This is a genomic window from Thermodesulfobium sp. 4217-1, from assembly GCF_039822205.1.
GTDB lineage: Bacteria > Thermodesulfobiota > Thermodesulfobiia > Thermodesulfobiales > Thermodesulfobiaceae > Thermodesulfobium.
Window position 1 is genome coordinate 1 of the sequence record NZ_JBAGBW010000006.1, and the last position, 57,671, is coordinate 57,671.

At 38.3% G+C, this 57,671-nt stretch carries 60 protein-coding genes and 1 pseudogene (1 of these 61 running past the window's edge); 20 read left to right on the top strand and 41 right to left on the bottom strand.

What is annotated here, in order from left to right; all coding sequences use genetic code 11:
- The first annotated feature begins 224 nt into the window (after positions 1–224).
- The 4 genes from V4762_RS03505 (at position 225) to hepT (ending at position 2,549) form a co-directional block, all read left to right on the top strand.
- Entirely contained in the window at positions 225–836 is a 612-nt protein-coding gene (locus V4762_RS03505; protein ID WP_347314395.1) for an FmdE family protein, read from the top strand.
- 68 nt (positions 837–904) lie between these two features.
- Positions 905–1,666 (top strand): sulfite exporter TauE/SafE family protein, encoded by a 762-nt coding sequence (locus tag V4762_RS03510; RefSeq protein WP_347314396.1) that lies wholly within the window; start codon positions 905–907, stop codon positions 1,664–1,666.
- 90 nt (positions 1,667–1,756) lie between these two features.
- Entirely contained in the window at positions 1,757–2,143 is a 387-nt protein-coding gene (gene mntA / locus V4762_RS03515) for a type VII toxin-antitoxin system MntA family adenylyltransferase antitoxin (RefSeq protein WP_347314397.1), read from the top strand.
- On the top strand, positions 2,130–2,549 hold the full coding sequence (gene hepT, locus V4762_RS03520; protein ID WP_347314398.1) for a type VII toxin-antitoxin system HepT family RNase toxin: 420 nt from the start codon (positions 2,130–2,132) through the stop codon (positions 2,547–2,549). Before mntA ends, hepT begins: the two co-directional genes overlap by 14 nt.
- Positions 2,550–2,643: 94 nt before the next feature.
- Here hepT and V4762_RS03525 read toward each other — a convergent pair whose 3' ends face one another.
- From V4762_RS03525 to V4762_RS03540, 4 genes are all read right to left on the bottom strand, one after another.
- Entirely contained in the window at positions 2,644–3,495 is an 852-nt protein-coding gene (locus V4762_RS03525) for a COG4705 family protein (RefSeq protein ID WP_347314399.1), read from the bottom strand.
- 155 nt (positions 3,496–3,650) lie between these two features.
- Positions 3,651–4,094 (bottom strand): hypothetical protein, encoded by a 444-nt coding sequence (locus V4762_RS03530; protein WP_347314400.1) that lies wholly within the window; start codon positions 4,092–4,094, stop codon positions 3,651–3,653.
- A gap of 11 nt (positions 4,095–4,105) precedes the next feature.
- A complete protein-coding gene (locus V4762_RS03535) occupies positions 4,106–4,408 on the bottom strand; it encodes a nucleotidyltransferase domain-containing protein (protein ID WP_347314401.1) in 303 nt (100 codons plus the stop codon).
- Positions 4,401–5,099 carry a tetratricopeptide repeat protein gene (locus V4762_RS03540; protein WP_347314402.1) on the bottom strand — a complete coding sequence of 233 codons (699 nt, stop codon included), beginning with the start codon at positions 5,097–5,099 and terminating at the stop codon, positions 4,401–4,403. The genes V4762_RS03535 and V4762_RS03540 overlap by 8 nt, the downstream gene beginning before the upstream one ends.
- 117 nt (positions 5,100–5,216) lie before the next feature.
- On the opposite strand from V4762_RS03540, the gene V4762_RS03545 reads away from it, so the two are divergent.
- From V4762_RS03545 to V4762_RS03555, 3 genes are all read left to right on the top strand, one after another.
- The gene (locus V4762_RS03545) at positions 5,217–6,398 is read left to right on the top strand and encodes an MFS transporter (RefSeq protein ID WP_347314403.1); all 1,182 of its coding nucleotides are present in this window, start codon (positions 5,217–5,219) and stop codon (positions 6,396–6,398) included.
- Positions 6,399–6,479: 81 nt separating this feature from the next.
- The gene (locus V4762_RS03550; RefSeq protein ID WP_347314404.1) at positions 6,480–6,935 is read left to right on the top strand and encodes a redoxin domain-containing protein; all 456 of its coding nucleotides are present in this window, start codon (positions 6,480–6,482) and stop codon (positions 6,933–6,935) included.
- Positions 6,936–7,057: 122 nt separating this feature from the next.
- On the top strand, positions 7,058–7,465 hold the full coding sequence (locus V4762_RS03555) for a hypothetical protein (protein ID WP_347314405.1): 408 nt from the start codon (positions 7,058–7,060) through the stop codon (positions 7,463–7,465).
- A 60-nt stretch (positions 7,466–7,525) separates the two neighbouring features.
- On the opposite strand, the gene V4762_RS03560 is transcribed toward V4762_RS03555, so the two are convergent.
- The 7 genes from V4762_RS03560 to V4762_RS03590 form a co-directional block, all read right to left on the bottom strand.
- The gene (locus V4762_RS03560; protein ID WP_347314406.1) at positions 7,526–8,686 is read right to left on the bottom strand and encodes a S41 family peptidase; all 1,161 of its coding nucleotides are present in this window, start codon (positions 8,684–8,686) and stop codon (positions 7,526–7,528) included.
- Between the two features lie 52 nt (positions 8,687–8,738).
- Positions 8,739–9,767 (bottom strand): glycosyltransferase family 9 protein, encoded by a 1,029-nt coding sequence (locus V4762_RS03565; protein WP_347314407.1) that lies wholly within the window; start codon positions 9,765–9,767, stop codon positions 8,739–8,741.
- Positions 9,764–10,489, bottom strand: a complete 726-nt coding sequence (gene kdsB, locus V4762_RS03570) for a 3-deoxy-manno-octulosonate cytidylyltransferase (protein ID WP_347314408.1) — start codon at positions 10,487–10,489, stop codon at positions 9,764–9,766. The genes V4762_RS03565 and kdsB overlap by 4 nt, the downstream gene beginning before the upstream one ends.
- On the bottom strand, positions 10,482–11,552 hold the full coding sequence (gene lpxK / locus V4762_RS03575; protein ID WP_347314409.1) for a tetraacyldisaccharide 4'-kinase: 1,071 nt from the start codon (positions 11,550–11,552) through the stop codon (positions 10,482–10,484). Before lpxK ends, kdsB begins: the two co-directional genes overlap by 8 nt.
- Positions 11,539–12,822, bottom strand: coding sequence for a 3-deoxy-D-manno-octulosonic acid transferase (locus tag V4762_RS03580; protein WP_347314410.1), 1,284 nt, complete (start codon positions 12,820–12,822; stop codon positions 11,539–11,541). Before V4762_RS03580 ends, lpxK begins: the two co-directional genes overlap by 14 nt.
- A gap of 8 nt (positions 12,823–12,830) precedes the next feature.
- Positions 12,831–14,546, bottom strand: a complete 1,716-nt coding sequence (locus V4762_RS03585; protein WP_347314411.1) for an ABC transporter ATP-binding protein — start codon at positions 14,544–14,546, stop codon at positions 12,831–12,833.
- Positions 14,547–14,727: 181 nt separating this feature from the next.
- Positions 14,728–15,006 carry an ArsR/SmtB family transcription factor gene (locus V4762_RS03590; RefSeq protein ID WP_347314412.1) on the bottom strand — a complete coding sequence of 93 codons (279 nt, stop codon included), beginning with the start codon at positions 15,004–15,006 and terminating at the stop codon, positions 14,728–14,730.
- Between the two features lie 170 nt (positions 15,007–15,176).
- Between V4762_RS03590 and V4762_RS03595 the strand changes: the two genes are divergently transcribed.
- The 4 genes from V4762_RS03595 to V4762_RS03610 are packed head-to-tail and all read left to right on the top strand — an operon-like array spanning position 15,177 to position 18,092.
- Positions 15,177–15,911: an amino acid ABC transporter ATP-binding protein gene (locus V4762_RS03595; RefSeq protein WP_347314413.1), complete on the top strand. Its 735-nt coding sequence runs from the start codon at positions 15,177–15,179 to the stop codon at positions 15,909–15,911.
- A gap of 44 nt (positions 15,912–15,955) precedes the next feature.
- The gene (locus tag V4762_RS03600; protein ID WP_347314414.1) at positions 15,956–16,768 is read left to right on the top strand and encodes a transporter substrate-binding domain-containing protein; all 813 of its coding nucleotides are present in this window, start codon (positions 15,956–15,958) and stop codon (positions 16,766–16,768) included.
- The gene (locus V4762_RS03605; protein ID WP_347314415.1) at positions 16,768–17,445 is read left to right on the top strand and encodes an amino acid ABC transporter permease; all 678 of its coding nucleotides are present in this window, start codon (positions 16,768–16,770) and stop codon (positions 17,443–17,445) included. The genes V4762_RS03600 and V4762_RS03605 overlap by 1 nt, the downstream gene beginning before the upstream one ends.
- Positions 17,442–18,092, top strand: coding sequence for an amino acid ABC transporter permease (locus V4762_RS03610; protein ID WP_347314416.1), 651 nt, complete (start codon positions 17,442–17,444; stop codon positions 18,090–18,092). Before V4762_RS03605 ends, V4762_RS03610 begins: the two co-directional genes overlap by 4 nt.
- 46 nt (positions 18,093–18,138) lie before the next feature.
- On the opposite strand, the gene V4762_RS03615 is transcribed toward V4762_RS03610, so the two are convergent.
- Complete coding sequence (locus V4762_RS03615; protein WP_347314417.1) at positions 18,139–19,017, bottom strand: NAD(P)-dependent oxidoreductase; 879 nt, start codon at positions 19,015–19,017, stop codon at positions 18,139–18,141.
- Positions 19,018–19,167: 150 nt separating this feature from the next.
- Positions 19,168–20,160, bottom strand: coding sequence for an Rpn family recombination-promoting nuclease/putative transposase (locus tag V4762_RS03620; protein ID WP_347314418.1), 993 nt, complete (start codon positions 20,158–20,160; stop codon positions 19,168–19,170).
- A 111-nt stretch (positions 20,161–20,271) separates the two neighbouring features.
- On the opposite strand from V4762_RS03620, the gene V4762_RS03625 reads away from it, so the two are divergent.
- From V4762_RS03625 to V4762_RS03655, 7 genes are all read left to right on the top strand, one after another.
- Entirely contained in the window at positions 20,272–20,946 is a 675-nt protein-coding gene (locus V4762_RS03625) for a hypothetical protein (RefSeq protein ID WP_347314419.1), read from the top strand.
- Between the two features lie 38 nt (positions 20,947–20,984).
- Complete coding sequence (ahbB, locus tag V4762_RS03630) at positions 20,985–21,485, top strand: siroheme decarboxylase subunit beta (RefSeq protein ID WP_347314420.1); 501 nt, start codon at positions 20,985–20,987, stop codon at positions 21,483–21,485.
- An 11-nt stretch (positions 21,486–21,496) separates the two neighbouring features.
- Positions 21,497–22,777 (top strand): glutamate-1-semialdehyde 2,1-aminomutase, encoded by a 1,281-nt coding sequence (gene hemL / locus V4762_RS03635; RefSeq protein ID WP_347314421.1) that lies wholly within the window; start codon positions 21,497–21,499, stop codon positions 22,775–22,777.
- Positions 22,778–22,956: 179 nt separating this feature from the next.
- Positions 22,957–23,667, top strand: a complete 711-nt coding sequence (locus tag V4762_RS03640) for a metallophosphoesterase family protein (protein ID WP_347314422.1) — start codon at positions 22,957–22,959, stop codon at positions 23,665–23,667.
- Positions 23,642–24,538, top strand: a complete 897-nt coding sequence (locus V4762_RS03645) for a PLP-dependent cysteine synthase family protein (RefSeq protein WP_347314423.1) — start codon at positions 23,642–23,644, stop codon at positions 24,536–24,538. The genes V4762_RS03640 and V4762_RS03645 overlap by 26 nt, the downstream gene beginning before the upstream one ends.
- Positions 24,531–25,505, top strand: coding sequence for a tRNA 4-thiouridine(8) synthase ThiI (locus tag V4762_RS03650; RefSeq protein WP_347314424.1), 975 nt, complete (start codon positions 24,531–24,533; stop codon positions 25,503–25,505). The genes V4762_RS03645 and V4762_RS03650 overlap by 8 nt, the downstream gene beginning before the upstream one ends.
- A gap of 29 nt (positions 25,506–25,534) precedes the next feature.
- Positions 25,535–26,515 carry a nucleoside phosphorylase-I family protein gene (locus tag V4762_RS03655; RefSeq protein ID WP_347314425.1) on the top strand — a complete coding sequence of 327 codons (981 nt, stop codon included), beginning with the start codon at positions 25,535–25,537 and terminating at the stop codon, positions 26,513–26,515.
- A gap of 11 nt (positions 26,516–26,526) precedes the next feature.
- On the opposite strand, the gene V4762_RS03660 is transcribed toward V4762_RS03655, so the two are convergent.
- Both V4762_RS03660 and V4762_RS03665 read right to left on the bottom strand, forming a co-directional pair.
- Positions 26,527–26,850, bottom strand: coding sequence for a hypothetical protein (locus V4762_RS03660; RefSeq protein ID WP_347314426.1), 324 nt, complete (start codon positions 26,848–26,850; stop codon positions 26,527–26,529).
- 170 nt (positions 26,851–27,020) lie between these two features.
- A complete protein-coding gene (locus tag V4762_RS03665) occupies positions 27,021–28,598 on the bottom strand; it encodes a peptide-binding protein (protein WP_347314427.1) in 1,578 nt (525 codons plus the stop codon).
- A gap of 100 nt (positions 28,599–28,698) precedes the next feature.
- Between V4762_RS03665 and V4762_RS03670 the strand changes: the two genes are divergently transcribed.
- The gene (locus V4762_RS03670) at positions 28,699–29,757 is read left to right on the top strand and encodes an Ldh family oxidoreductase (RefSeq protein ID WP_347314428.1); all 1,059 of its coding nucleotides are present in this window, start codon (positions 28,699–28,701) and stop codon (positions 29,755–29,757) included.
- 50 nt (positions 29,758–29,807) lie between these two features.
- Here V4762_RS03670 and V4762_RS03675 read toward each other — a convergent pair whose 3' ends face one another.
- From V4762_RS03675 to V4762_RS03770, 20 genes and pseudogenes are all read right to left on the bottom strand, one after another.
- Positions 29,808–30,008 carry a HEPN domain-containing protein gene (locus tag V4762_RS03675; protein ID WP_347314429.1) on the bottom strand — a complete coding sequence of 67 codons (201 nt, stop codon included), beginning with the start codon at positions 30,006–30,008 and terminating at the stop codon, positions 29,808–29,810.
- 144 nt (positions 30,009–30,152) lie between these two features.
- The gene (locus tag V4762_RS03680) at positions 30,153–30,581 is read right to left on the bottom strand and encodes a hypothetical protein (RefSeq protein WP_347314430.1); all 429 of its coding nucleotides are present in this window, start codon (positions 30,579–30,581) and stop codon (positions 30,153–30,155) included.
- Positions 30,581–31,342, bottom strand: a pseudogene (locus tag V4762_RS03685) (TIGR04255 family protein). Before V4762_RS03685 ends, V4762_RS03680 begins: the two are co-directional and overlap by 1 nt.
- A gap of 102 nt (positions 31,343–31,444) precedes the next feature.
- Positions 31,445–32,506 (bottom strand): phosphotransacetylase family protein, encoded by a 1,062-nt coding sequence (locus V4762_RS03690; protein WP_347314431.1) that lies wholly within the window; start codon positions 32,504–32,506, stop codon positions 31,445–31,447.
- Positions 32,503–34,602 carry an acetate--CoA ligase alpha subunit gene (acs, locus tag V4762_RS03695; RefSeq protein ID WP_347314432.1) on the bottom strand — a complete coding sequence of 700 codons (2,100 nt, stop codon included), beginning with the start codon at positions 34,600–34,602 and terminating at the stop codon, positions 32,503–32,505. Before acs ends, V4762_RS03690 begins: the two co-directional genes overlap by 4 nt.
- Before the next feature lie 71 nt (positions 34,603–34,673).
- The gene (locus V4762_RS03700) at positions 34,674–35,915 is read right to left on the bottom strand and encodes an FAD-binding oxidoreductase (RefSeq protein WP_347314433.1); all 1,242 of its coding nucleotides are present in this window, start codon (positions 35,913–35,915) and stop codon (positions 34,674–34,676) included.
- Between the two features lie 45 nt (positions 35,916–35,960).
- Positions 35,961–37,268 carry a (Fe-S)-binding protein gene (locus V4762_RS03705; RefSeq protein ID WP_347314434.1) on the bottom strand — a complete coding sequence of 436 codons (1,308 nt, stop codon included), beginning with the start codon at positions 37,266–37,268 and terminating at the stop codon, positions 35,961–35,963.
- Positions 37,255–38,658 carry an FAD-binding oxidoreductase gene (locus tag V4762_RS03710; protein ID WP_347314435.1) on the bottom strand — a complete coding sequence of 468 codons (1,404 nt, stop codon included), beginning with the start codon at positions 38,656–38,658 and terminating at the stop codon, positions 37,255–37,257. Before V4762_RS03710 ends, V4762_RS03705 begins: the two co-directional genes overlap by 14 nt.
- 178 nt (positions 38,659–38,836) lie before the next feature.
- A complete protein-coding gene (locus V4762_RS03715; protein WP_347314436.1) occupies positions 38,837–39,526 on the bottom strand; it encodes a ubiquinone/menaquinone biosynthesis methyltransferase in 690 nt (229 codons plus the stop codon).
- Position 39,527: 1 nt separating this feature from the next.
- Positions 39,528–40,772, bottom strand: coding sequence for a beta-ketoacyl-ACP synthase II (gene fabF / locus V4762_RS03720; RefSeq protein WP_347314437.1), 1,245 nt, complete (start codon positions 40,770–40,772; stop codon positions 39,528–39,530).
- Positions 40,769–41,662 (bottom strand): NAD(P)H-dependent flavin oxidoreductase, encoded by an 894-nt coding sequence (locus V4762_RS03725; protein ID WP_347314438.1) that lies wholly within the window; start codon positions 41,660–41,662, stop codon positions 40,769–40,771. Before V4762_RS03725 ends, fabF begins: the two co-directional genes overlap by 4 nt.
- Before the next feature lie 44 nt (positions 41,663–41,706).
- Positions 41,707–41,910, bottom strand: coding sequence for a hypothetical protein (locus V4762_RS03730; RefSeq protein ID WP_347314439.1), 204 nt, complete (start codon positions 41,908–41,910; stop codon positions 41,707–41,709).
- Positions 41,911–41,948: 38 nt separating this feature from the next.
- The gene (locus V4762_RS03735) at positions 41,949–42,194 is read right to left on the bottom strand and encodes an acyl carrier protein (RefSeq protein WP_347314440.1); all 246 of its coding nucleotides are present in this window, start codon (positions 42,192–42,194) and stop codon (positions 41,949–41,951) included.
- Positions 42,195–42,215: 21 nt separating this feature from the next.
- Positions 42,216–42,953 carry a 3-oxoacyl-[acyl-carrier-protein] reductase gene (fabG, locus tag V4762_RS03740; protein WP_347314441.1) on the bottom strand — a complete coding sequence of 246 codons (738 nt, stop codon included), beginning with the start codon at positions 42,951–42,953 and terminating at the stop codon, positions 42,216–42,218.
- 2 nt (positions 42,954–42,955) lie between these two features.
- Entirely contained in the window at positions 42,956–43,846 is an 891-nt protein-coding gene (locus tag V4762_RS03745; RefSeq protein ID WP_347314442.1) for an ACP S-malonyltransferase, read from the bottom strand.
- Positions 43,843–44,823, bottom strand: coding sequence for a beta-ketoacyl-ACP synthase III (locus tag V4762_RS03750; protein WP_347314443.1), 981 nt, complete (start codon positions 44,821–44,823; stop codon positions 43,843–43,845). Before V4762_RS03750 ends, V4762_RS03745 begins: the two co-directional genes overlap by 4 nt.
- On the bottom strand, positions 44,813–45,808 hold the full coding sequence (plsX, locus tag V4762_RS03755) for a phosphate acyltransferase PlsX (RefSeq protein WP_347314444.1): 996 nt from the start codon (positions 45,806–45,808) through the stop codon (positions 44,813–44,815). The genes V4762_RS03750 and plsX overlap by 11 nt, the downstream gene beginning before the upstream one ends.
- Before the next feature lie 24 nt (positions 45,809–45,832).
- On the bottom strand, positions 45,833–46,000 hold the full coding sequence (rpmF, locus tag V4762_RS03760) for a 50S ribosomal protein L32 (RefSeq protein WP_458646937.1): 168 nt from the start codon (positions 45,998–46,000) through the stop codon (positions 45,833–45,835).
- A gap of 1 nt (position 46,001) precedes the next feature.
- The gene (locus V4762_RS03765; RefSeq protein ID WP_347314446.1) at positions 46,002–46,427 is read right to left on the bottom strand and encodes a YceD family protein; all 426 of its coding nucleotides are present in this window, start codon (positions 46,425–46,427) and stop codon (positions 46,002–46,004) included.
- Positions 46,428–46,486: 59 nt separating this feature from the next.
- The gene (locus tag V4762_RS03770; RefSeq protein ID WP_347314447.1) at positions 46,487–46,936 is read right to left on the bottom strand and encodes an MOSC domain-containing protein; all 450 of its coding nucleotides are present in this window, start codon (positions 46,934–46,936) and stop codon (positions 46,487–46,489) included.
- Between the two features lie 224 nt (positions 46,937–47,160).
- Between V4762_RS03770 and V4762_RS03775 the strand changes: the two genes are divergently transcribed.
- Positions 47,161–48,408 carry a M48 family metallopeptidase gene (locus tag V4762_RS03775; RefSeq protein ID WP_347314448.1) on the top strand — a complete coding sequence of 416 codons (1,248 nt, stop codon included), beginning with the start codon at positions 47,161–47,163 and terminating at the stop codon, positions 48,406–48,408.
- A 141-nt stretch (positions 48,409–48,549) separates the two neighbouring features.
- On the opposite strand, the gene V4762_RS03780 is transcribed toward V4762_RS03775, so the two are convergent.
- From V4762_RS03780 to V4762_RS03805, 6 genes are all read right to left on the bottom strand, one after another.
- Positions 48,550–51,255 (bottom strand): sensor domain-containing diguanylate cyclase, encoded by a 2,706-nt coding sequence (locus V4762_RS03780; protein ID WP_347314449.1) that lies wholly within the window; start codon positions 51,253–51,255, stop codon positions 48,550–48,552.
- A 79-nt stretch (positions 51,256–51,334) separates the two neighbouring features.
- On the bottom strand, positions 51,335–53,614 hold the full coding sequence (gene hypF / locus V4762_RS03785) for a carbamoyltransferase HypF (protein WP_347314450.1): 2,280 nt from the start codon (positions 53,612–53,614) through the stop codon (positions 51,335–51,337).
- A gap of 48 nt (positions 53,615–53,662) precedes the next feature.
- The gene (locus V4762_RS03790) at positions 53,663–53,914 is read right to left on the bottom strand and encodes a hypothetical protein (RefSeq protein WP_347314451.1); all 252 of its coding nucleotides are present in this window, start codon (positions 53,912–53,914) and stop codon (positions 53,663–53,665) included.
- Positions 53,915–53,986: 72 nt separating this feature from the next.
- A complete protein-coding gene (locus V4762_RS03795) occupies positions 53,987–55,576 on the bottom strand; it encodes an APC family permease (RefSeq protein WP_347314452.1) in 1,590 nt (529 codons plus the stop codon).
- Between the two features lie 225 nt (positions 55,577–55,801).
- Positions 55,802–57,094, bottom strand: a complete 1,293-nt coding sequence (locus V4762_RS03800) for an MFS transporter (RefSeq protein ID WP_347314453.1) — start codon at positions 57,092–57,094, stop codon at positions 55,802–55,804.
- A gap of 422 nt (positions 57,095–57,516) precedes the next feature.
- Positions 57,517–57,671, bottom strand: the 3' portion of a protein-coding gene (locus V4762_RS03805) for a Na+/H+ antiporter NhaC family protein (RefSeq protein ID WP_347314454.1). It continues 1,186 nt past the right edge of the window; only the last 155 of its 1,341 coding nucleotides appear in the window; its start codon lies beyond the right edge, outside the window; it ends in the stop codon at positions 57,517–57,519.

Here is a 57,671-nt window from a genome sequence, read left to right on the forward strand (position 1 = left end):
CGTTTGGGTTTTTAGGGGTACGGTATTTTAGCTAAATTCAGGAGGTTTTTGACGAAGATGGGTTAATAGTCTTTATTATGACTAATTTCAACAAAACGAATTGTTTCATCAAAAATCTAGTATTAATTCGCTTAGAAAAATTCTAAAAATTTCCTACTTTACATTAATAAATTAGTAATTTATAATATACTTATTAATTGTAAAAAATATAAGGAGGAAATAAAATGTTTGAAGCAAAAGATTTTTTTGATTTAGGACTGCAATTTCACGGCCACAAATGCCCAGCAATGCCATTGGGTCTAAAGGCAGCCTGTGCTGCAATGAACACCCTTGGAGCACAAAGATCCAAGGACAAAGAGTTAGTTCTTTTAGCAGAGACAGCAGACAATCACGCAGCAGGTTGTTTTGTAGATGGACTTATGACTGTCACTGGGTGCACTTATGGAAAGAGCAATATAAAGAAGCTTTACTATGGAAAGATGGCATTTACCCTTATCGACGTAAAGAGCAAAAAGGCTGTAAGGGTATCTCTAAAACCAAAGTTCTTTGAAAAGATGCTCGAGTCGCCTTTCATAGCTGAGAGGAAAAAGGGAATAGCACCTCAAGACGTTGACCCAAAGATTGCAGATCCATTGATAGAAAAGGTCCTGAACCTAAAAGAAGAGGATTTTCTTGATATCAGCCCCGTTTTTGACTACGACTTCAAAAAGGCTCCAGGAGTGATGGAAGCAGATTTTTGTGACGCTTGCGGCGAAGCGGTATTCATTGACAAGTTAAAGTTTATCGATGGAAAGCAAGTCTGCATACCCTGCTCTGAAAATATGGCTCAAAAGTAAAAAAATAAATAGCAGCCGTAAAATTTGCGGCTGCTATTCTAAACTTAAACTTTTTTAAGGAGAAATTAATGATATATTTATTAGCTGCACTTGTAACCTTTGTAGCAAAATCAATTATGGTTATTACTGGAGCTGGAGCAGCCTTTATCCTTATACCCGCTTTTTATGCAATGGGCTTCGACCTTCATCAGTCTATGAGTACTGCCCTCTTGTTAAACGTGGTAGCTATGGCGTTTGCCTCCTATTCATATTCAAGAATTGGCTTGATAAACTACAAGCTGTCATTCCCAATAATAATAGCTGTCCTTATAACATCTCCAATAGGAGCATATTGCAGCAAATTTGTTCCAAGAGAGACCTTATTGCTTCTCTTTGCACTATTTTTGATATTTGCTGCATCAATGATGATATTTTACAAGCAGAAAAAGAACAGTTCAGGCGAAAATTTTCAAATAAGTAAAAAACAGATGCTCACAGTTGCCACGCCAATTGGAGCGCTTGCAGGATTTGTAGCTGGACTTCTGGGAATTGGCGGAGGGAATATGATAATCCCCATACTCATCTTTATAGGCGTTCCTGCAAGGTTTGCAGCAGCTACCACCTCTTTTATAGTCTTCTTCTCATCTCTTGGAGGCTTTCTTGGAAGGGTAGCATTAGGCGGACTAAATATTGAGTTAATCTCATATACTGTCATAGCAGCTATCCTGGGAGCTATTTTTGGGTCGTATCTTATGAAATATAAGCTTAGCAACAAGAGCGTAAAGGTTCTAATAGGAGTAGTGCTATATATGGTAGCTGCCAAGATGCTCTTTGATTATTTCGTACACTAAATATTGAAACTTGATACTCATCGATATGCTTCATAAGCCTTATAGTTTACTGTGCTAAAATAAATTTTAATGGACATTGAAGAGTCGATTGTGAAAATAGAAGAATTTCTCAGCAAAATTGATGAAGTTTTGCTGTCATTTATCTTTGGTTCATTTATCGAAAATAGGCTCACAGATGAAAGCGACGCAGACTTAGCAATCCTTTTTAGTAGCAAACCTGATTTCGAATCTCTAAATAAGATCAAGAGCGGTATAACTGAAATTACAGATAGGGATACCGACATAGTTATATTAAATTTTGCATCGCCAATAATAAAGATGCAGGCATTAAAAAAAGGGCGCTTAATAAAGAAAGTAAATGATAGCATTTACAATGAATTTTTTCTCAGAACTCTCAAAGAATATGATGACCTGAAAATAGTAAGAAGGCCGCAAGAACAAAATATACTTAAAGGCAGAATCTATGATAGAACCTGACGTAATTTTCGCAAAGGTTGCAAATATACAAAGATGTCTAAAAAGAATCAGCGCTATTACAAATAATGACCCAAATAGCCTTGAAGACATTGACAAACAGGATATGTTCATATTAAACCTACAGAGAGCTATAGAGTCTACAATCGATATTGCCGCCCACATAATAGCCTCTCAGGGTCTTGGACTTGCTACTACAATAAAAGAAAACTTCAAGCTTCTAAATGACGCAGGAATAATTGACGCTGACTTGACGAAAAGAATGCAATCAATGGTTGGATTCAGGAACATAGCAATTCATGATTACGCCTCACTTGATATAAATATCTTGAAATCAATCCTTCAGCATAACTTAAAAGATATAGAAGAATTCTATACATTGATATTAAAAAAGTTTATCTTAGTCTGAAGAAAATATACGATCGCCATGTGCGTTGAAAATATGAAGTGACCAGAAATTCTGCTGGCCACTTCATTTATGTCAAACCTGAAACCAGGTGTTGTTATATTTCTTCTCTTTCTATAACCTCTTCAGCCGCAACGAATTCTTCATAGAGGACTTCTTCTGCAGGAACTATTTCTTTGTCAATCCTCGTTTTCGTCAGATAAATAACCATCATCAAGATAAGCGTTAAAAATATTGCACTCGTCATTACCGTACCCAGTCCAAGTCCCCCTATGTTTTTAGCTTGAGACATCAGATCGCCTATAGTCGCACCAAGTGGCCTGGTCAATATGTATGCCAGCCAAAATGCAAGCACTGAATTTAAGTTGAATTTATAATGCAGCAACGTAATAATCGCAATTATTGAACCAAACATTATTGCAGACATTAGATATCCCAGCCTTAGAGTCTCAGCTATCAGATCCCCAGCAGCAGTTCCCAGTGAAAAAGTAAAAAGAATTGTCAGCCAATAAAAGGCTTCACGCCTTACAGTAAATATGCTGTGAACAGAGAGAGTTCTTTCCTTGTAATACCAGGCTAAAAATGTCGCGATTAACAAAATTGTAAAAATAACGGTGGATAACTCTAAAGGAACCCCTAAATTATCGCTCAAATTATCTGTTATCAATGTGCCCACTACGCTTATTAAGACAACAACCATCCAATATATTTTTGGCACATATTCTCTTGCCCTGAATTGAAAATATAGAAAAACTAAAAGCAAGACGCTCATTACGATGCTTGTCTTTGTGAGGCCAAAGCCCATATGAACGTTCAGAAAATCTGCAGCAGTCTCCCCTACAGTAGTGCACAGAATCTTAATAATCCAAAAAAAGATAGTAACTTCTGGGACCTTGTTAAAGATCTTTTTGGCTAAAGATTCACTTTCAGATTTCACTTTTTCGCTCATTCGTTTAATCCTCCTCTTCCTGAAATTGATTTAACTAAAATAAGCATAGACAATTATCATTAGAGGAGTTTTGAGAATGTGTTATAAACTAATTAGAAATTTTGTTCATGTTTTCTTAATGAAATGTACTGCCGCCTTATTCGGTGAAAACTAATTCAGAACTGCGAGCAGTAATTTTTATCTTTTACGTAGAGATTTATCCTGTAGACAGTTTCTAGAAGCATAGGCGTACTTTGCAAAACCTCTTTAAACTTTTTTAAAAGAGCTTCTTCTATGTATTCGTGGGCAAGCTCGTTTCTTAAATCTTTTAGGGCTATTAGCTGTCTGAAATCCTTTACAAATCCTCTTTTTTCAGCCATTAGCAATATATCCAACTTGCTCTCTGTGCTTTCAAGTTCCAAAATATCTAAGGCTCTCAAAGTCTTGTTTATCAAAATATCAACACTTCTTCCAAATCTGTTGGATAAAGTCTCTAATTTTTCTATATCTTCTTCTGTTAAGCTCTCAAAGTTTAGATTTTTAGCTTTTTCAAAAGATTTTTCAAGCCAAAATAGATTTTTGTTCAGGAGTCTTAAGCTGTCACAGAATACATCTTTCATTTCCTCGTATGTCATAGTTTTACACCATATTTATAACATATCTTTGTAAAATCTGATTTTTCGGGCTTATCTGTAACTACAAGATCTATCTTCCTATCGCCAAATGCCAAAATCAGATCCACTCTTATCTTCCTTCTGACATCGAAATCAATTTTCTCAGAAACCACCAAGATGTCTATATCCCCGCCTTTTTTCTCCATATCAGTCCTGCTGCCAAATATGACAACCTCTGCGGTTGGATCATAGTATTTTATGGTTTTTTCAATAATATCTATCTCTTCTTTTGTCAGACGAAGTGCTTTAACATCAGGCATCTTCTTTTCTCAAATCTCTTTTGATTTCTTCAGAAGATAAATCCTTTAGCTTGTCGCATGCATCTTTATTCCCAAATTTACAGGCTTTTTTAAGGTATTGCAGTGCCTTAGGGAGATTTTTGTTCTCAAAGTATATGTTTCCCAGATTAAAATATGCCCTTGCAAGGTCCTGACCCTTTCTCACAAGCATTAGATTTTTAAAAATCTCGCTGTTTCCAGCCGACTCAGCTGATACAGCCTTCACGCTTTGGGCCTCCAGCCATTTCAGAATAAAGAAGCTGATTATTAAGGAGACCAGGATCATAGAAGGAGAGTCTATCATATTGAATATCGTGTGCCAGGGAAGTTTATTGGAAAATATGTCATATATGTCGAATAGCAAAAGAATTATTGTAAAGAGTATAAAGAAGTAGTGCAAAATCTTTAAAAATCTGTGATCCTTTTTATTTATTATAAAGCCCCTTGTTTCTTTTTCAAAAAAAATGATACGAATTCTCTCAAGAATATATATGGTTATACATATCGCTAAGATTATCAAGCTTAATGGCGGTAGCTGATGTAGAAAATATCTAAACCTGTGAAAAGAAGAGTTGTCTATGACCCTATCGAGCCTGCTGAACAAAAGAAAAAATGATACTCCCCAGAGCGCGCAGATAACGTTATAAATCAACAAAAAAATTCTAATATTCACATCTTCCCTCCATATCAGAATTATATCATAATGAAAACAAATATCTCAGATAAAATTTATTGATAGAATAAATATTGATATAGGTTAAAATTATTTAGAAGCCATCTTTCGAAGGGAGTGAGCGTCTTGGATAACCTGAAGAAGAAATCTATGATATTTATAGTTCTCATAGGCACGGTAAGCCTATTTTCAGATATGACATACGAGGGCGCCAGATCTATCTCAGGCCAATATCTGGAGATTTTGGGCGCTAGTGCAGCGGTGGTAGGATTCATCGGCGGATTAGGCGAGCTTTTGGGATATGCTATTAGATATTTTTCGGGAAGAATTGCTGACAAAACTCACAAATACTGGTCGTTAACTATTTTTGGATACTTTATAAACCTTCTGTCAGTCCCCTTGATAGCGCTTTTTCCCCATTGGCAGTGGGCAATATTCCCAATGGTATTTGAAAGAATTGGAAAGGGTATCAGAGTCCCACCAAAGGATGCAATGCTCTCATTTGCCACAAAGTCAGTCGGGCGCGGATGGGGTTTTGGGATTCATGAATTTCTCGATCAATTAGGCGCCGTTAGCGGCCCTATCTTCGTCGCGCTAATTCTCTTTCTTTTGGGAGAGAACAATTTTCGATATGCGTTCTCATTTCTCATAATACCCGCAGCCTGTGCCATCGGAATACTTTTTTTCTCAAGATTCCTATATCCAGTTCCATCAAAATTAGAAGTAAAGTTGGTAGAGCTTGACTCAAAGGGCTTGCCAAAGCTTTTCTGGATATATTGCTTTTGCGTATTAGGCTTTGCAGTTGGATTCTTGGACTTCGTCTTGATAGCTTTTCACCTTGAAAAGACAAAGTTAATAGCCCAACCTATGATACCCCTACTCTACGCCTTTACAATGGGAGTAGATGGAGTGAGCGCCCTTGTGTTTGGCAGGCTATTTGATAAAAACGGCTTTATAGCACTTCTCTTTGCAATTATAATATCTGTTTTCGCAAATCCCCTTATATTTCTTACAAGCTCAGTCTACCTAATAGTAATTGGAATGACTTGCTGGGGATTAGGGCTGGGCGCGCTTGAGTCCATTGTTAGAGCTGCAGTAGCAAATATAGTCCCAGTTAGCAAAAGAGGGAGCGCATTTGGCATATTTAATACGTTGTTAGGCGTATTTTGGTTCGTTGGCAGCTTTGCCTGCGGAATTTTGTACACTATTGCACCAATATATCTTGTAATCTTCTCGGTAACCGCACAGCTCTTCTCGATAGCAAGCTTTTTATACTTTAGAAATAGCCTGAGGGTATAGTTTTCTTGAGATTTGATATCATTTTCGCAATTTTAGACTATAATTAATTTTAGGTTACAAATTCAATCTTGGAGGTAAAAGATGTTATCGATAGGTGCACAGGCAAAAGATTTTTCTCTAAAGGATCAAAATGACAGCGTAGTATCCCTGGAATCCCTAAAAGGCAAAAACGTTCTCTTGTCATTTCACCCTCTTGCATTTACACCCGTATGCGAAGAGCAGATGAAATCGCTGGAGGCAAATTTTGAGACCTTTCAGTCTTTGAACACGGTTTGCCTGGGAATCAGTGTGGACTCTGTATACTGCAAAAAGGCATGGGCAGACATAATTGGCATAAAAAACACTCCATTATTGGCTGACTTTTGGCCACATGGCGGTTTGGCTCAGCTTTACGACGTATTTTTGGGCGATTTTGGATTTTCTGGCAGGGTAAACATACTGCTCGACGAATCCCACAAGGTAATATTTAAAAAGGTATACCCTATAAAAGAAGTGCCCGATATCAATGAAGTCATAGAGTTCCTAAAAACAAAATAAAAATGCAGAATTCAATATCTATACAGTCTTCACAATATGTAGACTTAATAGTTGCACTTTAACAAACACATACAAAAATGATAGAATATTGTATGTGTTAATTTCAAATTAAGAGGTGAAAAGTGCAAAAAAAAGTTGAGAGCGGTTTGGTTGCTTGTTTTGTAAATGACGGCATTATATATCAAAAGAAGGACATGCTCAGGATATTGTCTGATCTGTTGTTCATTAAATACGAGCAGTATGATTCGAGCGGTTTAAAAAAGGTTGGCGAGGGAAGGGTATTTCGCGTCTACAATAACATCAATAATTCCAGCGTATTGATGAATGGGCGCATATATCTAAATGTAAATAGCTTTGAATATTTACAGATTCACACCGAGCCAAGTTCGAACACATCTTTCTTTGAACTGTTTACTCCAGATTTCTCTATTAGAATTTATCCATTAGAGGCTGAGGACAAGGAAACCCAATGGCAAATGGACGCCATTTCAGACAAAGATTTTTTTGAAGGCGAGCAGGAAGAAGACTAATCTAAATCTTAATTAATAAAAAAGGGCGCCTAAGCGCCCTTTTTTATTTGCAAAATATTTCTAATAAATACCATCTTTTTCTTGAAGAATCTTAAGAGCCTCGTTTAGCTGAGGATCTTTTTCAGGGTTCTTGCCCATAGCTTGCCAATCAGTTGGATCTGGAATTACTATATTTGGCTCTATGCCAATCTTATTAATGTCATGTCCCATAGGAGTTAGATATTTTTCAGTAGTTATGACCAGAGCGCTGTTGTCGTACAGAGGTATTACAGACTGAATCAAACCCTTTCCAAACGTTTTCTGGCCTATCAGGGTATATCCATAATCCTTCATTGCTCCAGACAAAATCTCAGCTGCACTAGCCGATCCACCGTTCACCAGCACCACTACAGGAATGCCCAATTTCGAATTCTTATAAGGCGAATAAACCTTTGTCTCTTTTCCATTTCTGTCCACAGTAATTACCACAGGGTTGTCACCGACAAAATATCCTGCTACATCCAGACAGGTCTTCACCGTGCCGCCTGGATCGTTTCTAAGATCCAGAACCAGAGCCTTCATCTTGTCTATTTGTGGCAAATATGACTTAAATTCATCATAGGTCTTATCGTTAAACGTGCTTATCCTCAGGTATCCTATCTGATAAGTAAGAGGCCTAAAGGAAACGCTGTTTATTTCTATAGTTTCTCTAGTGATGTCGAATACTTTTAGCTCTCCATTTCTCTCTACGCCTATCTTCACCTGAGAGCCCACAGGACCACGAATCATCTTTACTACCTGATTTATGTCCAGACCATCCACAGGTTTGCCGTCTACAGACACTATACTGTCGTTTGCTAATATGCCAGCTTTATAAGCAGGAGTTCCTTCAATAGGAGCTATCACCACTATCTTCTTGTCTTTAACGCCCATCTCAATTCCAATACCGCTAAATGAGCCTTCAAGCTGATCTTTCATCTGAGCAAAAGATTCTGGATCTACGTATCTTGTATATGGATCGCCTACTGCCTGAACCATACCTCTTATAGCGCCTTGAACGAGCTTGGTAGGATCCAGAGTGGACGGCGCCACATAATAATTCTCAACCAGATTGTAGACGAACTGCAGCATTCCCCAATTGGTGCTGCCTGAAGCCATATTACTCTTCAGAGTAAAACCTGCCGAGAATGCTATTACCGATATCAAAAGTATAACAAAGCCGTACTTGATCCTTTTGCCCATAACGTCTCCTTTCAGTTTATTGAAAACATAATGAAAATTATATCACTTAAGATTATTTTAGCTTTAAAATTTTCGAAATTGCCTCTTTCACGTCTTCCACACTGATAAAGTCTATACACTTTTTGTTATACGGGCACGAATAAAGAGAGCACGGCGCACAGGTAGCATTGGTCCTTATCACGGTAGACTTTTTGCCCAATGGGCCGCAGAGATTTGGATTGGTAGATCCATAAAGGCCAATAACTGGTATATTTTGAAATGATGCCAAATGCAGCGGTCCAGAATCATTGCCCACTGTGGTCTCAGAAAGTCTTAGAAGGGCAGCAGTTTCTTCAATCTTAAAGTCATCTGGCAAAATAATTGCATTTTTTGTAGCGTTAAGTATTTTAGTCAAAACTGCACTATCCTGCTTGGAGCCTATCAAGACTGACTGGAAGCCAAAGTTTTCATACAGAAAGTCTATAATCTGGGAGTAGTTCTCACCCGACCAATTCTTCAGTTCATATCCAGAAGAGGCTACGATAGATACGAACTTATCTATATTGTTTTCTCTCAGAAAGCTCTTTGGCCTTTGGAAATCTATCTCAAGTAAGTCCATCTCGCAAATAAGCTCGGGCTTTATGCCTAAAGGCTCTAAAAGTCTCATGTGGTGCAAAGCATTGTGCTCTTTTCTCCTGAGGGTGTCGTCAGCCTTGAAGGTCGAAAAGACCTGCTTCATAGAGAAGCTCTGAAATACCTTAACCCCTGAAAACTTGGTTAAGGACGTTATCAGAAAATGCCTCTGCAGATCGAATACCAGATCAAACTTTTCTTTTCTGTAGTTAAGAAAAAAGTACAGAAGGTCATCAGGAATTTTTTGGACCTTATACTCTTCATAGTAAATTATGTCATCAATATTTTTAGATCGCAAGACCAATGACTTTGTGTAATCTCTCAGATTACCGATAAAATACACTTCAGCCCCAGGAAAGCTTCTTCTTATATTAGAGAAAAGAGGATAAGAGAACAGTAGATCTCCTAAGCCTGGATTTCCTACTATTACGCCTATTTTTTTTATATCTCTAAGATCTGTCTTGTTCAACTCCCTCTCAATATCCTTTCTACCTCCATAAGATCCTCTATGGTATCCACGCTCTTTGTGCTAAAAGAGATTAGGCTCATCCGGATAGAGAAGCCATTTTCCAGAACTCTGAGCTGCTCTAAGCACTCTGCCTTTTCCAAAGGAGTAGGCATCATATTAGAGAGCTTCAATAAAAAATCTCTCCTGTAAGCGTAGAATCCCAGATGCTTATATCTTGCTACTTTGCAGCCATCCCTGTCAAATGGAATAGTGCACCTTGAAAAGTACAGAGCATCATTATTCTTCTTGCAGACCACCTTCACCGCACCAGGATCTGACTCTTCACCTGGCTCAATAGGCGTCATCAGGGAAGTCATATTCACATCTTCATCAGAAAATGGCTCTATGAGAGCGTCTATCACAACGTCATTTACCATTGGCTCATCGCCCTGAACGTTCACCACAATGTCGTAATCGGTTAGCATCCTTGCAACCTCAGCCACTCTGTCTGTTCCGCTCGCACAAGACTTTGAAGTGATTATCGCCTTTGCTCCAAAAGTAGATGCCGCCTCAGCTATAGATTCTGAATCTGTAGCAATAACCAAATCAGACAATAGCTTGCTTTTAGATGCGCCCTCGTACACCCACTGGATCATTGGCTTGTTTAAAATTTTCCTCAATGGCTTCTCGGGCAATCTGGTAGATCCCAATCGCGAAGGAATTACCCCTAAAATTTTATGCATCAGCACCACCCTCTGAAAATATTTCTGCTTCAATTGACAGAGCATATAGCAAAAAGTTTACTCTGTTTAAAAAGCTAAACTTTACTATATCTTTTTCGGTAGTCAAAAAAGCGTCAACATTAAATCTCTTTGCCCTGTTAACAATCTCCATGGCGTCTTCCTGATCGTATCGGGCATGATCTGAAAAGGTCATAGAACTCACTATATTTATCCCAAGATTCTTGCAGGTAAGAAAAAAGCTATCAGGATTGCCAATACCGCAAAAAGCAAAGACTCTTTTACCCTTTAAAATGTTTATATTGTAATCTTTATACAAAGACATATCTACCAGCTTTTTTGGCGTATATTTCATCAGCATTATCTTTACGCTTGGGTTGATGTCCTTTATCTCCTTCGTCAGACTTTCCAAATCACTGTTTGATATAAGATTAAACCTTGATATTACTACCATATTCGCCCTTGCAAGAGATTCTTTCGGCTCTCTCAGAAATCCCCTTGGAAATATATATCCGCAGCCCCACGGGTTAATAGCATCAATGGTCACGATATCCAGGTCTTTTTCGATACTCCAATATTGAAAAGAATCGTCCAATATTACCATATCGCAATCATATTTATTTTGAAGAAATTCAATAGCCCTTTCCTTTATCCTGTCCACAATGACTATAGCGTCGGGCACCTTTTTTGAAACCAGATAAGCCTCATCTCCCGCCACATAAGGCGAAGACAAGATGTTTTTGCCATCGCTAACGGTCAAAGTGCCCCTTGCCTCTCCTGCATATCCCCTGAAGACTACGCCTACTTTCAAGCCCTTTTCTAAATTTTTCTTTGCAAGCCATATCGCCAGAGGAGTTTTCCCCGTGCCGCCAAGAACTATATTCCCAACTCCAACCACCCTCGCACTAAATTTCTTTTTTGGCATTGCCAGAATCTTGTTCCTTCTCCTTAGCATAAATGCCCTGTATATATAGCTCAAAAGCAACAAAAAAGATAAAAATATCTTATTCTTGTTGTTCTTTACGCACTTCGTCCAATAAGAAGAGAGCCTCTCATACAAAGACATTAAACTTGTCCTTCAATAAGCTATATGTTCTGTCGAGTGAGTTAGAGGCATACTGGAATTTTCTCCTGGCCGCCCTGCCCTCTTCAAGCCAATTGTCATCTTGAATCAGATATTTGACCAGATCATAAAATTGGTCAACGCTTTCTACCACAAAAGCTCCCTTATGTGAATTATTCGGATTATCTTTATCCAATCTTAAGAGAGATTCTGCCATAAAAGACTGTCTTTGATAATATCTGCCAAAAAGCACAGGCCTTGATGATATTGCAGGCTCAAACAGGTTATGCCCCCCAATTTTTTCAAGCGTTCCACCCACGAATCCAATCTTTCCAAGAGCATATATATCAGAAAGCTCGCCCATGGTGTCTATCAGAACTATTGATTTTAGATCCTTGTTTACTTTTATAGACTCTTTATTTTCTGACCACAGAAGATATTCGACGCCCTTCCTTTTCATCTCATCTATTATCTCATTTATCCGAGAGAGATGTCTGGGAGCTATAGCAATAGATATGCCCTTGTTAAATCTCAGATATAGATCGATCAAAACTGACTCTTCGCCTGAATGAGTGCTACCTGCTACCAGGTCAAATACATTTTCTTTCGAAGGAGGGCTTCCATAATTCTGAACCGCCTTTATGTCTCCTACCGTAAAGATCAAATCTTTATTTATGCCATACTTAATCAGATTATCTCTGTCATCGCCTGTCTTAGCAAAGAATGCTGAAATTCTTTCAAATACATTGTTAAAAAAGAAGTTAAACCCTTTGTACCTGTTGAGCGCCTTAGCGCTAAATCTGGTGCTTACGTGAAATATCCTGCCTTTTTCAGAAAATATATATATCAGATTTGGCCAATACTCTGCCTCAACTATAATAATATTTGGAACCTGAAGTATCTTACAGAGCTTTGAAATTAGCCAGCTAAAATCAAGAGGGGATATTCTGACGTTTATATATGGATATTTTTCTTTGACTAATTCAAGGGCAGCGTAATTGGTCACTGTAAGAAATATTGGGTAATTTTTATACTCTGATCTTATTTTGTCAATAAGATTGATAGCCCCCAATACCTCCCCAACAGAAGCAGCATGAATCCACAATCCCTTGAAATCGCTGTCTTTTTGCTGATTTTTAAAATTTTTAAAAACCTCTTCATCTTGAGAGATGCTAAACCTATATTTAATAGTCTTCTTATAGCCGATGTCAGAAAAAGATTTTAAGACTACGTATGTTGACGCAAACAGCAATAAGAAGTCATATATTTTCAACCGAGATTTCATAGGGTGGCAAAGATATTTTCTTTTGTTTGGAGTTCGAACAACAATCTATACTTTCCATTTTCTTTGCTCATCAACTCGCTATGCGTGCCCTCTTCGACTATCTTTCCATTTTCCAGATAGAGTATCCTGTCAGCAAATATGACGGTAGACAGTCTGTGCGCAACTATTATGGTAGTTCTACCCTTCAGAACTCTCTTCAGCGCCTCTTGAAATTGAGATTCAGAAGAGGCATCAAGGTTGGATGTAGCCTCATCCAATAGAAATATCTTTGGGTTCTTTATCACTGCGCGCGCAATAGAAATTCTCTGTCTCTCACCGCCGGAAAATCTTACTCCCCTTTCCCCAAGGATCGTGTCGTAGCCCTTTTCCATCTTGCCTATAAATTCATGGGCATTCGATATCCTTGCAGCCCATATTATGTCTTCTGAACTAGCGCCAGTCTTACCATAGGAGATATTTTCAGAAATTGTAGTGTTAAAGAGTATCACGTCTTGAGGCACAAGCCCAAGGTGCCTTCTCAGAGACCTTATAGACAAATCTCTCACATCATGGCCATCAATCTTTACGCTCCCCTTTTGGGGATCATAGAACCTCATTACCAGATCGATTATGGTAGTCTTCCCAGCGCCAGAAGGCCCAACAATTGCAAAAACTTGACCAGGCATTACTTTAAGGTTCAGCCCTTTTAGGATATATTCTTCTTCATCGGGATACTTGAACCACACATCGTCAAATTCAACCTCACCCTTTATCTCTTCAATCTCAATTGCATCCTCTTTGTCCCTAACATTTGGCTCTATATCAAGAACAGAAAATATTCTGTGTGCCGCAGCCATAGCTTGTTGAATGTTACCCAGATTTGAGCCCATCCTCCTTACAGGAGTAGTGATGATGCCTATATATCCAATAAAGGCCATAAGGTCTCCTATAGTCATATGACCATTTATAACCCTATAGCCTCCATACCAGAAAACAGCAGCTATGCCCATTGCTCCCAATAACTCCATTACAGGAGTATAGATTGCGTTCAACCTGCCAGCCTTCAAGACTGCCTTTACAGATTCTCTATTTATCCTTTTAAACCGATCGCTTTCTTTCTCATAGGTTGCAAATCCGTGAACAATCTTTATAGAAGACAGAACCTCTTGCAATACCGCAAAAACGTCAGCAGATCTCTCCTGGATTCTGTAGCTGACACTTTTCAACCTCCTGCCAAACTTTTGCACGGCCAGAAACGCAAGAGGCAAAATAAATATCGTAGCCATTGTCAGCTTCCAGTCTATGTAAAATATGAAGCATACAACGCCTACCAAAGTTAGAGTATCTAAAACCAAGCTTACCAGTCCCGTTGAAAAAACCTGCTGCAATATAAAGGTATCGTTGGTCAGTCTGGACATCAGCTCACCAGTAGTGTGTTTTTTAAAAAATTCCAGAGGCATCAGCTGCATATGAGAAAAAAACTGCTCTCTAATGTCAGATATAACGCTATTGGTAATATAAACCATTAGATAATTCTGACAAAAACTCAATATGCCTTTTACAAAATAAAGGCCTATCATAGACAGTGCCAGAATATTTAAAACAAAGGCGTCTTTCTTGATTAGCGCAGAATCCACCAGAACCTTCAAAGTCCAAGGAATTGCTATCATAATTGCTGATACCATACACATAAAAGCTAAAGCCAAGAAAAAGAGCTTTATATATGGTCTCAAATACTTTAAAAGTCTAAAATATATATCCTTCAGCTCCTTTTTATAAAAAATACTTGTTTTAGATTATATACCAAATCTATTATCTACTTTTATTGAGATCCAGCTACTGCCTCACTTTGCCCTTCGCAAAGCAAAAAGCAGCCTATCGACAGGAATATTCAAATTTTTACAGCAATATAGTCTATTTTTTCATAAATAATTTCTGGAGTGACTTTACGTAATCGTCAATAACGGAATCGTCCAAAGAGCAAAGCCCATATTGTCCCTTTCTGTTAATTTCTATCAACCCAGCATCGTTTAATATCTTCAGATGATGGGATACAGCCGGCTGAGTAATATCGAGCGACTTGATCACCTCAGTACAAGAAATTTTCGGGTTTGAAGAAATTGATTGAAGAATCTTAAATCTTGATTCGTTTGCCAGTGCGTTAGAAACTTTAAGAACTTGATCTAAGTTCAAAGTTTATCCTCCTCATCAATATAGATTTAAATATAATCATATCAAATTTTTCTTTAAAATTTATAAAAATATCTTATGCAAGTTTTAATCTAATTTTAATTCAATATTAATCTGTTTTTAATGTATAATGTAAAAATCGATGTTTTCTTTTTTGGAGGGATAAAAATTTTATGGTCAAAATGGAGCATATAAACAAATACTTTGGCTCACATCATGTATTGAAGGACATAAATCTCAATGTAAAGTTCAAAGAAAGACTGGTGATAATGGGGCCTAGCGGTTCAGGAAAGAGTACTCTGATAAGATGTATCAACTTTTTAGAAAGGCCCTCATCGGGAAAGATCTTTGTAAATGGAGTTGAGCTAACTGCAAAGAAGGTGTCTCTGAACAAGGTAAGACAGAAAATTGGTATGGTTTTCCAACACTTCAACCTTTATCCGCATAAAACAGCTCTGGAAAACGTATTGCTTGCACCCATCCTGGTCGAAAAAAGAGACAAAAAGGAAGCCGAAAAAAGCGCTATATTGCTGCTTGAAAAAGTAGGCTTAAAGGATGCATACAATAAATATCCTTCTCAGCTCTCAGGCGGCCAGCAGCAAAGGGTCGCAATAGCAAGAGCTCTAAATATGAAACCAGATCTATTACTTTTTGACGAGCCCACATCAGCCCTTGATCCAGAAATGATTCAAGAGGTACTTGATATAATGATCGCCCTTGCAAAGGAGGGCATGACAATGGTAGTAGTAACCCATGAAATGGGATTTGCAAAACAGGCAGCAGATAGAATTGTCTTTATGGATGACGGTCAAATTATGGAAACAGGCACACCTAGCCAGATATTTAACAATCCTACTCACGAAAGAACACAGGCATTTCTTGAAAAGCTAAACAAGATTCAGGTTTAAATCTGTCTTTATCAAATTCTTATAAATTTTAAGGAGGAATGAAAATGAAAAAATTGAAGTTCTTGTTCTTAGGCGTCCTTCTCCTTATTGGTTTTGTGGTTGCTGGGTGTTCCCAACAAGCGCAAAAGCCTCAGGAGAGCTCAGCGGTACCATCGGACATAAAGGCTATTAAAGATCGCGGCGTTTTAAACGTTGGCGTAAAGTACGACGTACCAAAATTTGGTTTCAAAGATCCAAAAACAGGCAAGATTGAGGGTTTTGAAATAGACATAGCTCACGAAATGGCAAAAAAGATCCTTGGCAATCCAGATAAAGTAAACCTGATAGCTGTTACACCGAAAACAAGAGGACCTCTTCTTGACAACGGCGAGGTAGATATGGTTATCGCCACCTTTACCATCACTCCTGAAAGAGAGAAAAGTTTCAACTTTTCAGTACCATATTTTACTGACGGAGTCGCACTCTTAGTAAAGAAAGATTCTGGGATAAAGAGCTTTGCAGATCTAAACGGCAAAACAGTTGGCGTAGCCCAAAGCGCGACCACAAAAGGCGCCATAGAAGCTGAGGCAAAGGCTAAGGGCATAAAGGTAAATGTCCTTGAATTCGCTAGCTATCCAGAAATAAAAGCTGCCCTCGAATCTGGAAGGGTTCAAGCATTTTCTACAGATGGCGCAATACTTTACGGTTATCTTGATGACTCCACCATGCTTCTTCCTGAAAGATTTGCTCCTCAAAACTACGGCATAGCTATGAAAAAGGGTAACGATGGCCTTTTGAAATTAGTCAATTCAACTCTTGAAGAGATGCAAAAGGACGGGACACTTGCAAAGCTAAAGGAGAAGTGGGGACTTAAATAGTGTTTGATACGGGACCCTTTGCATTATTTAAATGGGAGAAGCTCTTTTCTGACTGGAGAATTTTTGCAGAGGGTTTCGCCACTACAATCTCGGTTTCATTTCTTGGCCTCTTATTAGCTCTCTTTTTAGGGTTAATATTTGGCGTTCTTGCTACCAGTCAATTCAAAGGCGCAAAGTTTACAAACCGAATATATGTCGAGTTCATTCAAAACACCCCGCTGGTTATACAGATTTTTTTCCTGTACAATGGACTCCCCCATCTGGGGATAGTGTTACCAGTTTTCGCTGTTGGAGTAATTGGCGTGGGTGTCTATCACGGAGCATATATTGCAGAAGTAGTAAGAGCGGGCATCCAATCAATTCACAGAGGTCAGTTAGAGGCTGCATACTCTCAAGGCTTCACCTTCTGGCAATCTATGAGATATATAATTTTGCCTCAGGCCAAGGTTATAATATTTCCACCTCTGACAAACCAGGCTGTCAGTTTGATTAAAAATACCTCTGTAATGGCGATGGTTGCAGGTGGAGATTTAATGTATCACGCAGATTCATGGTCGAGCAACAATCTTTATTATGGTCCCGCATACGTAATAGTGGGACTGCTATATTTGAGCCTTTGTTTGCCATTGGCCAGATTTGCTAGCTATCTTGAACGAAAGGCACAGATGAGCCCATGATTGGACAACTTTTTGCTCCTGATATATTAATATTCTTGTTAAAAGGATTACAGGTAACCCTTACTATTGCAGTATTTACCATAATATTTAGCACATTTCTTGGGTTAATTCTCGGGATAGCTAGATATTCAAACAAGCCTTTTATCAGCCAGTGCGCAACAGTTTACATAGACTCTATTAGAAATATTCCACTTTTATTGTTCATACTTGCTTGTAGATTTATGATACCAATACCGCCAATTCAGGCAGCTATCCTTGCTATGACGATATTTACTACTGCAATGATAGCTGAAATAGTAAGAGGAGGCCTAAATTCGATTGATAAGGGGCAGTGGGAAGCTGCAGCATCTCAGGGCTTTGGATACGCGCAGACTCTTATCTATATAGTCTTGCCACAAGCCATCAGAAAAGTAATACCACCGCTTATCTCTCAATTTATCACTACTATAAAGGATACATCTTTCACCTGGGCTGTGGGCATTGAAGAGCTAACGGGTAGAGGCATGATAGTTATGGGTCAATATGCAGAGCCAGCACAGGTATTCGTACTCTTTGGGATGATAGCATCGACTTACTTTATTATCAATTATACCCTCTCGGTATTAGCCAGAAATCAACAAAAAAAGATGATTCATCAAAGTTATTAATTTTAAGTCACAAAACGCCCAAAAGGGCGTTTTGTGCTTTTCTTCCCTATTTCGTATACAACTTAAATATTGCCTGGGTGCCACTATTTTCCTCTCCCATTTTGGACAGCTCTTCATACAAAGATAGTGCCAGTTCCAATCCAGGCAACTTTATACCCATCCTTACAGTCTCATCAATAGCTATTTTCATATCTTTTATAAAATGCTTTACATAAAATCCAGGCGCAAAGTCACCTTTTAGCATCTTCGGTCCCAGATTTACCAAAGACCAGCTGCCTGCCGCACCGCCTCCAATACTCTTTAAGACCGTTTCAGGGTCAAGGCCTGACTTGATAGCATAGTAAAGAGATTCTGCCACGCCTATCATACCAGTAGCTATTACAATCTGATTGCACATCTTGGTATGCTGACCAGAACCCGTCTTCCCTTGATATACTACATTCTTCCCCATCAGATTAAAAAGTGGCAGAACTGAATTATAGATTACTTCATCTCCGCCCACCATAATAGACAATGCAGCATTCTTAGCCCCAATATCTCCTCCAGAAACAGGCGCATCTAAGAAATATATCCCCCTCTTCTTTGCCTCTTCACCTATCTTTACAGCAAGAGATGGAGGAGACGTTGTCATATCTATCAGAATTGAATTCTCCTTAGCATTTTTTACAAGGCCATTCTCGCTCAGATAGACCTCTTCCACGTCTTTTGGAAAACCGACTATAGTTATTATCACATCACAAGTCTTAGCCAACTCATCAATAGGCATGAAAACAGCACCTTTGTCCAACAGGTCTTGCGCCTTTGACTTCGTCCTTGTGTAGACAAAAAGCTTATATCCAGCATCTAAAATATGGCCAGCCATGCTCCTTCCCATGACTCCAGTACCGATAAATCCCACTTTAGTTTTTTTTGAGTCAATCTGCATTTTTTTCGCCTCCAAGAATTATTAGCGTCAACTATGTCTAAAAAACCGTTACAAAAGCATTTATAGCTTTTTTTATTTTATTTGCTGTAAAAATCAAGATGTGATATAATTGCAACAATATTTAAAAACTGCAAGTATATGGCTATTGGTTTAGAACATATCCCTTATTTCATCTAAGCTTTTAGATTTTATAACAGCTTTATGCATCTCTCTTAGCTTTTCTCTGTCTTTCGTTTTTTTCACCAAAAGTTTTATATCTCTTGGGACTTTATTAAATTTGGTTTCAATGGCATCTAAAAGTAAATCCTGGGCATCAATAATCATACCCTCTATCTTACCTTTCTCCATGCCTTTCTCCATGCCTTTCTCCATGCCCTTTTTAATACCTTCTTCTCTTCCCTTTTCTATCCACTTCTCAATTACAGGTGCCATCTTATCACCTCCTACAGTAGAGTCTAATATAGCTTTCATTTCCTCTTCTTTCAAATCATTTACATTTGCAACATAAATAAAGTATATCAAAAACTCGTCTAAATCTAAATCTTTTACGATATACAATATCTCAGAATATTTCTCTAAGTCTTTACCGATATAGGAGTATTTAAACAGCAATAGTGCAGTTAAAAGATATATATTATTTATGCTAAGGCGAAATTTTTCTTCTTCAATCTTATTTGTATCTATCAGGATATACTTAAAAGCAGGCAAATAATCTTTATAGATATGCTTTTCTTCAAATAGATCTGAGAAATCTATCGGTTTATCCCAATTCGTTTTTCCATGATAGAAAACTACTGGAATAATTGGCTCTAATGGTCTTTTGTTTTTTATATCCTCTTCCCATATTGCAAGCATATATGAGAGTATCTGGATATTACTAAAGCTTCCTGTCTCTGATTTGTGCTCCAGTAGATAATACACCTGGACTGAACTGGTCTTTGTTTGAAATCTAAAAGCTATGTCTAAATTAAATCTCTTATACTTCTTTGAAATCTTTTCTGTGTTTATAGGTTTTATTGTATTAATGTCCAGTTGTTCTAAAATCTCTTTTGGCAAAGAGAATTCTACAAAGCTCTTTGCATTCTCAATATTTGAGGTTATCTGTTTAAAGAACTTATCGTGTATTTGATGTATGTCGTCCATAAATTGATTTAAACACAAGAATAAAAAGATGTCAAATTAGGATTTATTAATTTGAATCTCGTGATATGGTATTATAGAATAAGTTCCAAATCAAACTAATTGGGGGCAAATATGAAAAAACTATATATACTTTTTACTTTTATATTTTTTGCACTATTAAATACGAGTTTGGCATTTGCAAATATTGAGCTATTAGGACCGGGTTCACCGAATCCCCCTGGGGATTCAATCTCAAATCTAAATCCTATTTTGACCTGGAGTTCTGATAACAAAGATACGAATTTTAAGGTAACCATATACCTTCAAGACAGCAACTCTTTAGTTCCAAAAGTTCTTAGGGAATGGCTCTTCATAAAGGGCACATCCCTCAGGGTTCCGGACGGGGTGTTGTCTCCAAATAAATCGTATTATTGGACTGTTACCGACATGCAAAGCTCATCCACAAAAAACTTTTTATATTTCAAGACCACTTATCCAATAAGCGCTGCGCTGCTTGAACCAGGTTCTGAAAAGCCTCAAGGTCCCTTAGTTGACTTAGACAATTTAAAGTTTATATGGAAAACTGAATACGCTGACAAAGTAAACCTGATAGTGCTAAGAGTTGAAAAAGAAGGAAAGACAACCATACTCTCCAAGGAGTTTAGCTCAAGCGAAAATGAATTCGATGTATCAAGTGACCCCGATCTCAAGAAGCTTTTTACCAGCGGAGAATACGAGTGCTATATCATAGCCACATCAGGAAATAACACAAAGATAGCGTCAAGCAGGTTTTTTAGGATAAAATAAAATAGTTACTATAAACTAAAACTTTTGGGAGAATAGATATGCGTCAAGAAGGCAAACTAAAATTAGATAATTTAGATGTGGAATTGATAAAGCTGATGCAAGAAGATATGCCTTTGGTAGAGAGACCATTTCTTGAGATATCAGAAAGATTAAATATATCAGAAAAAGAGGTAATATCCTGGATAAATCGGTCTCTGAAGAGTGGCCTGATGAGAAGGTTTGGTGCAAGAATCAGCCACAGAAAGATAGGCATAAACGTAAATCCTATGATAGCGTGGAGAATTCCTGAATCAAACATAGAAGAGTGTGGGAATATACTTGCAAAAAGCCCAGAGGTCACTCACTGTTACGAAAGGGCTACATCAGAAGAATGGCCATACAGCATTTACACGATGATTCATTGCAAGAGCAAGTCAGAAGCTGACAGAATAGCAAAGAATTTATCCGATCAGATAAATATAACTGACTACATACTGCTGTACAGCATAAGAGAATTAAAAAAGACACATATGGCTTATTTTTCAGAAAAAAATAAATAAGAGGTGAAAATATGTTTCAAAAATCAAAAGAGCTTTACACTGAGGCAAAAAAGTATATACCTGGCGGCGTAAACTCACCAGTTCGAGCTTTTAAGGCTGTAGGCTGCGACCCCGTATTTATAAAAAAGGCAAAGAAAGCATATTTATTTGATGAAGATTCAAATAAATACATTGATTATGTGTGCTCATGGGGTCCGCTTATTTTCGGCCATGCAAATAAAAAAGTCATAAAATCTGTTGAAGAGTCCATCCAAAGAGGTTTTACATACGGAGCCCCCACAAAGCTTGAGGTAGAATTAGCCCAGCTTATCACAAAGTGCGTTCCCAGCATAGAAAAAGTAAGGTTGGTATCATCAGGAACAGAGGCCACGATGAGCGCAATTAGATTGGCCAGGGCATATACAAAAAAAGAAAAGATAATCAAATTTAAGGGTTGCTATCATGGACACTCTGACAGCTTTCTTGTCCAGATGGGATCGGGCGGCCTTACCTTCTCCGTGCCCACATCACCTGGCGTACTTGAAGACGTGGCAAAAAATACAATACTTGCCAACTTCAACAGCAAAGAAGACGTAACAAGTATCTTCAATAGCCTAAAAGGCCAGATTTGTGCTGTAATAGTCGAACCAGTAGCTGGAAATATGGGCATAATAGAGCCCAAGGATGATTTTCTAAAATTTTTGCGCGACATTACAAATATAAATAATTCTCTCTTGATATTCGATGAGGTAATCACCGGTTTCAGGCTGGGTCTTTCTGGAGCTCAAGGCATATATGATATAAAACCAGACATTACTACCTTAGGAAAGATAATAGGAGGCGGTTTTCCGCTTGCAGCATTCGGAGGGAGCGCTCAAATAATGGACATGCTTTCTCCTGATGGACCTGTGTATCAGGCAGGCACCCTATCTGGGAATCCAATAGCGTGCACGGCAGGGATAGCCACTTTAGAAATGTTAATGGAAGATCCCCCATACGATAAGCTTGAAAAAAAGACAAAATACCTTACGCAAGAGATGAGAAACATATTCCAAAAATACTCAATAGAATCATATATATCTCAATGCGGCTCTATGTTTACTCCATTCTTCTGCAGTGAAACCGTCACAGACCTTGATTCAGCTGCAAAATCAAATACACAGACCTATTCAAAATTCTTTCAAGGGCTCCTAAAGAATGGTATATATCCTCCTGCATCTCAATTTGAAGCGTGGTTTGTCTCAACTGCGCACTCAGAAGAAGACTTTGATACCACATTAGAAGTTGTTGAAGATGTTGCCAAAAATCTCTAAAAATAACTTCATTGCAGCTATAGTTATACTATTTGCCATAAGTATAATTATCCCAATACTGTTAAAAATAGTGCTGATTTCAGTTGCCATAATTTTTGCATATCAATATTTTTTCAATAAGCAGCAATGAATGCCTTGCTCTCAAAAAACTCTAAATCTTTAGAGGACAATCAAAATTAATGAAAATTATCACCATTAGCGATATCCACACGCCACAATATTTATGGATGCTAAAAAGAAAATTAGAACTTTGCGACAACGACATAGACCTCATAATCGGAGCAGGAGACCTGATATACAAGGGCGCAAGTTTAGCGATAAATAGCTTAAATCAGGCGTTAGTCCAAAAATTTAATAAATTTGTGCCCTTCTTTACCTGTTTTGGAAACGAAGAATACTTCAACACAGAACCAAAATTAAAAAAACTTCAATATCCCATTTATATAGATATGGATTTCATTAAAGTAGGAAGGCCCGAATGGACGTTCGTTTTTACAAGGGGGATTTTGAATCAGCCAACCGCATGGCAAAGAAAGCACATGCCAGACGCAGAAAAAGTCTATGAAAAGAAACTGACTGAAATACGCTCCCTACTGGAAAGGCTAAAGGAGCAAACAGACAATATAGTTTATGTAAGCCACTATGCGCCCACATACAAAACTTTAGAGGGCGAGAAGAGTGAGAGTTTAGAGCTCTTAGGGAGCGATAAGATTGAGAAGCTAATATTAGAACTTGATATACCACTTGCTATTCACGGTCACTCACATCACTCAATCAAACCCATTGTAAATATTGGAAGATCTACTATAATAAACGCTGCTATAATGGTTAACAAAAATATCCCAACTATAATTTTAGAAGAAGGTGTGCAGATTGAGCATATTGAATAACGTAGGCAATACTCCTTTATTGAGGTTAAATAGCTTTCAAGATAAAATTATATTTGGCAAATGGGAAGCAAAAAATCCCATGGGCTCTATAAAAGACAGAGCAGCTCTAAATATGATAGAAACAGCTCTAAGAGATGGGAAGATAAATCCAGACACCACCGTAGTAGAGGCCACATCTGGAAACACTGGAATAGGCCTTGCCTTTGTGTGCGCGGTCAAGGGCATAAACCTAAGAATTTATCTACCAGAACATATGAGCGAGGAAAGAAAAAAGATATTAAAAGCCTTTGGAACCCAGTTAGTTCTTACCCCGAAGAGCGGCGGAATATCCGCATCGGTAGCCGCTGCAAAAGATTTTGCAAAAGCAAACAATGCCTACTACATAGATCAATTTAACAACCCTGCCAACGCTATGGCGCACTACATTGGCACTGCACCAGAGATATATAGAGATATGAAGGGCGAAATAGGAGCTATCGTGTGCACTATAGGAAGCTCTGGAACCATAACAGGCATTGGGAATTTCATAAAATCAATAGACAAAAACATAAAGATAATCGGCGTTGAGCCCAGCTCAAGCCCTACGATCAAGAGCAATATTAGTGCCCCTCACAAGATTCAAGGCATTGCGCCAGGATTCGTTCCAGGCATATACAATCCAAAAGTTGTAGACGATATTATATGCGTCTCAGATGAAGAAGCATACGATATGACCAGATATTTAGCGAAAAAGGAAGGACTTTTCGTAGGAATCTCATCTGGAGCATGCGTCGCTGCATCTCTTAAGCTCCCTATGGATAAACCAATAGTTGCCATACTCCCTGATACAGGAGAAAGATATCTCTCGGTGGAAAACCTCTTCAATGCATAGAGCGCTCCTTCTCTTCTCAGGAGGTCTGGATTCGCTGCTTGCAGGCAGGATAATTCAAAATCAAAATATTGAGGTCATACCCATAAAGTTTGTAACCCCGTTTTTCGGACCTGATGAAAGCGCTAAGGTATATGCGAGAGAGGCAGGCCTGAAAGAGCCGATATTCGTTGACATTACTAAGCAATTTTTCAATATACTAAAAAATCCAAAATACGGATTCGGAAAAGCCGCCAACCCCTGCATAGACTGCCACAAGCTGATGATTGAAGAGTGTGTGAGCCTGATGGGAGACTTCGATGCGTCCTTTGTGGTTACAGGAGAAGTCTTAGGAGAAAGACCCATGTCACAGAACAAAAATAGCCTAAAGGCAGTAGCAGAGCAATACGAAAACATTGTGCTAAGGCCTCTTTCTGCCAAGCTTTTGAGAGAGACAAGTTTAGAAAGATCTAAAGTTGTAGATAGAGATCTTCTTGAGGGCATCTCAGGTAGATCGCGAAAGAGACAAAAGGAGCTCGCAAAACTCCTAAACATAAAAAAATTTCCAGCACCCGCTGGCGGATGCGTCCTCACAGAAAAACAATTTGGAAATAAGATTAAGAAATTAATTGACTTGGATATGTTAACCTCAGATCTGTGCAAGCTGATAAAAAGATCCAGGACTCTTTTCGTAGAAAAATACAACAACATTTTGATTACAGGAAGGTGTGAAAGCGAAAATCAAATGATCCAAGATTTTGCTGATGAGTTTGGGATCGCTTATTTTATGCCAAAAAATGACAAAGGGAGCTATCTTTTACCTTTGAGAGAGGCAGCCAGTGAAGAAGAAAGCATTTTCTATGCTAAAATTACTGCATCTTTCAATGATGAAAAGGGAAAAGAAATTGAAATAGTTATTTCTGGAAAAGATCAGAGCTTCAATGTCCTTCAATTGGACAGAGAAGAAATAAACAAGTTTTTATTTACATAACATTAATTTTAATAATTAGGGAGGTTGTCTTGAAAAAGAAATCAATCTGGGGAATAATCTTATTGGCCATACTTTTTTCTACAACCTTTTCAAGCTTAGCCCTTGCACAAAGCAACTACCTACAACAATTTAGTCCAAAAGTTATAATCTTAACAGCATTTTTGCCTGAATACAACGCATGGCAAGATGAAAATTTTAACAAAACCATAGAAGTTTCTGGACTCATAAAGCCCCTAAGCTGCGATAACAGAGACGTGTGTATAGTTATGACTGGAGAAGGCGAAATGAACGCAGCTATATCGGTCACAAGCATAATAAAAGACAAAAGTCTAAACATAAGTAAGACTATTTTTATAAGAAGCGGGATATCTGGCGGAGTAGACGAGCCGTCCAGCTCTTACGGGAGCGTATACATAAATAGCTGGGTAATTTCCTGGTCATTTGGTCACCACTATTTAAATGACCAAAAGAAGCTTGATTGGATACAGCCTGGTTGTTCCAACTATGCCCTGCCAGGTCACTGCAACGAATACACACAAAACCTATATGAAAACCTGGCTTATAAAATTGACGATGGTCTTTTAAACATCGCTAAAGAGTCTACAAAAAATTTACAGCTTGAGAACTCATCCAAGGCTGTAAAATTGGACAGCGAATTTGGTCTACCCACGACGCCCACGATAAAGACAGGAGCAGTTGTTGCTGGCGACGACTATTGGATAGGGTTTGAAAACGAAGCTATAGCGAAAAAAATCACTGCTCTATACAGCAACAAAGCAGCAAATTACACAGACACCGCAATGGAAGACATCGGAGATATTGCAGCGCTATCCAAATTTGGCTTAGAAAATCACTACCTTTCTATTAGAAGCGTATCAGACATAGACGTCCCTGAACCTGGCAAGACCGATGAGGAGGCGTGGAAGATTAGCAACCCTCATGAAATTCACCTGGCAATCAAAAACGTCGTCCTGGTTACCAAAAGAATAGTCGATGAATTGGTCAAATAGATTTCTGTCGATTATCCACCTGTTATCTTGGTGACATCTTTTTCAAAATAAGTCTTTGCGAAATCAGCGACCTTTTCTTTTGTTATGTCGCCTTCAATAGTCCCTATCTTTACTCCAGAAACGCTTAGATCCCAGTCTATCATCCAGGCTTTTCTGGCCTCTATCTTGACAAATGTGCCATCAGAAAACCAAACTCTATAAAGCTTGTAGAAAACAAACTGGTCGCTTTCTGCTCTGGCTGGGACATTGGTATTCAAAACAAAATCATAAGATGTAAACACAAAAGTAGACACAAAGAGCGCACACAAAAATATAAAAAGTCTCAGAAATTTCATCTATCCTCCCGCAAATTTTATTTTATTAAATAAATTCTATCATACTAAAATTTCCATAACAAAAATATTAGAAAATAATTTGAAAAATATTATAAGTTTTTCAGGCATCTCCCGCACTGCATAAAAACTTCAGCTATACTATAAATTTAACACGATATATCTTCACAGTCCTAACTTTCAATCCTCTCGACATATACTCTCTCTGGATACACCATCAGTCCAGATGGCCCTGGTTTAGAAAGACCTTTTACCCAATTTCTATAAGCTACGATGCTCTTCGGATACCAAAGAAATATATATGGCTGATCGTGAACTATAATCTCATAAACCTTTCTGTAAATCTTCTTCCTTGCTTCTTGATCGATAGTTTGCCTGCCCAATATTATCAGCTTGTCCACTTCATGATTGTCATATCCAACTAAGTTAAATCCATTCGGATATTCTTTTGAATACCAGATTCCGTAAGGGTCAGGATCCATCCCCAAACCCCAGCCCATTATAGTAGTCTCAAAATCCTTTTTTTCTGAAGTTAACCTCTGCAAAAGACTGCTCCACTCCAGGCTAATCAAGTCCATCTTTATTCCTCTTTGTTCAAGGTACTGCTGAATAATTACGCCAGCCATCTCTCTATCCTTGCTGCCCTGTCTTATTAGACAGGTAAACCTAAATGGCAGGTTATTTTTATGCCTTAGGCCATCAGATTCTCTTTTCCATCCAGCCATATCAAGAAGCTCATCAGCTCTTTCAGGATTGTATTCTGGATAAGGAAGTCCTTCAGGATAAGACCAATCAAGCGGACAAGTTGGGTAGTTTAGCGCCTCGCCATAGCCCATCAATACAGCCTTTACAAGAGCGTTTTTGTCGATCGACACTGCGATTGCCTCACGAACACCTCTGTCTTCAAATAATTGGTTTTTCAAATTAAATCCCAGATAGGTATACGTTTTCGTAGGATATGAAACCAGTGTGCTTTTTGGATCCTCTTTTATCCATGCCACATCTTTTGGCCTAAGGTCCACCATATCTATCTCGCCAGCTTCGTACGCGAAAACCTGCGAATTGCTGTCAGGTATTATTTTTATGATCAAAGACTCTAAAAGTGGCTTTCCTTGATAGTATCTCTCATTTGGTCCCAGAAAAATTTTGTCAGCAACCTGCCACTTTTTCAGAATAAAGGGGCCTGTCCCTATTGGAAACCTGTTAAAGTCAGTCGTATTTATATCCTGATTTTGCAGTATATGCTTTGGCAATATACCTGTGCCAAGATTCGTCATAAATGGAGAAAATACCCCCGGGAGAAGGAAATCTACTGTAAAATCATCAATTTTTACAATTCTTATAGGCACATTGTCGACTATTAGGTCAGATCTTCTTACTGTATTTGTCTTTGGATCGAGAATTTTCTCGTATGTAAAGACCACATCATCAGCAGTCAGTCTTACGCCATCGTGAAAATATACGTCTTTCCTCAGATTCACTCTGTATACTAAGCCACTGTGTAAAATATCTATGCTCTCAGCCAGATCTGGTTGAATTTTTTGATTTTCATCTAATCTTATAATCCCATTAAAAATAAAATCGATGACAGAAAATGATGCAGAATCAGAGGCAAGTATGGGGTTAAGGGTTACAGGGTCGCTGCCCAAAGAGATGACCAGACTATCCTTTGGCAGGTTTGGAATACCGCAGCCAGACAATAGCGCAGTGCCAGACAAAGCTAAAAATGCTAAAAAATTTCTTCTATTCAAGCTATCTCCAATTTTTTAGTTTTGTCCAACAAAGACTATTATAATATAATGTTGTGGCGTATACAAATTATCAATAACAAAAACAGGAGGAGGAAAAATTTTGAAAATCAGATTCGATCAGGGAAAACTTGTAATGTGGGCTACAGATGTGCTGAAAAAGGCATCTATGCCAGAGGAAGACGCAAAAACCACAGCTACAATTCTTGTAAAAGCCGATCTTAGGGGAATAGAGACACACGGCCTTGCCAGACTGCCAATTTATGTTGAAAGAATACAAAAAGGTGGCATCAATCCGAAACCAGATTTCAAGATATTGAAAGAAACTCCAGCTACCACCCTCATTGACGCAGACAGTGCAATGGGTCAGGTCGCAGGCAAATTTGCTATGTCAAAAGCTATTGAAAAGGCAAAGAGCACCTCAGTAGGCATTTCATCAGTCAGGAATGGAAATCACTTTGGGATAGTAGCACACTACCTTGAAATGGCAATAAACAATAATATGTTTGGTATAGCCACTACAAACACATCTCCCCTCCTTGCGCCCTTTGGCGGTAAGAAAGCTGTTCTCGGAACCAACCCCATAGCCTTTAGCTTTCCAGGAGGCGAATATCACCCAATAATTCTTGATATGGCCTCTTCAGTTACTTCAAGAGGAAGAATCAAAATAGCCCAACTAAACAACGAAAAAATACCTCTCACCTGGGCTGTAGACGAAAGAGGAATTCCCACTGACGATCCAAACGAAGCCCTCAAAGGAGCTCTGTTGCCATTTGGAGCCCACAAGGGATATGGGCTGGCCGTCATTGGAGACATATTAAGCTCAGTATTGAGCGGAGCTGGCTTTCTGCTCCAGACAGGAGAGCTTTACAGTGAACCAGCAAAGCCGCAAAATCTCGGATTTTTTATGATGGCTGTTAAATTGGAATCATTCATAGACAAGGACGAATTCAGCCAGAGAATAACTGAATTTATTAAAACAATCAAAGAATCCCCCAAGGCAGAGGGCACAAAAGAAATATTTATGCCAGGAGAAATAGAATATATCAGAGAAGTAGGTAATGAAAAAGAAGGTGCCCCATTAGGAGAAAATGTAGTGAAGGGATTAAAAGACCTGGGAAGTTCAATAGGTGTAGAATTTAATCTCGAACCAAAAAATTAAAAAATATTTGAAATAGGGCAGATTTTTGAAGACAAATTTCAAAAACTGCCCTATTTTTTAGCCTGAGAAAGAACCCAATTCTTTATTTCATCTGCATCCTTTATACAATAATCAAATTCTCTTTCAGTTATGTGTTTGCCGTCATAGTCAGCTTTATTTCTTAAACGCCTCAAGCTGTCTAAAAGACTGCCAATCCATTTTTCATCTGGTTTCTCAGATGTTTTCAAGGCTTTTATTACAACGAAGTGCACGTTATTTTTTTATTTTCTTCGCATTTAATTAAGTCTCTGATTGTGCAAAACAAACCATAATATTTTCTGCTGATTGATGTTCGAATGTATTCTTCATTTTTATTATTCTCTAATTCTTTTGCAAGATCCAAAAATTTCATCCAATCAAAGCTCATAGGGTTCCACGGTAAAATTTAATCTATTTCCTACCTTATCTATAATTTTAACAAACCAATCATAAAAAAACTTTTCTTTAAGCTCTATAACCTTATTAGCATCAAAATTTGACTTTATCACTATAAAAAGCTCTTCAAATTCTTCTTCAGGATCATTGTCTATTTCAAGAAAAACCTGAGAATTTCCAAAGATATCCCTAATCTCTTCTATCGAAGACTCAAGAACAGTAATTAGATCCTTATTATTTAAGAGAAATTTACAAACATTTTCATAATCTTCAAAATTATAAAAAAAATCTAAATTTTTTATCTTTCTTATAGTTGAAAGAAAATAAGAGTTTTCTTCTGTTTTGTTTGGTTGAAGAGATAACGAGCTAATCTTGCCAGATAAATTGTGTAACACAACCGAGGCTTCCATTAACTTCCTCCTATCCAAAAGAGATTTCTCGATTTATCTGTTATAATCGACTCAAAAGTATTTTCAATCTTATTGTGAGACTCTGCCAACCATCCCTCCAAGTCATCGAATGGAACAAATTCTTGAGATACCATAGAATAACCAATATCAAGGAGTAATGAACTGAAATTCGGTCTGTCTGAAATAGAAGAGTATAAAGCCACAGTTAAACTCTCTTTACCGTCTTTAAATGGAAATTCTACTTTTGATATGAAAGAATTATTATTTTTAGCTAATTCTTCTGGAATAAAAGGATAGTATCTAAGGTAATTTTTTAATTTTATATTTTGTTTCTTACTAAATTCAAGAAGATTAATGTATCTCAAAGAAATTCTTTTAAAATCTTTTGGCTTTGCTATCTACCTATAAACACTAAAATTATCCATTATCATTAACTTAAAGTTTTCCCAACCAATATATGGCTTTAATTGATTTAATATAAAAAGATTAGGAATAGTTTGAATTAGAGCAGTTCTATCCCTATTGAAAAATTGATTTCTGACAATAGGTTCGACTCTTTGTACGACACCATTCTTTAATGGCTCAACGTTGAAACTTAATTCAATTTTCTGTTGTTTACCAGGAAAGTTTCCGTTTATTTTCTCATAAATTAATTCAGGCATGGCATCATCCCATATTTCACCAGGAACAAACTGAAATTCGCACACAACTTCTACAATTGGTGGATTCTCATATCTCTTCTTCATTGTTCCTACCTTCATAATTTATTTATATTTAACTCCATTTAGAAAAATTATAATACAACTTTTCTGAATTAAAAAACCCCGCAATTTTTACATTGCGGGGTAAAATGAAGATTTTAATTATAAATCAAGGGCTTTGCTAATAGCCTTTAAGTCTACGAATTCCTCTACCATAGTAGTTGCCCTTTGAATTTTCTTTTCTTCTCTAATGCGAGCCCTACCAAATACTCTCTCAACAAGCTCAACCACAGTAAGGGTGTCCTGCTTTACGAGAACGATAGGCACACCTGCATCTTCAGCCTTTGCAAGAACTACGTTGCTTGGATAAAAGTTTCCAGTTAATATTAGAACTTTAGTGGGGGTCTCCAGAGCTGCCATCTGGATATCTGATCTATCCCCACCCGTTATCACAGCTTTGTTTATTACTCTCCTAAAGTATCTGAGAGCATTGTCTACACTCATAGCGCCGACAAGGAACCTCTCAACCAGCTCATCGAGCTTGTCTTCTTGACAGAGTATCTCGCCATTTAATACTTCTACTAACTCACGAATACTAATGGACTTCAGGGTCTCATCCTGAGGAATTGCCCCAAGGAAATTAATACCCTTACCTGTAAGATATGGTATCAGAAGCCTGTGATGATACTCCCTACAAGCCTGAGTTCCACCAGTTACCACGAACCCTAAAAGTCTGTCTTTAAATACTTCCTTCGCTTCAAGAATGTGGTCTGCAAGAATGTCTGTTTCACATTTTGCGACTATTACCACATTAAGGTCGAGAAGTTCAACGACATCTTTTGGTGCAAGGCTGTACATTTTGCCCTCAGTAAAGTTACCCACTCCCTCTACGAGAATGATGTCATTCTTACTAGAGAGTTTTTCGAAGCTTTCTTTTACCTGTTTTGTAATGTCTGTCACCTGAGATTTTAGAAACAGGACAGCTAAATCAGGCGTCATAACAACAGGCACCATTTCGTCAAGCGGGTCACTCAAGCCCAACGCTTTACGTGCAGAAACAGCATCTTCATCTGTCAATAAACCCTCTTCTCTTGTTGGGAGATTGCCAAGAGGCTTAAAATATGAAACCTTCTTACCCTTTGCCTGGAGATTTCTTGCTATCCCCAAAAGCACCGTGCTCTTTCCAACAAACGACTCTGGTGATACAAAGTATAGCCCTTTCATTCTGTCCCACCTCCAACGGTTAATCTCATATCAATTGCTACCGCACCCTCTTCAAACACCCTAAGTGGATTGATATCCAATTCCACAATTTCGGGGAAATCGGTAACCAAATTTGATACCCTTAGTATAGCATCAACAATCGCATTTTGATCAACGCCTTTTTCTCCCCTTGCGCCTGCCAACATTTTAAAAGATTTAATTTCTCTGATCATATTTCTTGCATCGATCTCAGAAATGGGAGCGATCCTAAAAGAAACATCCTTTAAGACCTCGACGTAAATGCCACCAAGACCAAACATAATCATATGTCCAAATTGCGGATCTTTAACCGAGCCGATTATGACGTCTTTGCCAGCAGGAAGCATCTGCTGGACTGATACTCCCCAGATCTCAGCATCGGGAAAATACCTTCTGGCAGATATCATAATGTCGTCAAAAGCCCTGATTACTTCATCTTTATTTTTAAGCCCTACTTTTACACCGCCCACATCAGTTTTGTGCAAAATATCAGGAGATGCTATCTTCATAACGACAGGAAACCCTAATTCGGCAGAAAAATCACTTGCTTCCAGACTGGTAGTAGCAAGAAGAGTTTTGGGAAGATTAAACCCATACCCTTCGAAAACCTCTCTTACCTCCCAATCGCCCAAACTTGGCCTTTTATGCCTATCCTGAGACCTTAGAGATTTTGCAGCTACGTCAAAATTTGAATCAAATTTTTTGTAAACTGGTTCAGGCTTATTTAACCAAATTTTTCTTTCGTACATAGACTTGAAGACGAATCCCGCTCTTTCAGGAAATGAATAGTTTGGAACGCTCTTCCCCATCAAATATGATGCAGCAGGGGCAATAGTCTTGCCGCCCATAAATATAGAAAAGACTGGCTTGCTTGGATCCTTCACCTTTACAATGCTCTCAGCAGTCTCCATTGCCTGAGTGTAAACCTGAGGTGTGAGAATAACCATAACACCATCCACACCCTTATCCTTTAAAACATTGTCAAGCGCAAATTCATATCTATCAGCAAGCGCATCCCCCAAGACATCTACAGGATTGTAGACTGCAGCAGCAGAAGGCAGATTTGCCCTCAATTTCTCTACAATATCACTTGAAATGGTTGCAATGTTTAGCCCAGAGTTTTCTATTGCATCAGAAGCCATGATACCAGGACCGCCTGCATTGGTAACAATAGCGATGTTACTTCCATTCAACAGCGGCTGATAGGCAAAACCAATAGCAAGATCAAATAGATCTTCTACGGTAGACGCCCTTATAACACCACACTGTTTAAAAGCAGAGGTGTATGCCTGATCGGAGCCAGCAAGCGAACCTGTATGGCTTGTTGCAGCCTTTGCGCCAGCGGCAGTTGTGCCAGACTTTAGGACTATGACGGGTTTTACTTTGGAAGTTTTATATGCAATGTCCATAAAAAGACTGCCATTGTCAATGCTTTCAAGGTACATCAAGATAACATCGGTATCTTTATCATCTTTTAGCACGTCTAAAAGGTCGACTTCGTTTACATCAGCCTTGTTTCCAATGCTGATAAATTTCGAAAAGCCTATATCGTTAGCGGCAGCCCAATCCATAATTGCAGTTGCAAAAGCTCCAGACTGAGATATAAAACCAATATTTCCCTTTTTGGGCATAAATGAAGCAAACGATGCGTTTATATTGTTGTGTGTGTCTATTAGACCCAGAACATTTGGTCCCACAAGCCTAATATTATTTGATTTAATTATATCTTTTAGCTCCCTTTCGAGCTTTGCGCCCTCTACGCCAGTCTCTTTAAATCCTGCTGTGATAACTATTGCGCCCTTAACATTTTTCTGTGCGCACTCCTTCATAACAGGATTTACGAATTTCGAAGGTATCACAAATACAGCAAGCTCTATATCCTCAGGGATATCCAGAACGCTTTTGTAACACTTGTAACCCAATATAGAATCTGACTTTGGGTTAATAGGATAGATATTGCCATTATATCCTCCATCTATTACGTTTTTTAACACCGCATAACCTAACTTCTTTTCTTCACTTGATGCGCCAATTATGGCAATAGACTTTGGTTTAAAAAACATATCCATTTTGTCCATTTTATACACATCGCCTCCATAAATTTATAAAACTTTGAGCTATTTTCAATCCAAACACATTGCGATCTGGATTAATAAACATACCTATCAGGAGCCAGAATGAAATTTGGATCTACTGACTTCTTTAAAGAGTTCATCAAATCCCTATAAACACTGCCAGCCTTTTCCAGAAACAATTTTCTCTTCATTTGAACGCCCAACTGCCTTTCTGCAACCAACGAACCATTTTGTTCCAGAACCATCTTGTAAATTTCATCATTTTCGTCTGGTAGATTGGTTCTAAAAACAAGTATTCCTCCATCCTGAGCATGAAATAAAAAGTCATAATTTTTCTCAACTATGAAATTCAAAAAATCAGGACAGGATCTGAGAGATAGCGTCACGTCATCTGCTAATAACTTATTCTCTAAGGCCACATCTCCCATACTAAGTCTGCCCTTATATATAGTGTCAAAATCATTTCCTTCAAAGGTCTTTATCTTAGATGACTTCCCAAACTTCAATATCGTCTGTTTCAGCCTTTCCACCTCAAGCTCTCTGCCCTCGATCAGAATAAAGGCTGCATATTTTGAGCTGCACTCAGAAAGATAGCCAGCAACTTTGTTGCTCATCAGATCAAGTGCGCTCGCAAATATCTTCAAGGAATCAAATTCCTTTTTAAAGTTGAAAAAGTCATTAATTGAGTCAAATGGCAAAGTCATTGCCAATCTTTTTTCAGGGAGAGGCATCAGCTTATACATTAATCTGGTAAATATGCCCAAGGCTCCCTCGCTGCCAATCCATGCTATCTTTGCATCATATCCAGAAACATTTTTAACCGTTTTGCCGCCTAAGGTTACAATGCCGTGTACAGGAGTAACGAATTCAATCTGCATTGTATTTAATCTAGTATCCCCATATTTTGCGAATCTCATACCCTGATAATTTTCACCTGCTGCCCCACCAGCAGTACCATTGTAAGACGAAAATGAGTCGATAGGAAAGTAAAGACCAGAGCCTTCAACCTCAGAATAAATATCCTTTAACTTTGCTCCAGGTTCCACAGTAAGCACAAGGTCATGAGTGTCCATCTCCACTATCTTGTTCATCTTAGAAAAATCAATAACCAATGAATCTTTTGCCGCAGTGCTTCCACCCGACAAACTGCTCATCGATCCACGCGGCACAACAGGAATCTTTTCCTTGTCTGCCCAAAGCAGGGCTTCCAGAACGTCTTTGTTGCTTTCGGGATAGATTATTGAATAGGGCGTTTCATCCTTGAAGGGAATATTCTTATCACACAAGTTTTTCTCTATCTTTTCAGACTTAAGCAAGTATTTTCACTCCTCTCTCTTGTAAATCTTGTCAAAGTATTAAAATTATTTGCCGTTTGACTTTTTAATCTCATCCCACAAAAGACAAACTGTATGCCTTGTGTCTATGTTTAGGCCATCTTGCTTAAGAGCGCCCGATATCTGTGCCCTGCATCCCGGACATCCAAGTGCCACTATCTTTGCACCAGTATTCTTTATGGTCTCTCTCTTCCTATTTGCTACGTTGGTAGATATCTCCTGATAATAAACGGTAAATCCACCTCCCTCTCCGCAGCACTTCGTAGAGTTTTCCATCTCAACAAATTCATAAGATGGCATTATGTTTAAGAGGTCTCTTGGTTGGCTTGCCACGCCCTGAAGCCTATTGAGGTGGCAGGCATCATGATAGGTCACCTTAATCTTTTCCTTTGTGTTTTTCGGCATCATCTTTTTTAAGTCTTTTAGATGTTTTTGAGCCAAAAATTCAGATACGTCGTAAACCTTTGCGCCCAGTGTAGTAATATCATCTTGTTTTGTAATCTCAGGATAGACATCTTTTAAACCTGATCCGCCAGTGGCACAAGAAATTATGATTGCATCCAATTTGTGTTTTTTAAAAACACTTGAATTTTGAGCTATTTTTTGCTTCAAGGTTTCAAAATCTCCTGCTCCATAATGCGGAAACCCACAGCAACCTTGGCCCTTTGGGATTATCACCCTATAGCCCAAAGAAAGGAGCACGTTCACCGAGGCCTCAGCAACATCCTGGAAAACGCTGTTTTGCGCACAGCCCACAAAATATCCCACCGTGCCTATTGGCTTCGCCTTGGGCTCAAGAACCTCAGGGAATCTGTCCATAAATGGCCTGGATGGAATATCTGGCAAGTCTATAAAAGAAAGCCTTTCCACGCTCTTGCCAAGCATCTTGGGGATAGATAAAGACCTTGCAAGACTAAAAAGCTTCAATCTGTTCGCAAGAGAAATAGCGCCAGTCAATGAAGACAGCTTTCCCTGACCCAAAAGTTTTCTATATATCACAGACTTAATCCAGGGCATATCATATCTCTTTACCATTTCAGCGCGCGCCGCTGCAAAAACCTTGTCAGGAGAGAGCCCCACCGGACAGGCTTGGGCGCAAGCGTGACAAAGCAGACACTTGTTAAATATCATCTCAATTTTATGATTTGGTTCCAATTTGCCGTGCAACAGTGCCTCTGAAAGAGCGAGTTTACCCCTAGCGCAACCAGTTTCAAGTGAATCTTCATAATATACAGGACAAGTGCTCTGACACATTCCGCATTTCATACATTGAATTATCTGTTCTTCATAATATCCTTCTATTAGTGGCAAAGTTTTATCATTAGATGTAGTCAAGATGAACCTCCTTAGCACCTACAACCTTGTTTGGATTTAATTTGTTATCAGGATCGAGTGCTTTCTTTATGTCCCTGAAAAGGCTAAGTCCTTCTTTCTTAAATTCTTTTTCCATAAAAGGAGCCTTTACAATGCCTATTCCGTGTTCACCAGTCAAAGTGCCGCCTAAATCGATACAGTAATCAAATATCTCCTTGATAGCCATATCTACCTTCTTCATCTCTTCTTTGTTTCTTCTGTCAACCAAAATAGTTGGATGAAGGTTGCCGTCTCCAGCGTGACCAAAGCTCCCTATCATCAGATCATATTTACCTTGAATATCGTGAATCTTCTCAAGCATTTCGGGGACCTTGCTCCTTGGCACGGTAGCATCCTCTAATATGGTAGTGGGTTTAAGTCTTGCCAAAACTGGCAGGGCGGATCTTCTTGCCTCCATAAGATCCAGCCTTTGGGCATCATCCTTAGCTACAGAAATAGATCTTGCCCCTACCTTCATACATACGTCCTCAAGAATTTTCGCTGAGGCTTCTACGTCTTCAGCCTCTCCATCTATCTCTATGAGAAGTAGCGCCTCAATATCCCTGGGGAGCCCGATTTTTTTAAAGTCTTCTACCGCATTTATAGTTATCTTATCTAAAAATTCCATTGTTGAAGGAATAATCTTGTTCTCTATTATTTTCGCAACTGCTGTTCCTGCCAAACCCACACTGTCATACATTATCAAAAAGGTTTTTCTTGCTTTAGCAGGATAAATAAGTCTAACAGCAATTTTGGTTATAATCCCAAGAGTTCCTTCTGAGCCCACAAAAAGATGGGTCAGATCAAACCCAGGAGATCCCCTGAGAGCAAGGCTCCCTGTCTGCAAAATATCGCCATTTGGCAATACTACCTCCAAGCCTATAATATAATCCTTTGTAGTGCCATATTTCAGCGCTCTAAGGCCTCCTGCACCCTCAGCTACACACCCTCCGATAGTTGCAACTGCGATGCTTCCTGGATCAGGCGGGTAAAAGAGTCCCTTTTTAGAAACCTCAGCATCAAGAGTGGCAGCAACCACGCCTGGCTCTACAACAGCTATTCTATTCTGAACGTCTATATCTAAAATCTTGTTTAGCCTGTTCAATTCAATTACAATGCCGCCATCTGCTGGGATAGAGCCTCCACTCAGATTTGTCCCCGATCCCCTCGGATATAGGTTTACATTATTTTTTCTTGTTAGCTTTACTATCTTAGATACCTCATCAGAATTGTGAACTACTACGACTAAGTCTGGAACTCTATAAAATTGGGTAGCATCATAAGAATAAAGCATCAGATCGCTCGGATCAGTCAACACATTTGATTTACCAACAATATTTTCGAGTTCAGTTATAATATTTTTATCAATCATATATAATCACCTCCTAATAGCATTTTACAACTATTTTTTTAATATATTGTATGTTATTAAATTCAGACAATTCGCAACATTTTCTGTGGTATTTCACGGTGCAATATACCAACGATATAAAAAAATATAGAGACGCAAAACATTGCGCCTCTATAGATAAATGTCTACAAGTAAGACTCTACTTTACTGCGATATATATGGTGCTAACCCCCGCGCAAACCTTAGCTATATATACTTTTTTAAACCCTACACTCTTTAACAAAAGGGCAATCTTCTCAGGAGTCAAAAAAGCTCTAAGAGATTTCCCGAGATATTCATATTGTTCTTTGCAGCCTATTCTTTTCCCAAAAAATGGCAAAATTTTATCCATATAGAACCAAAATGGACCCTTAAGAATACTTGGTTCAGAAAGTTCAAGAAATCCAAAGACACCAGGTCCTTTTATTACTCTGTAGATCTCCTTAAAAGAGCTCTCTATATCCTCAAGATTTCTTACAGTATATGAAGATACGACTGCTCCAAAAGACTCGTTTTCAAAGGGCAGATCTTCAGCAAATGATTTTATAATTTCTATATTTTTTATATTATTTTTTATTATCTTGTGTTCCAGTTTTTTGAGCATATTATCGTTTATGTCAAGAGCTACTATTTTTTTCACTTCTGGATACTTCTTATTAATCAAAAAAACCAGATCGCCAGTACCGCTGCCTATATCAAGAACGTCTGAACCTTTACAAAATTTAAACGTTTCTTTGATTAGCAAATTTTTCCAATCTCTATGCATGCCCAACGTCATAATATCGTTCATATGATCGTAGACATTTGATATTTTAGAAAAAGTTTCTAAAACCAATTCTTTTTTTGGCAATTTAACCCCTAAACTTCTTAATTATCAAGCAAGCGTTGTGTCCGCCAAATCCAAAAGAATTGGATATAGCATACTCGCACCTCTTCATCTCCTGGCTAAAGTTTGGCACAAGGTTTAAGCCTTCAGCTTCATCGCACGGATCATCAAGATTAATTGTAGGCGGGGCAATATTTTCTCTCAGTGACATAACAGTAGCAACCATCTCAACTGCCCCCGCTGCGCCAAGCAAGTGACCTATCATAGATTTATTTGATGTAATAAACACATCCTTAGCATGCTCTTTGAAGACTCTCTTTATAGCCTTTAACTCGCCTTCATCACCAGCAGGAGTACTAGTCGCATGAGCGTTAACCAGATCTATCTCTTCATATGAAATAGCTGCATCCTTCAAAGCCCTATTTATACATATATAAGCACCATCGCCCGAAGGATCTGGAGCTGCCATGTGATATGCGTCGCAGGAGGCACCATAGCCCACAAGCTCAGCGTATATCTTAGCTCCTCTTTTCAAGGCGTGTTCCAACTCTTCTAATACGATTATGCCAGAACCCTCTCCCATCACAAAGCCATCTCTCGACTTATCAAAAGGTCTGCTTGCCAGCTCTGGCGTATCGTTTCTGCAGGTAGATAGCGCCCTCATTACACAAAAGCCGTTTATGGCCAAAGGAGTTACGGCAGCCTCAGCTCCGCCACATAACATAATATCAGCATCTCCATAGGTAATGCTCCTAAAAGCCTCTCCTATTGCATGGTTACTCGATGCACAAGCAGATACCGGCGAAAAATTTGGTCCTTTCAGTCCAAATTTAATGGCCACATAGCCAGACGCCATATTTACTATCATCATAGGAACCATAAATGGCGAACCCTTCATAGGACCTTTCTTATATAAAACTATAGCTTGCTCCTCCATAATGTCTATTCCGCCTATGCCAGACCCGATGCAAACTCCTACATTCAATTTATCATCAAAGTCTAAAAGGCCTGAATCCTCCATAGCTTTATGGGCAGCAGCAACTGCATATTGAACAAACTTCGATGTGCGACGAACATCTCTTCTATCCAGATAATCTTCCGGGACAAAGTTTTTTACTCGTCCAGCAACCATAGATGGAAATTCCTGCTCAAAATCGTCGATCTTGACTATGCCGCTCTTGCTATTTCTTATCATGTCCCAAAATATATCTACTTCGTTACCAAGCGGGGTTACGCACCCCATTCCAGTAATTACTACTCTTTTTTTCATGATAGCTCCTCCTCGGCCTCATGCACAAAATTTTCTATAATTGTCTTCACGGGAAGTATGTCAGAATATCTAAAAACATTTGATCCGCTGAAGAAAAGCCCATTTTCATAGTCGCCAAGTCTTGCCGATTCCAGAGCTAATCTTATACAAAATGTTCTAGTGCACTTCTTTATGCAACCCTCACAGACCTCAGGCTTGGGGGCTCTGCCTTCAATGATCTTCCTTGATAATGGAGTCAGAATAGCCCTTCCAGGGAATCCCACCGAACTCATTATCTTTACAATATCCTCAGCTTTTGCTTCCAGTAAAACTTTTTTGAACACGGGGCTAACGTCACACTCTTCTGAAAGTGCGAACCTGGTCGCCACCTGAACTCCCTTAGCTCCCATCTTTAATGCTCTGGCCATTTCTTTGCCAGAATATATGCCGCCTGCTACTATCAAAGGAACAGATATGACTTCGAGAATCTCAGGCATGATATCCCAGGTAGATCTGTCGGTACCCAGATGGCCTCCTGCATCTGCGCCTTCAAGTATTATCGCGGTTGCGCCCAATTTCTCAGCAAGTCTTGCCAGCTTTGCAGAAGAAACAATTGGCAGAATTGGAGTATTAGAATCTTTAGCCCATTTATAAATATCTCTTGAAAACCCAGCACCAGTAGCTACAAAATCTATTCCCTCAGCAATCGCCGTTTTTACTACCCTCTCAAATTCACTGTAGGCATACATTACGTTTATGCCGATAGCGCCATTGCCTTCTGAAATCTTTCTTGCTAATTTTATTTGGCTTGTTAGTTCTTCATCTTCCATTCCAGTCGCAGCAATAATGCCGCCTGCACCCTCTCTTGCGACAGCTCCTGCCAGAGGTGCAGTAGAAACCCTAATAGCCATTCCCCCCTGCAAAATCGGCAGGGGGATAGTTATTTTCCCTATATTTAATGGTTTAAGAATACTGCTCTCCAAATTTCACTTACTCCCAAAGTAGTATTTTTGACCTCCTCCTCTCGCAAAAGCAAGAGGATCCCATGTGAAAACCATATAACGCTACTCGCTCCTCCAATCGGCATCGCTTTCGCATTGGTTACTGCTTCTGGGTATACGCATATATATTTCTCATCAGCGTACTTTCCCGCAAGCATGCGATAGTGTCTACTTCTTTACTGAATCCTAAGAAGTCTTATTCTCCTACCTTCTCATATAGGAATTTCACAGCATCTCCAACTGTCTTGATCTTCTCTACATCTTTATCTGGAATTTCAGCTCCAAATTCTTCCTCAAAAGCCATCACCATCTCAACTGTGTCTAAAGAGTCAGCTCCCAAATCATCTACAAAGGAAGAGCCCATCTCTATAGTTCCCTCTTCTATTCCAAGCTGATTTGAAATAATTTTTTTTACTCTATCAAAGATTTCATTTTCACTCATTAACTTCACCTCCTTTCAATTTCAAAACATACCGCCATTTACAGAAATAATCTGTCCAGTAACATAAGCTGCCGATCCAGCCAACCACAATGCAGCATCAGCCACATCTTCAGGCAAGCCAAGTCTTCCCAATGCTATTGATGAGAGCAACTTATTTTTTATATCATCAGATAACCCGGAGGTCATATCTGTAACAATATAACCAGGTGCAATAGAATTGACAAGTATCCCTCTTGAACCGAGCTCTTTTGCAAGTGACTTTGTCAAACCAAACAAGCCTGATTTTGATGCCGAATAGTTTGCCTGTCCTGGATTACCAATCTGACCAACGACCGATGAAATATTTATAATTCTTCCACTTTTTTGTTTTAACATTCTCTTTGCTGCTTCCTTTGAACACAAAAAGGCAGCTTTAAGATTTACATCCATCACATCATCCCACTGGGACTCTGTCATTCTCAATATCAAGGCATCTTTGGTTATGCCAGCATTGTTCACCAGTATATCAATCCTGCCAGCAAAGCTATCTAGTTTTTCGAAAAGCGCTTTTACCTCGCTCTCCTTGTCCACTGCTGCCCTAAAAGTTTCCACGCTGCATCCCATACTGAGCAATTCATCTTTAAAATTGTTTGCAGCCTCATCGTTTGACGCATAGTTAATCAGGACTTTTGCGCCATTTACAGCAAAGGCCTTCGCAATTGCTCTGCCTATACCTCTGCTCGAACCAGTGACAAGAGCTACTTTACCATCTAATATCATATTCACTCTCCATCTAAAGCGCTGCATTCTAACTTTGTCCAACGCTTTAACATTGTTGATAGAACATTCTTTGGGCCAACCTCGACACAGCTCTCAAAACCATCGTTAACAATATTTTCAATAGTGGTTACCCATCTAACAGGGCTAATTATCTGCTTTGACAGTATATCGGGTATTGTTTTGGCATCAGTGTATGGACGGCCATCAACATTTTTATATACAGGCAAGCCAAAATCTCCAAATTCCAAACTGCCCAAAAAGTTTTTAAATTCTTTAGCAGCATCTTCCATAAGGGGTGAATGAAATGCGCCTTCCACCTTCAATCTTATAGCTTTCTTTATCTTAAAATTTTTATAATTTTCAAGAACCCAGTCAATAGCCTTGTTCTCGCCAGAAATTACTATTTGCTGATTAGAGTTTTCATTGGCAATCACACATATACCAAATCGCGAAGCCTCATTGCAAAGATCCTCAACCATCTCTTTATCGAATCCCAGAAGGGCTACCATACTTCCGCCCCGTCTTGCAGCACACTCTCCCATAAGACGGCCTCTAACAGCCACTATCCTCACTGCATCCTTAAAGGAAAGAACCCCTGCAACAACCAGAGCGCCATATTCTCCAAGACTGTGACCTGCAGAAGCGCCAAATTTAAGGTCTTTGTCTGCAATATCCTTCAAAAACCCCAGACTTGTAGAGATAATAGCTACCTGAGAAATATTGGTAGGCACAAGAGATTCTTCGGAGGTAGACATCAAGTCTATAACATAAGACAGATTTAACTCATCTAATATTTCTTTTATGAATTTCTGTGATTTTGCACTTAATTTTAAGTGCATATTCATATATTGTGAACCCTGTCCTGGGAAAAGCAGCACTGTTTTACTGCTCATAATGATATAAGTCCCGATCCGAAAGCAAACCCTGCTCCAAAGGCAGCAAGAACTACTTTATCGCCTGTTTTAAGAACTCCTGATCTATATGCCTCATCAATGGCAATCGGTATAGACGCTGCAGATGTATTGCCAAAACGCTCTACATTTACATAGAATTTGTCACCCTCCAATTTCAGGTGTTTTCTCACAGATTCTATTATTCTCTTATTTGCTTGATGAGGAACAATCTTCGATATGTCATCATAGCTTAGGTTTGACTCCTCAAGAACATTTTTTACAGATTGGACCATTGATCTTACTGCAAATTTGAAAACCTCTTGCCCATTCATCTCTATAATGGATAGCTTTTTTTGATTAGCGCTGCGTTGACCTGGATCTGTCGAGCCGCTGCCTGTTATCTTCAGGTGCTCTGCCCCGCTCCCATCGCTTCCCAAAAAAAACCACCATTCATTTCCTGGCATATTTTTTAAAATACACGCACCTGCTCCATCTCCAAACAATATTGCAGTTTTTCTATCCGACCAGTCGATAAAGCGTGTAAGAATGTCTGCTCCGATGACTGCCACACACTTGTAGGCTTTGCTCTGGATGAACTGTGCTCCTACACAAAGAGCATATACAAACCCAGAACAGGCTAAAGATAGGTCAAAAGCAGCAGCATTCTTTGCTCCAATTGCATCCTGCACTATACAGGAGGTAGCAGGAAAAAGCATATCGGGGGACGACGTGGCTACTATTATCAAATCAATTTCATCAGGTTCAACCTTCGCCAATGACATTGCATTTTGCAAAGCTGAAATAGATAAATTAGATGTTTTTTCACCTCTGCATGCTACGTGCCTCTTAATAATGCCAGTCCTATCCCTAATCCAGTCATCAGAGGTTGAGACCATACCCTCTAATTCAAGATTCGTAACGACGCCTTCAGGCACGCAGGAACCCCAGCCTGTTATTCCTACATCCTTAACTTTCACCTATAATTTTTACCTTTTCTATTAGATTTGTAGAACAAAGTTTTACCGTCTGCAATATAGCATTCTTAGCAGCCACACGCCCACTTCTTCCATGGCCAATTAAAAAAACCTTTTTAACGCCCAAAAGAGGGGCGGCTCCATAATTTGAGTAGTCAACTCGCTTTATAAGCCTGGCAAGAGCAGGATATAGGAGCATCCCACCTAACCTTGTCATAAAACTCTGCCTTATGGCATCTCTCATTTCGTATCTTACGTAATCAGAAACGCCCTCAGTAGTTTTCAAAAAGATGTTTCCGATAAAGCCATCACAAACAAGCACGCTGCATTTCCCAAAAAATGCGTCCTTGCCTTCCATATTTCCAGTAAAATTAAGATCGCTTTTGGAGAGCAGTTCATAAGACTCCTGTCTGAGCCTGTCACCCTTGCCCTTCTCTTCACCTACATTGAAAAGGCCTACGCTCGGGTTCTCAAAACCAAGAAATTTCATATACACGCTGCCCATTCTTGCAAAGTCCAGAATATTTTTTGGTTTGACATCTACATTCGCCCCGGCATCTATCAGAAGAAAGCCACCTTGTTTTGAGGGCAAAAGCACGCCTATGGCAGGTCTCTCTATGCCTTTTAACCTGCCTACGCCAAGAGTTCCGGCTACCAAACAGCCGCCAGTACTCCCAAGAGATATGCAACCGCAGGCAAGGTCATCGTTTACCAGATCTACCAGCTTATGTAAGCTCGATCCCTTTTTATTCATCCATGCCTTGACAGGCTCATCATCCATTTCAAATGTGCTATCACAGCATACTTCTTCTACCCTGCCAGAGGTTATAAAAGGAGATAAGATTTTGTCATATTTGTCAAATACTTCTTTGGTAGCGACAGCATAAGTAACAAAATCCGACCTCGCTTCCATCGCCAAAACGAGACCACGCACCGTCTCTTCTGGTGCTTTATCTCCACCTAAAAGGTCAAAGGCTATAGAAATCAAGTTGTTATTATTCTTGTCCTATAATTATTCTTCCGCCTTTTCAGCTTTGGTCGTAAGAACGACCCTTCCTCTGTAAGTTCCGCATTTGGAACATGCTCTGTGCGCAAGAGTTGGGGCTCCACAATGAGGACAAGCAAGCATATTTGGCAATTCGCCTTCTATGATGAATGGCCTTCTCGTATTTTGACGCATTTTAGAACGACGCTTTTTTGGTACTCCCACTAATATTGACCTCCTTAATATCTTCTCTACAAAGAAAGCAAACTGGCTTCATTGGAAGCCACAACAAAAATTCCTGTCTTATTAGCTCCGAAAGATCGATCTCTTTGCCTTGAATTGCAAACTGGTCCTCGTTTGGCTTACCCTTTACAAATTCATCATTTAGATCAAACTCAATCTTTTGCTTAAACTTATTAAGACATATAGCACACTCCATCAAAAGCGTTCCCCTAACTTTGCCCTGTACCAATATTGCCTTTCCTACATTTGTAAGAGTTAAGTCAAAATCGATTGGCGAGCAAAATTCAAGAGAAGGCTCCTCGAACTGAGCAACTTCCTGAGTCTTAATTCTAACACTACTTCCGACGTCATCAAGGATATGCGAGACATCTACTCTCATCTAAAACCCTACCTTTCAAACGAAGCTATTATAAAAATCCTTTTGAAAATTGTCAAACATCAAAAATCGAAATCTACAATATCTCCTATACAAACCTTGCCACTTTTGAGAACCTTGCAAAACACGCCCTCTTTTAACATCTGATTATGAGGTCTATTAAACTGCAAATAAGAAGATTTTTCAAGGTGATCCTTTGGACCCTTTCCAATCTCTACAATTTGCAATACAGCCTCTTTGCCAATCTTAAATTTTGTACCAACGCTCATATTATAAACTTCAATTCCATCAATAGTAATATTATCAGCATAATCGCCAGGTTTCAAGTTTAGCTCTTTAGCGATACCCTTTGAATAAGTCGAAAGGCTCGATACGCTAACCTGTCTCTGAGAAACGCCAGCATGCGCATCTCCCATAACGCCATAATTTTCAACAAGCTCTATGCACTCCACACTGTTTTTTGGAATGCCCCTATCGTCCGACAGAGCACAGTTTACAATTTTGCCTTTCAAGGGTTCCTCCTAAAAATAACTATTATAGCCATTCTAAGTTCTAAAATTAAAAATGCCCTTCTTAGCTCTTTCTTGCTTACAATTATTTATTTTTTATTCTACTACAAATTATTTATTTTTTCGAAAACTAAAATAATACAGAAATTATAAAATTTTAAGACACTGCGTGTTTATAATGTTAGTATAATTAATACGTTCGCAATATAATTTTAAAGGAGGTCACTTTGCAGCAGGCTGGCTATACGTTTATTTTCTTGGTAATTATTGTAAATCTTTTCGGTATCTTTCTTGATTTTCTAAACCTCAGAAACATCGATATAAACAGTCTTGAAAAAGTTAAGGATATCTATCCTATAGAAAAACCAATTTCGACTATAAAATATCAAAAGTTTAAGATGGCTATGCAAATAATTAAAGGAGTTATTGAAATTCTTGTATTCTTTTATCTGTTTTCAATAAATATCATCCAAACAATATCTTTAGATATTTACCAAATTCAAACATTTGAATTTCTAAAAGCCTTCTTGTTGTTTGTATCATTTTATGCAATTTTTAAGGTCATAGAGATTCCCTTTGCAATATTTGATACCTTTTACGTAGAAAAGATTTTTGAGTTTAACAAAACCACAAAAACGCTATTTATAAAGGATATGCTATTACAAATAGTTATTGGACTGGCTATACTCTTTGTAATCCTATTTGCGACAGTAAGTTTCATAAATATAGCTGGTTTTTTTTGGTGGGTTTGGGCATCTTGCTTTATTATATTGCTAAATCTATTCATCCTTTATATTTATCCTATATTTATTGCACCTCTTTTTAACAAGTTCACACCTCTGTCTGACCCCGAATTAGAGTCGAAAATAAAAGAAACCCTGGAGAAAACGGGCTTTTCCCTTGAAAACGTCTTTGTAATGGATGCGTCAAAGAGGTCCACTCACTCAAATGCCTATTTTACTGGCTTTGGGAAGAAAAAGAGACTGGTTCTGTTTGACACCTTCTTGAAGAACCATACACAGAGCGAGATAATATCAGTTTTATCCCATGAACTTGGACATTTCAAACACAATCACCTATTTAAGATGTTTTTCCTAAATGACTTAATTATAATTTTGGCTATGTTTATCACCAGTCAATTGCTTCAATTAAACGCTATCTACAATATGTTTGGATTTGAGAATTCTTTATACAATGGCATATTTATAATATTTACAATATTTTTGCCGCTTGGCAGCCTTATTTTAAACTTAATATTTATGCCGATTTCAAGAATGAATGAATACCAGGCAGATGAGTTTGCGTTGCAGTTAACCCAAGATCCCGAAACCTTTAAAAATACCCTTATCAAACTGCACAAGGACAATCTGTCAAACCCAGTGCCTCATCCGCTCTATGTTTTCTTCAACTACTCTCACCCCCCATTAATCGAGAGGGTAAAACATATCGTAAACTATTCTGCTAAGAGCGATTAGCAAAAGGCTTACAAGAGGAGCTAAGTTAACTTAGCTCCCAAAATTTAATTTAAGTCAGCCTTGCCCTTAGATATTGAAGAGGCCACTCTATGTTTTGTTTTAATGCTATAGCAGTCCTCCTAAGAGCAAATTAATTAATATCTATTTTACTCCTATTTGCCACCAATTTACTCGATTATTTTTTTGCTGCTTTATCTGATACATTGCAGCATCAGCTTTTCTAATCAGTTCATCTGGTTCAGTCGAATCAATAGGATAAATTGCCGCCCCCAATGACATCCCAATTCTGACAACTTTCCCGGGAACTAATTCATATCCCTCATCAACTGCCAGATGCATCCTATTAAAAGCGCCTTTTAACTGTTCTAAATAGTCGCCCTCTCTAATATCTTCAATTATAACTATAAATTCATCTCCGCCAATCCTTGCTACCAGATCGCTAGATCTTAGGTTTAGCTTTATCCTATTTGCAAAATCTATCAAGAGCTTGTCGCCCATACCGTGTCCAAAGGTATCGTTGACAATTTTAAAATCATCAAGGTCTATCATACAAACTGAAAACATCTTTTTATTTCTTTTTGCCCTTGCTATTATGTAAGGCATCTCCTCTTTCAGAGCCCTTCTATTTGGTAGCTTTGTCAGAGAGTCGTTCTTAGCTTGGAATTGCAGTTTCATCTCTAAGTTAAACCTCTGGGTAACATCGGTAAGAGTCCAGATAGCGAGCTCCTCATTCATTATGCTCACCAGGCGAAGCCCAAGATCACAGTAAATCTCAGACTTGTCTTTTCTTATCATCTTTATATTGTTTATAAAAGCCTTTTTGTCTTCACTTGCATTAGAGTAAACTCTCTTTACCTTTTCATATTCATCTGCTGAATCATATAATATACTTGTAGGCTTTCCTATAAGATCCACAGGCGATTGATAGCCGAAAATACTTATCATCCTTGAGTTTACGTTGATAATGCTATTTTCCCTGGTCATTATAACCCCTGCCAGGGTATTCTCCAGGAGGGCATCCTGAATAATCATAAGATTTCGCTCAGTTTGCAGAAGCTCAATTCTCTCCAATCCATTTGAGATGTCAGTTGCTAAATCTTCTAAAACATCTTTTAGCTCAGAATCAAAATAATTTAGCTCATCGCTTGCTACGACAAAAACAGCGTATATCTTTTCATGAAAGTATATTGGCAGACCAGCCACAGACTTAACTCCCACAGCTAAAAGCCTTTCCTTCATATGGTTTGACACATCAGACTCCTCATAGGACTGAAGAAAAATTGGTTTTTTCCCGTTCCAGACAAAAGACATAACGTTTCTGCCATTTTCTTCATTTAGGTTTGCGCTGAAATCTGTATTCTGCAAAAAGTCTGTATTTCCTGCCTTTGCAAGAAATTTTATTTTGCCCATTGAATCAGCATATAAAATATATGAAAAAAGCATCTTTGCGTGTTCAAGAGTTAGATCGCATATCGACTGAAAAAGATTTTCTTCAGACTCTGTGCTCAAAATTATTTTATTTACGCTCGCTCTCAAGGTATTAATTCTTGATAGTTTCTTCAAATGGTTCACATACTCGTGCTCTCTTTCTCTTTGCATATTGTATCTCTCAGTAACGTCAAAAAATGTCCACACGGTTACAGCATTCAATAAATCTCCTGTTCTCTCTATGGGTCCTCCTGACAGATCACAAATTATATGTCCTCCATCAGATCTCAATAGTTTTATATCTCTTAACTGAGCAGTATTTTTAGTCGCCAGATCCTCATAAAGGTCTTCTGTTCTCTCAAACTGCCCTTCATCAAAGTATAAAATCTTTGAACTTTTCCCAACAAGGTCGCTCATGATTTCGTAACCAAGCATATCTAAAAATCTTTTGTTAATTGACAGTATTACCCTGTTTTTTACTACCACTATGCCTGCAAGCGTGTGCTCTACCATTGCATTGTTAAAAGCCTGACCCTTTTCTATTTGATTTTTCAGCACAGAAAATAGCAATACAGCGAAGCTCATTGCAGAAGAAAATACTACAGCGTCAAAGATAGGGCTGCTTCTCATAAGAAAGTAATATGGTCCATATCCAAGAGCGGTAGCATAAAACATTAGTAAAAATACCAAAGAGGTAAGAAAATATGTGACCAGGGAATCAAGATTAAATACAGACCAAACAGTTGGCAAAATTACTACAAATAACAATCCTATTCTTAAACCGTTATCTAAACGTGCAGGTATAAAGCAAAGATACCAAAGAGTGATAGTTAGAAGAGTAAGAATACAAAACTCTATAGCATCCCTTCTTGACTTCAATATATTGTTTAGATTTTTCCGCCTTATCCAAAGCAAATAAAGAAATGGAGTAATAGAGACGATAGTAGAAAATCCAGATATAAACCAATTTTCCATAAAGCTTAAGAGATCTGAATATGAAAGCTTCTCGTACGTCAGAAAAATAACAGATGCAAACGTAGATGATATCAAAGGCTTTATAAAGCACAAGAAGATCGCAAAGATCAAGAAGTTTCTGACATCCTTAAACACATCGCTAAAGTCAAACTTTAGCCTTTTCATAGCAAGAAAACTAATCAAGAGAGAAAACGTGTCTGCAAAAGCGATAGAAAAAGAGGAATTCGCCCCCCATCCAAAAAATACTACGTTAGCAGTATACAGTGCCAAAAATATGCCAAAAAGAGGATATTCTCCCCATACAAGGACTGCAAAAACAGCCAGGGCATCAGAAAGCCAGATAGGAGAAATAGTAGTAAATAATAAAGAAGGTATCCAGGCAAGAAATAGATAGCCTGAAAATATAAAAATATTTATTAAAATAAAATTTTTAATTTTTTTCATAATTTTTAATTTTAAAAAAATAATATAGCACATATTTAATAATATATCTTAAAAAATTTAATTATGTGCAAATGCGCAGTTATTTCGCCAGCTCTTTTCCCACAGATATCTGGCCAAGAGCAATAGATCCATCGTTCAAAGGAGTTTTGTGAGGTAAATAAACGTCAAAGCCACGAGAATTTAAAGCCTTCCAGATCTTATTTAACAAAATTCTATTCACGAACGCACCCCCACAAAGCACAACCTTTTTAACTTTGTGCTTCTCATAAATGGCCTGTACACAATTTAGACTAATTTCTGATATAGCGTTGTGAAAAGATAGAGCAATATCTTCAATAGGCAGATTTTTATCTTTCATATCAACTACATTTCTGACTATCTGGCTGACAGGAATCTCAATTTCGCCAGACATATCGAAATTTATATCAAATGGATATATTGTTTTACCGGTAAGAGCCAATTCTTCAAGCTTCTGTGCAGCCTCAGCCTCAGTGCTCACCACTCCTGCAATCCCTAAAATTGAAGCGACACCATCAAAAATTCTTCCAATACTACAGCTTAGCGGACAATTTATATTTTTCCTCAGCATGTTTGAAATAATCTCTAAATTGTTCATATTTCTAAAGTTTATATATTTCGCTGCCTCTTGCGAGCTTAGCCCAAAATCAGCAAGCAAGGAAAGCCCAATTCTATAGACTTCCTTAATTGCCTTTTCGGCTCCTGGCAATCTAAAGTACGAAAAATGAGCAGCCCTTTTAAATTCTTTCCTATTGGAAAGCAAAAATTCGCTGCCCCATATCTTGTCATCTGTACCATAACCTGTTCCATCAAATGCAAGACCTATAACTTCATCTTCTATACCGTGCTCTTCCATCACGGCTGCAATGTGTGCGTGGTGATGTTGGACAAATATTCTCTCAGAGTCAAGAGATATTTCATCTGTAAGCCTTGTCGTAAAATAATTCGGGTGCATATCAGAAATAAAGACCTCAGGCTTTATATCGAAAACCTTCTCAAAATGCCTAAGGGTATTTTTATAAACGTTGTAAGTATCTACAGATGCGAGATCGCCAAGGTATTGGCTCAAAAATATTACGTTATCCTTAGAAAGAGCAAAACTGCTCTTCAAATCAGCCCCAGCAGCAAAGATATGCCTGTTAAATTTTTTCGTAAAAAAGGGCACAGGGACGAATCCCCGCGAACGCCTGATAAAAAACTCACTGTCATTTAACACAAACATTACGCTGTCATCGCTTTGGATTGCAATTTCCCTATTATAGGTAACGAAGTAATCGGCAATATCTGAAAGTTTTTCGAAGGCAGCATCGTCTTTATAGACAATTGGCTCATCTGATAAATTAGCGCTTGTCATAACCAAAATCATTGATTCATCTACAGCAAATAAAAGGTGTTGAAATGGTGTATACGGGAGCATTATACCAATACTGGTCAAATTCGGAGCTATGTATTTACTAATCTTTTCTGATGCCACCTCTTTTTGCCTTAACAAAACTATAGGTCTTGCCCTTGAAGTAAGGAGATCAAATTCTTTTTTCGTGGTGCATAAAAAGTCTGTAACTGTATTAATATTTGCCATAAGGGCGAAGGGCTTGAAGGGTCTTTTTTTCCTCTCCCTTAGTCTTGAAACAGCCTCGTCGTTTTTAGCATCTACAGCAAGATGAAATCCTCCAATACCCTTGATCGCTATTACCTTGCCAGCCATCAACAGCTTGTAGGTTTCGTCTATTACATCTTCAACGCTATCCTTTATCAAATTTCTATCTTTATCGTATAGATATACCTTAGGCCCGCATACGGGGCAGGCAGTAGGCTGAGTGTGAAATCGCCTGTCATGCGGATCAGAATATTCTTTGCTGCACTCTGGACAAAGTTCGAATGGGCTCATAGTGGTGTTTTTTCTGTCATAAGGTATATCGTAAATAATGCTAAATCTGGGCCCACAGTTAGTGCAGGTTATAAATGGATAGAGAAATCTTCTATCTTCTTTGTCAAACAACTCTCTAAGGCAGTCATCGCAAATATTCGTGTCAGGAGAGATAAAGGTTGTCTTCTTATCAGTTTGTTTGCTCTTCTCAATTACAAAGTTGTTATAGCCCAACAGATCACTTTCTTCTGAAGAAACACTATTTATCAGGGCAAGCGGCGGAAAATTCTCTCTTATAGCAATCAAAAATCTGCTAAGTTTTTCCTCCTCCCCCTCGACTTCTATAGTTACGCCTTCTGTATCGTTCAAGCAGTATCCATTTAAAGACAGCTCATCAGCGAGCCTGTATATAAAGGGCCTAAACCCTACTCCCTGAACTATCCCTTCTACTCTTATAAAAATGTGTTTTAGCATATATGAATGATATCAATTAGCTAAAAAAATAGCAATTCTTAGAAAGTTTCACTGGTTAATTTTAAAGTTATACCTTGCCCCTATAATTTGACCTACGATAGATCCGATTAGCAAAAGAGGAATAAAATAAACGCTTACACCTAAAAAAATTCTGGGCAGAGCGATAAATGGTATCGGTAGATGAATATATAAGAACCACTTTTTAGAAAACTTGCCAACCTTTGATCTTAGATTTCCAAAAGGAATATTTAATAACACAGAAAGCACAGTTACAAAAAGCACCTTATACACTGTTTCCATCTATTCACCCTCTAAAATGCAGAGGGCGCTTTTTTAGCCGCCCTCTACGAAAATAATTTTAATTATTATAAACTATTTTGAAGCTCTTTGCGCTACTTCGTCTCCTCTTTCGTCCACTATTTCCTTAATATCGTCGGTATAGTGAGCGCTGTTTACTGCCCAGAAGAAGAAAGCTATAGAAACAACGATCAGAATATATTGATCATAAGGATATTTTATCATGCCAATTCCTTCAAAATGTTTGCTCCCAATGTAACTCATCAGAGCCACGAAAAGCAAGTAACATATAAGCCAATATCCAGACTTGATATTCTTACCAAGATCTTTCTTTAGCTCATCTCTGGTAAACACAAAGTAGAAATAAAGCAAGAACGCTACTAGATCTACCGCGATTAACACAGAAACGTTTGACCATCCGCTCCAGTCTATAAGAAGCGTACATACGATAAACGCTATTATAGAAATAAACATTATAGGTTCAGCCTTAAATGGCCTATAAAGATTTGGTGCAAACTTTCTAAGACTCACTACGCTTACCGGTCCGATCATATAGGTAAGCACTATAGCGTTCGACACGATGCCTACCAACTTGTTCCAGGACGGAAAAGGTGCAGTCCACAAAAATGCCAAAATTAGAGTCAGCCACATCGCATATCTGGGTATCCCAGTTTTCTCATCAACCTTCATAAATACTTTCCAGAAAATACCGTTTAAAGCTTGGGCGTTTATGATCCTTGAGGTTGAAGTCACATAAATTAGACCTGTGCCAGAAGGAGACAACACTGCATCAGCAAATACTATAGTAGCAAGCCATTGAATGTTCATCAAAAGCAATATGTCAGCAAAAGGTGACCTGAAATTCAGGTGTCCCCAACCCTTTGCAATCTCTTGAGCAGGCAGCGAACCCACAAACACCAGCTGTAGGGAAGCATACAGTACTATTCCTATCACTACAGCCAGGCCTACAGCCAAAGGAACGTCTTTTGTTGGGTTTTTTGCTTCACCAGCCATATTTACAGCCTGTCTAAACCCTAAGTAAGCAAAGATAATACCGCCGCTTGACACTGCAGCCAAAATCGCAGGGAAACCAAATGGTGCAAATCCTCCGTGTTGAGTAAGATTTGCAGGGTTAAAACTCGCGATCAAAAACAAAACAGTTAGAACAGGTGTAATAAATTTTAATATCGTTATTACTGTATTCGTCTTACCAGCAATCCTTATGCTCCAATAGTTCAGTAAGAAATAAATCACTATCAAACCCATAGTAGAAAGCCAGCCGATTAAAGTTACCTGATGGTTATTATACATGAAAGGTAAATATGTACTCGAGAACTGAACTGTAGCTAAGGCTTCAATGGCTATAACTGAAGAGTCGCCTATGATCAGGGCAATAGCCAAAGCATAACTGACAAAGTTACCGTGAGTGTATTGAGGATATCGAATCAAAGAACCTGACTCTGGAAGCATCCCTGCAAGCTCAGCATAAACCAAAGCGATAAAAAATACGCATAATCCACCAATGATCCAAGAAATTACTGCGGCAGGTCCAGCAAGGTTAGCTGCTTTCTGAGAAGCAAAAAGCCAACCAGAACCGATTATTCCGCCAAGGCCTAACATCGTCAGGTCTAGTAGGTTTAGCTCCTTTTTTAGTTTCGTCTTCAAAATCTTCATCTCCTTTTTACTAAAATTTAAGTCACAATATAACTTAATCTTTAAGAAAAGCTTTCCTTTTCCTTAAGATTAAGTCTCTAAAACCAACCCTTACCTCCTTTCTCGGAGAACTCTTCCTTAAAATAATCTTATGTTAGTTAAGAAACAAAGTCCGTTATTTATAATCCAAGGGCTGGGAATCTTTAAAAAACCCCAACCCGTGAATTTCATAATTTTCTAAGCCTGGAACTTCTCACCATCTGGATGATGGAACAAGATTACTCCAACCACCGATGTGAGGTTGAGAAATAACATAAATATAAAAGCAGCAGTAAATGAACCGGTAATCTGAACAATGAAGCCTGTCAAGGTAGATGCTATAAGCCCTGCAATTGCAAAGAAGAAGTCCATTACACCAAGTGACGTTCCAGAGCGCTGTCTGATAACATCAACGTTGGTAGCATAAAAACTCGAATTTGCGGCCATATTCAATCCAACAGCCAAAGAGATTGATATCATTGCTGTATTTAAGTCGTGATAGAGTATTACAGGAAGAAGACTAAATCCACCTAAGAGTTGGCTAATCCAGATTGGATGCGAACGAGCCTTTCTTAGACTTTTTGTGCTTGCCAAAATTTTGTCAGACAATCTGCCAACAAAAAACAGCAAAATCGAAGCAAGAGCCCATGGCAAAATTGTAAAAACGCCAATTTTCATTAGATTCATATGATATGTGGAATTCAAAAAAGTCGGCAACCATCCCAAAAAGAAGAACAAATTATACCCAAATACGAAAAAGGCCCAGTCATTGGATAAAAGCGTGGGATTGGTGAGCAAAAATTTCCAGAGGCCCTTTTGCACTTTATTGTGCTCACGTCTAATCTCGTGATCTGATCTTGCTCTATCTACATTGGACTTCTCTCTAATATGAGCAAGCTCTTCATCGTTTACAAATTTTGATTTTTCTGGATAGTCCTTGTACATAAAAAGCCATATGGGAGCCCAGATAACGCCTGCCAAACCAAGTATCATGAACATTCCCTGCCACTCAAATCTTGTTGCAAGAAATGCCACAATTGGCCCGCCAATCATAAGTGCGAGAGGAACAGCCACAAGAGCGTCTGCCAGAGCAGTAGCCCTTTCTCTAATTGGCAGCCAATCTCCTACCACCCTATTCAATGCAGGGAAGTTCGGGCCTTCAGCTAAGCCCAGCACTAGTCTTACAATAAAAAGATAAGTAAAGCCCATTGCAAAGGCTGTTGAAAATATGCTCACTGACCAAACCAGCGCAGCCAAAAACCATATTTTTCTTGAGCCCCAATTGTCAACAAGCAACCCGCCTACAAAAACCATTAAGGCGTATCCAATATTAAAAGCGCCCAGAGTTAAGCCGATATCCTCTGCATTTAAATGAAATAACTTACTTAAAATTGGCATTGCAAAAGCAATTGCACTCCTATCAACATAGTTGATAATGGTAATGAGAAAAGCTAACCCTATTATGACCCACCTAAAATTCGTCTTGCTCATTCACTAGCCCCCTTTAAATTAAAATAAGACAATAGAATATATAAGAACAGTAAACCCTAAGTCCTATCCTCCCTTCTATCAGAATTGTCAGCTAATTTACAAAGTAATAAAAACTACCTACTTGTATGTCAGCTTTTAAGATTATAACATTCAAAAGTAAAATCCATATATATACAATTTTTATCAATTATTTAAAAATTACTAATTGATTTTAGAGATTTTTAAGTCAAATTTTATATAATATAAAGCCATTTCTAATAATATAAACTCTAAATATTAGTTAAAATAATATTTTTTTTACTATTTTTTTATTAATTAACAAAATTATTAATTTAATTTTTTATTATCATAATCCAATAATATTCTTAGTTTCTCCTTCAAAAAATTTATTATATTTTTCACAATAAATTTAGTAATATATCTTATGTCTTTAGCCTTATCAATTTTCTCTTTGCACCATCCTTAAATAGAATTTGTAATAAATTTGAAATTGGAAAAATATACAGATAAAATGCATAAGGGATAAAGCCATACATACTTACGCTCAAAGTTGCCGTACAAATCATTGCAGCAATAT

What these genes read in the sequence shown, in the direction of transcription:
- V4762_RS03725 (WP_347314438.1), bottom strand. Translation starts at nt 41,662, where the DNA reads ATGGCTATTAGGGTTTCTACTGCACCTCTGGCAGGAGCTGTCGCAAGA.
- V4762_RS03620 (WP_347314418.1), bottom strand. Translation starts at nt 20,160, where the DNA reads ATGGACGACATACATCAAATACACGATAAGTTCTTTAAACAGATAACC.
- V4762_RS03640 (WP_347314422.1), top strand. Translation starts at nt 22,957, where the DNA reads ATGAAAATTATCACCATTAGCGATATCCACACGCCACAATATTTATGG.
- V4762_RS03535 (WP_347314401.1), bottom strand. Translation starts at nt 4,408, where the DNA reads ATGCCTGATGTTAAAGCACTTCGTCTGACAAAAGAAGAGATAGATATT.
- V4762_RS03710 (WP_347314435.1), bottom strand. Translation starts at nt 38,658, where the DNA reads ATGATTGATAAAAATATTATAACTGAACTCGAAAATATTGTTGGTAAA.
- V4762_RS03505 (WP_347314395.1), top strand. Translation starts at nt 225, where the DNA reads ATGTTTGAAGCAAAAGATTTTTTTGATTTAGGACTGCAATTTCACGGC.
- V4762_RS03625 (WP_347314419.1), top strand. Translation starts at nt 20,272, where the DNA reads ATGAAAAAACTATATATACTTTTTACTTTTATATTTTTTGCACTATTA.
- V4762_RS03690 (WP_347314431.1), bottom strand. Translation starts at nt 32,506, where the DNA reads ATGAAAGGGCTATACTTTGTATCACCAGAGTCGTTTGTTGGAAAGAGC.
- V4762_RS03680 (WP_347314430.1), bottom strand. Translation starts at nt 30,581, where the DNA reads ATGGAAGCCTCGGTTGTGTTACACAATTTATCTGGCAAGATTAGCTCG.
- V4762_RS03735 (WP_347314440.1), bottom strand. Translation starts at nt 42,194, where the DNA reads ATGAGTGAAAATGAAATCTTTGATAGAGTAAAAAAAATTATTTCAAAT.
- lpxK (WP_347314409.1), bottom strand. Translation starts at nt 11,552, where the DNA reads ATGTCTTTGTATGAGAGGCTCTCTTCTTATTGGACGAAGTGCGTAAAG.
- V4762_RS03530 (WP_347314400.1), bottom strand. Translation starts at nt 4,094, where the DNA reads ATGAAAGATGTATTCTGTGACAGCTTAAGACTCCTGAACAAAAATCTA.
- V4762_RS03615 (WP_347314417.1), bottom strand. Translation starts at nt 19,017, where the DNA reads ATGCAGATTGACTCAAAAAAAACTAAAGTGGGATTTATCGGTACTGGA.
- kdsB (WP_347314408.1), bottom strand. Translation starts at nt 10,489, where the DNA reads ATGCATAAAATTTTAGGGGTAATTCCTTCGCGATTGGGATCTACCAGA.
- V4762_RS03790 (WP_347314451.1), bottom strand. Translation starts at nt 53,914, where the DNA reads ATGGAAACAGTGTATAAGGTGCTTTTTGTAACTGTGCTTTCTGTGTTA.
- ahbB (WP_347314420.1), top strand. Translation starts at nt 20,985, where the DNA reads ATGCGTCAAGAAGGCAAACTAAAATTAGATAATTTAGATGTGGAATTG.
- rpmF (WP_458646937.1), bottom strand. Translation starts at nt 46,000, where the DNA reads ATGCGTCAAAATACGAGAAGGCCATTCATCATAGAAGGCGAATTGCCA.
- fabF (WP_347314437.1), bottom strand. Translation starts at nt 40,772, where the DNA reads ATGAAAAAAAGAGTAGTAATTACTGGAATGGGGTGCGTAACCCCGCTT.
- V4762_RS03510 (WP_347314396.1), top strand. Translation starts at nt 905, where the DNA reads ATGATATATTTATTAGCTGCACTTGTAACCTTTGTAGCAAAATCAATT.
- acs (WP_347314432.1), bottom strand. Translation starts at nt 34,602, where the DNA reads ATGGACAAAATGGATATGTTTTTTAAACCAAAGTCTATTGCCATAATT.
- V4762_RS03600 (WP_347314414.1), top strand. Translation starts at nt 15,956, where the DNA reads ATGAAAAAATTGAAGTTCTTGTTCTTAGGCGTCCTTCTCCTTATTGGT.
- V4762_RS03525 (WP_347314399.1), bottom strand. Translation starts at nt 3,495, where the DNA reads ATGAGCGAAAAAGTGAAATCTGAAAGTGAATCTTTAGCCAAAAAGATC.
- V4762_RS03765 (WP_347314446.1), bottom strand. Translation starts at nt 46,427, where the DNA reads ATGAGAGTAGATGTCTCGCATATCCTTGATGACGTCGGAAGTAGTGTT.
- hemL (WP_347314421.1), top strand. Translation starts at nt 21,497, where the DNA reads ATGTTTCAAAAATCAAAAGAGCTTTACACTGAGGCAAAAAAGTATATA.
- V4762_RS03550 (WP_347314404.1), top strand. Translation starts at nt 6,480, where the DNA reads ATGTTATCGATAGGTGCACAGGCAAAAGATTTTTCTCTAAAGGATCAA.
- V4762_RS03660 (WP_347314426.1), bottom strand. Translation starts at nt 26,850, where the DNA reads ATGAAATTTCTGAGACTTTTTATATTTTTGTGTGCGCTCTTTGTGTCT.
- V4762_RS03610 (WP_347314416.1), top strand. Translation starts at nt 17,442, where the DNA reads ATGATTGGACAACTTTTTGCTCCTGATATATTAATATTCTTGTTAAAA.
- V4762_RS03730 (WP_347314439.1), bottom strand. Translation starts at nt 41,910, where the DNA reads ATGCTTGCGGGAAAGTACGCTGATGAGAAATATATATGCGTATACCCA.
- V4762_RS03560 (WP_347314406.1), bottom strand. Translation starts at nt 8,686, where the DNA reads ATGGGCAAAAGGATCAAGTACGGCTTTGTTATACTTTTGATATCGGTA.
- V4762_RS03780 (WP_347314449.1), bottom strand. Translation starts at nt 51,255, where the DNA reads ATGAAAAAAATTAAAAATTTTATTTTAATAAATATTTTTATATTTTCA.
- hypF (WP_347314450.1), bottom strand. Translation starts at nt 53,614, where the DNA reads ATGCTAAAACACATTTTTATAAGAGTAGAAGGGATAGTTCAGGGAGTA.
- V4762_RS03800 (WP_347314453.1), bottom strand. Translation starts at nt 57,094, where the DNA reads ATGAGCAAGACGAATTTTAGGTGGGTCATAATAGGGTTAGCTTTTCTC.
- V4762_RS03650 (WP_347314424.1), top strand. Translation starts at nt 24,531, where the DNA reads ATGCATAGAGCGCTCCTTCTCTTCTCAGGAGGTCTGGATTCGCTGCTT.
- fabG (WP_347314441.1), bottom strand. Translation starts at nt 42,953, where the DNA reads ATGATATTAGATGGTAAAGTAGCTCTTGTCACTGGTTCGAGCAGAGGT.
- V4762_RS03595 (WP_347314413.1), top strand. Translation starts at nt 15,177, where the DNA reads ATGGTCAAAATGGAGCATATAAACAAATACTTTGGCTCACATCATGTA.
- hepT (WP_347314398.1), top strand. Translation starts at nt 2,130, where the DNA reads ATGATAGAACCTGACGTAATTTTCGCAAAGGTTGCAAATATACAAAGA.
- V4762_RS03745 (WP_347314442.1), bottom strand. Translation starts at nt 43,846, where the DNA reads ATGAGCAGTAAAACAGTGCTGCTTTTCCCAGGACAGGGTTCACAATAT.